Origin of the sequence: Nereida sp. (assembly GCF_965655635.1) — a bacterium.
Lineage (GTDB): Bacteria > Pseudomonadota > Alphaproteobacteria > Rhodobacterales > Rhodobacteraceae > Nereida.
The window spans coordinates 1-41,300 of record NZ_CBFHHE010000017.1; the positions used below are offsets into that span (position 1 = coordinate 1).

Consider the following 41,300-nt stretch of genomic DNA (forward strand, 5'->3'; position numbering starts at 1 on the left):
GCTTCGCCGTCAACTTTGCCCAAGAAATCCATGACGACTTGATCGCCATCTTTCGCCTTGGTGCCTTTTTTGCGGTCTTTGAAGTTTTGCGCAGTCTCGGCCAATGAAGCCAGCGCCTCGTCGATCGCCGCGTCGTCAGCTTTGACAACCAGTTTCTCAAGCTCGATGTCTGAGAAATCAACGTCAGGGATTGCAGGCAGAGCTTCGTAGCTCATGTCTACGGCAACATCGTCGCCCTCTTTCCAGTTTTCGTTTGTCATTTTGACTTCTGGTTGCATCGCGGGGCGATCACCAGTTTCTTCAAAATGCGTCGCCATTGCGCCATCGATGGCTTCTTGCATGGCTTCGCCCATCACGCGTGGGCCGTATTGCTTTTTGAGCAACGCCATGGGGACTTTGCCCTTACGGAAGCCCTTCATTTCGATTTCTGGCTGCGCTTCGACCAGTTTCTCGTTAACCTTGGCGTCCAATTCCGCGGCAGGTACCACGATGGAATAAGCGCGTTTCAGACCTTCGTTCAATGTCTCAGTGACCTGCATAGGGATCGTCCTTTTATCGGCGTAATACGTAATTCAGCGGCCCTTCTATGAGGGTCGGCCAAAAGGTGCAAGCGCCTTTCAAAATATGCCCAAATCTATTGTGTAAATGGTACGGGTGAAGGGACTTGAACCCCCACGCCTCGCGGCGCCAGAACCTAAATCTGGTGCGTCTACCAATTCCGCCACACCCGCACTGCGCAAGCACTTAGCAAAGCTCTGCGCGGGATGCGAGAGGGTTTTTGCGCAACAGGCGAAAAAATCTGCATAAAATGGATCAGCTCCCAGAACTCTTACCAAGACAGCACGTTCATGTTTTGTTAAGTTAAAGAATTGAGACAGTAGCAGGACTTGCGTAATGGAGCCGAAAATGGCCGGACGCACTGCAGAGCAGGTTAATAGAAACACAAGAACTGACCACTCTAACGGTGCGCGCGAATTACATACGTCGGGCTTTGTAGCCGGCACGTTAATTATGACAGCGGAAGGCGAGCTTCCCGTTGAATACCTGAACCCAGGCGATCGTATTGTATAGCGCAACCGCGGTTTGGTCAGGCTTCAGGGCATTCATCAGAGTTCTGATATCTTAGAGCCTGTACACATGTCTGCTCATGCGCTCGGCTCATCTGTCTTTACCCACCGATCAACCTGTTTTGCTGCGCAACTGGCTGGCGAAGGCGCTGCGAGGGACACATCAAGCGGCTATTAATGCTGAAAAACTCGTCAACGGCGAGACGATTGTCCGCAGCACCAAGCGGCGTATAACGTTTTTACACCTACTGTTTGACGCCCCACAGATCATTTACGCGAACGGGCTTGAAGTGATTGTCGAGCGCGAACGTGTGGCTTCGTTAACCAAGTAATCTTGCGCCCAGTAAGGTTCAGTTTATTTGTTGCGCCTATTTTCGGCGCATTGCTTAATTTTTAGGCAGAAAGTCTAAATTAGCCAGTCACAGCCAGTCTGTGTCGTCTGATATATTGTCCCCCACCCACAGACGTGATTTGCCCGTAGCAGCACAATTCAGGAGGCTCTGCGCGGTGAAAAAACTCGAAGCAATCATTAAGCCGTTCAAATTGGACGAAGTTAAAGAAGCGCTCCAAGATATTGGTGTGCAAGGCCTTTCCGTAATTGAAGTCAAAGGTTTTGGCCGTCAAAAAGGGCACACGGAACTGTATCGTGGCGCTGAATATGTCGTTGATTTTCTGCCTAAAGTAAAAATTGAAGTCGTATTGACCGATGATCTACTTGATCCGGCGATTGACGCGATCATCAACGCGGCCAAAACGGACAAAATCGGCGATGGTAAGATTTTCGTATCTGACGTAAGCCAAGCCATCCGCATTCGTACCGGTGAAACCGGCGACGACGCTATCTAACCCATTCTTTACCAACACTATTTCCAAGGGAGCCATGGTAATGACAACCAACGCTGACATCGTAAAGATGATCAAGGACGAAGACATCGAGTATGTCGACATCCGTTTTACAGACCCACGCGGCAAGCTGCAGCACGTAACTGTAATCAATGACGAAGTTGACGAAGACTTCCTTGATGGCGGCTTCATGTTCGACGGTTCATCCATCGCGGGCTGGAAATCGATCGAAGAGTCAGACATGAAGCTGATCCCCGATGCCAACTCTGCATACATTGACCCGTTCTATGCCGAAAAAACACTCTGCATTCACTGCTCAGTCGTTGAGCCTGACACAGGCGAGCCCTACTCACGCGACCCACGTGGCACAGCGGAAAAAGCAGAAGCCTACTTGATCTCGTCAGGCATCGGCGACCAGTCGTTCTTTGGCCCAGAAGCGGAATTTTTCCTGTTCGACGACGTGCGTTTCTCTGTTGAGATGAACAAAGTGTCTTACCAAATCGACGCACAAGACGCGTCATGGAACACAGACACCGAGTACGAAATGGGCAATATGGGTCACCGTCCCGGCGTTAAAGGCGGTTACTTCCCTGTTAACCCAATTGACGATGCACAAGACATTCGCGGTGAAATGCTGTCGACCATGAAGCGCATGGGCATGAAAGTGGACAAGCACCACCACGAAGTGGCGTCATGCCAGCACGAGCTTGGCCTGGTCTTCGGCTCGCTCACCAAACAAGCCGATGAGTTGCAGAAATACAAATACGTGATCCACAACGTAGCACACGCATACGGTAAATCCGCAACCTTTATGCCAAAGCCAATCGCAGGTGATAACGGCACAGGCATGCACGTAAACATGTCGATCTGGAAAGATGGTAAGCCATTGTTTGCAGGCGACAAATACGCCGATCTCAGCCAAGAAGCGCTATATTTCATTGGCGGCATCTTGAAGCATGCAAAAGCACTGAACGCGTTCACAAACCCATCTACAAACAGCTACAAGCGTTTGATCCCGGGCTTTGAAGCACCTGTCCTTCGCGCATATTCTGCTCGTAACCGCTCAGGCTGCGTACGTATTCCATGGGCCGAAAGCCCCAAAGCAAAACGCGTCGAAGCACGTTTCCCTGATCCCGCAGCCAACCCATACTTGTGCTTTGCAGCCCTGTTAATGGCTGGCCTTGACGGCATCAAAAACAAAATCGACCCAGGTGCGGCGTCTGACAAAGACCTTTACGATCTGCCACCAGAAGAGCTCGCGGAAATTCCAACAGTCTGCGGCAGCTTGCGCGAAGCGCTTGACGCTCTGGAAGCAGATCACGAGTTCCTCTTGGCCGGTCACGTGTTCACAAAAGACCAAATTGATGGCTACGTTGCTCTCAAAATGGAAGAACTGGTGGCGTATGAGCACACACCACACCCTGTTGAGTTCAAAATGTACTACAGCTGCTAATCGCTACTTTAGATAACAGAACTAAGGGCGCTCCGCATCAAGGCGCCCTTTTTTCGTGGGCGGTTTTCAGGCTTATGGGCCACAGCCCACGACCTGAATACGTGACATAACTGTCTCACCAGCGCCCATTAACTATCCCAAATGACACTTTTTCGACTTCGGAAACAAAACATTTCCACAATTTTAACCTTATTGTTCCCAAATCGGCGTCTAAACAAAGATCATCCAATAAAAGGATTGCACAGATGTCGATATCACAGACCACGTCCCCAAATACCGCGCACGGCCAAATCAGCCCCAAGCGCATTGAACGCAAAACACTGTCGATCCGCAAACGCGGAAGAGGCGGATGGTCGACGATTGCAATCCAATTACGCGCCGCACGCCCTGCCCGCGCAACTTTGGAAGAACGCCTGCGCCGCGGTCTAATCTGCTGCTCGGCCTAACGCCACATCTCATCTCCTCCGCCCGACCAACTGCCGCGTCCGGATCACCTCTGGCACGGCTTTTTTGTCGAAACCGTTCATAAAGCCACAGGCAAAACGTAACGTCCGTCACCTTCCCGTGACGCTGATGAAGCATAACTTGCGATTGCACTGCCCAACTTGCACATATGAGGCACACCAAAACGGGGCGCACCATGCCGAGCGAGACAATCGAATTCAAAAATAGCGCTAGCCTGAGCCTGTCCGCGCGTCTTGATCTGCCCGCAGGAGACCCCATTGCAACGACGCTTCTGGCCCACTGTTTTACCTGCACCAAAGACCTGCCTGCCGCACGGCGCATCGCGGCCCGACTATCGGCCATGGGGTTTGCTGTTATGCGCTTTGATTTTACCGGCCTTGGGCAGTCCGAAGGGCGCTTTGCCCAAACAGATTTCACCTCAAACGTAGATGATCTGGTCGCTGCGAGCGCCTATCTGACCGAGCGGAATTTGACGCCTTCCCTGTTGATCGGGCACTCCCTTGGAGGAGCCGCAGTATTGAAGGCCGCCGCGCAGTTACCCCAAATTAAGGGCGTTGTGACCCTAGGTGCGCCTTTTGACCCTGCGCATGTGACCCATCATTTCGCGGGCGCCATTCCCGACATTATCGCTAAAGGTTCCGCCGAAGTGACCCTTGGCGGGCGGCCCTTTACGATTGGCAAACAGTTTGTTGAGGACGTACAAGGCATTAAAATTGAGGCCGCAGTACGAAACCTTAATGCCGCCCTTTTGATCATGCATTCGCCCGTTGATGAAACCGTGGGTATTGAAAACGCCAGTCGGATTTTTGTCGCCGCGCGGCATCCAAAGTCATTCGTGACACTCGACAAAGCCGACCACCTGTTGCGCAGCCCCGCCGATGCAGAATATGCCGCTGGTGTGATCGCTGCGTGGGCGGAGCGGTATATCGATGTTACCCGTCCCGCACCGCCCATTGGCGTGCCCGAAGGTGTTACCCGTGTGTCAGAGGCCGACCCCAAAGGGTTTTTGCAAGACATCAGATCAGGTGAAAAACATCACGTGCTTGCGGATGAACCTCAGGCTTACGGTGGCACAAATCAAGGAATGTCCCCTTACGGGTTTCTCGCAGCGGGTCTGGGTGCGTGCACGTCAATGACAATTCGGATGTACGCGCGGCGCAAAGGCTGGCCCCTTGAACATGTCTCCGTCGACGTCACCCACGACAAAATGCACGCCCAAGACAGCGATCCTGCGACAAATGTCCGTATCGATAATTTCCGCCGCGCGATACATTTGTCAGGCCCTTTAACGCCTGAACAAACCACACGTTTGATGGAAATTGCGGACAAATGTCCGGTCCACAAAACCCTTGAGCAATCCAGCAAGATTGAGACCGTGCTTGCCTCGGGCGCGTAAGTGGCCATCGACCCGTAAACGGACGCCGGTCTCATTACGGCTCCTAAGCTTCCGCTCATGAAAAAAGGCGCCCACCTAATTGGTGAGCGCCTAAATAACATTAAATATGTTTCGCAGGATTAACCGCGGGCTTTGCCGATTGCTTTCCACGCCATTGGCACGATCATCGCCGCAATCGCCAATTTCAGCAGATCGCCGTAGATGAACGGTGTCAGGCCCCATTCAAGGATCGGTTTGTCCCAGCCGTAAAGTGTACCGAGCCACAGCAGGCCTGGGATGTAGATAAGCGCGTTGCCGATTAGCATCGCTGCGGCCATTTTGGCAGCACTACGATCCCAGCCCATGCGCGCCAACACACCCAATGCCAACGTCGCAAGCACGTAGCCAACCAGATAGCCACCTGTGCCGCCCATCATGTATTCAATGCCGGATACGCCCGCCGCGGATGATGCAAACACGTCAAAACCTGCAGCACCCAAGATCATGTAACCGATGATTGTAACCAGTCCCAAACGCGGGCCATAGGCTGCGCCAACGGTCAGAACAGCCAATGTACCAAGGGTCATTGGCACGGGGATCATGGGGATCTTCACTTTTGCAGCGATCGCCAACGCGGCAATACCTACCACTACCAGCATGATTTGCTTGAGGCGCAAAAGCGCGCCTTCGGATGCGCCAAACGCTTCGGTTAGGACTTTGTCGTTCATGGTCAACGCCATATCGGAGATCTCCAATCTTGTTCTCGTTACCGCCTGTTTAATCGCGCACACGGCCCAATCGCAAGAGAATAAGCACCCCGACCACAGTGTTAGCGACAGTACTGGCTTGTCATCACGTAGTCTTTGCGCGGCCCGCGCACGTGCCAGACCGCTGCCCAAACCGGCCACTGGGTGAAATCATACGACACATCATACTGATCCGGATCACACCAATGTGCCGCATCGCCCCCGCCCAAGGGGACCAGGTGAAACGCCCGCCCATCTGCAAAGCGTACAGGCACATGGTCCGCCCCCGAGCCATCATCAGGTGTGTCCCAAAAATATCTACGGGTTCCTGTAATCTTGGAACCCAGCTCTGCTGCACCCGAGACATCTGTCCGCGGCATTTCAAATTGCAGCGCACCGCTTTCATCATAGACAAGACCTGACTGAACGCGGACGAATGTCCCCGTCCCGTTAAACCGCGCAACTGTGCCATCTGCATGGATAACTTTACGCGTAAGTTGCCAAACACCCTCAAAATCGGACAACTGTCTCACTGCTGGATCTTCGCTCATTCCACCACCCGTCTTGTCCATGTGCATGTCGAATACGGCGGCATCATCATCTGTGTCCCGTACCCTGCCCTTGTTCCCATCTGTCCAAGGGTTTAAGAGGCCGCCAAGCCCTTTGCCAACCCCAACTCTCTTCAAAAAAGGCCTCGCCCTATGATCCCTCGCTATTCCCGCCCTGAAATGGTCTCTATCTGGTCGCCGCAAACCAAGTTCAAAATCTGGTACGAGATCGAGGCACACGCGTGCGATGCGATGGCTGATCTTGGTGTGATCCCGCGCGAAAACGCTGACGCTGTGTGGAAGGCAAAAGATGTAGAGTTCGATGTGGACCGCATTGATGAGATCGAGGCTGTCACCAAACACGACGTCATCGCGTTTCTGACCCACTTGGCAGAGCACGTCGGCAGCGATGAGGCCCGCTTTGTTCACCAAGGCATGACATCATCAGATGTGTTGGACACCACATTCAACGTACAACTTACCCGTGCAGCTGATCTGCTGATTGCCGATCTTGAAGCATTGCTAGCCGCGCTGAAGCGCCGCGCGATTGAGCACAAAGACACCATCCGCGTTGGCCGCAGCCACGGCATCCACGCCGAGCCCACCACCATGGGTCTGACGCTTGCGCGTTTTTACGCAGAGATGGACCGCAACCTGACGCGCCTGCGCACCGCACGGGACGAGATCGCGACTGGCGCCATCAGCGGCGCCGTCGGTACTTTTGCCAACATCGACCCGCGCGTAGAAGAGCATGTCTGCGCAAAGCTTGGTCTCACACCTGAGCCGATCAGCACCCAAGTTATCCCCCGTGACCGTCATGCAGCATTCTTTGCAACTTTGGGTGTCATCGCCTCGAGTGTTGAGAATATCGCCACAGAAGTGCGCCACATGCAGCGCACAGAGGTTCTGGAAGCAGCGGAATATTTCAGCGCAGGCCAAAAAGGCTCTTCTGCGATGCCGCACAAGAAAAACCCTGTTTTGACAGAAAACCTGACGGGCCTTGCGCGGATTGTGCGTATGGCTGTTGTTCCGGCGATGGAAAACGTTGCCCTTTGGCATGAGCGCGACATCAGCCACTCCAGCGTTGAGCGCACGATTGGCCCAGACACAACTGTCACGCTTGATTTTGCGCTGGCGCGCCTGACGTCCGTTATCGACAAACTACTGATCTACCCCGACAACATGTTGGCCAATATGAACAAATTCAGCGGCCTTGTGATGTCACAGCGCGTGCTGCTTGCCCTGACCCAAGCGGGTGTGTCGCGCGAAGACGCCTATGTCTACGTTCAGCGCAATGCGATGAAAGTGTGGGAAGACGGCAAAGATTTCAAAACCGAATTGCTGGGCGACAGCGATGTTGTTGCCGCTTTGGGGGTCAAAAGCATCGAAGAAAAATTCGACCTAGGCTATCATACCAAACACGTTGATACCATTTTCAAACGCGTTTTCGGCTAAGCTTAATCACAGATGCGTGGCCTGCCCGCTTTGGGACTTGGGCACGCATCGCGACGCTCTATCCTCTAAGGGCAACCAGTTACGAGGATCAATGATGCGCACCACACTTATCGCGACCCTTGCTTTGGCACCAACTGCCCTTTTTGCGGCAGGCTCCAGCAGCCCAACACCGCCTACAGCCACCAAAACCACGACCGAATGTGAGACCGGAATGGTCTACGATGCGGACAAACAGAGCTGTGTCGAGATCAAGGAAAGTTCCCTTGGCAACGACGCAATTTTTGAAGCCGCGCACGAGTTGGCCTAGGCGGGCCGCCATCACGATGCACAACAAATGCTTAATTTGATGCAAATGCCCAATGACGACCGCGTGTTAACATATCTGGGCTTTACCCACCGCAAAATGGGTGACGCCAGTACCGGCCTTGCCTATTATCAAAAGGCGTTGACCGTGAACCCAAACAATCTTTTAGCGCGCTCATACATGGGTCAGGGCTATGTTGAGAGTGGCAACATCGAGCTGGCTTCAGCACAGCTGACCGAAATCCGCACCCGTGGCGGTCGCGGCACATGGGCAGAGATTTCCCTACGCATGGCGCTGCAAAACGGCCAAGGCTACAGCTATTAAAAACGCTTAAAATGCAATCCTTTAGGGGGTTGTTCATATCCGCTGCGTTAGATGCCCCTAATTAATCGTCACAAGGGGTGTCGTGTGATTCCGTCCTTTCCAGAATTGCCCGCAGCGGGTTCTGACACGGCTGGCTTGAGCAAGCGTGAAAAAGCAGCTGTGATTGTGCGCGCGCTTTTGGGCGGTGGCGGTGAGTTGTCTTTGAGTACACTCGCGATTGAGCAACAGACCGGCTTGATGGATCAAATGCGGCAGATGAGCCCCCTTGACCGCGCCACAGTTGAAGCCGTGATTGATGAATTTGTGGCTGAGTTGGAAAGTACGGCCCTCACTTTCCCCAAAGATATTGGCGGCACCCTTGATTTGATGGGGAAATCTCTTGATCCAAGCCTTGCGGGACAGCTCCGCAAGGAGGCGGGTCTCGCCCCGCAATCGAACCCGTGGGAAACCATCGCAGGCCTGCCCGTCGAACAGCTGGTTGATCTGTTAGCGGGGGAGAGCATCGAAGTTTGCGCGGTCGTTTTGTCAAAACTTCAGGTTGCAAAGGCCGCTAAAATCCTTGGTGCTCTGCCCGGCGAACGCGCGCGCCGCATTACCTACGCTATTTCTGTGACAACGGGCGTTACAACACAAGCAATGGAATTAATTGGTATTTCCATCGTTGACCAACTGGGTACACAGCCGGTTCAAGCGTTTAATGACAGCCCTGTTGAGCGCGTCGGCGCAATCTTGAACTTTGCCCGCGCCCAGACACGTGATGATGTGCTAGTGGGCCTTGATGAAACGGACGCAAAATTTGCCGAAGATGTGCGCAAATCCATCTTCACATTCGCAAATATTCCAGAACGGATTGACCCCCGAGATGTGCCCAAAATCACCAAAGACGTGGCGCCCGAACAGTTTTTGACCGCCCTATCCGCGGCGCTGTCGACAGGCATGGAAGCGCCGGCCAATTTCATCTTGGACAACATGTCCAAGCGGATGGCCGAAAGTATGCTCGACGAGATCAAAGATGGCGGACCGGTGTCTCAAGTCGATGGCGAAGATGCCATGAGCGCTGTTGCAGCCACGATCCGCGAGATGGAAGCCGCTGGCACGTTGCTGCTGGTTGCCGAGTAAACTGCCAGACGCGCGACATCCACGCCCTGTCACTCGCACATATCTTACCAACATTGCGTTAGGGCGTTCTGGCAGTTACAACATTGAAACGGTGTGCCATTCGTGGCCTTAGGCACCAAAGAAACGACTGAAAGCAAAGCCTAATACGCATGCCCCGCTCCGTTGGATCCCAAACATCTGCGACAGAATCAGAAACACGGTTTAGCCCTATGCTTGACCGCGTAACAGTCCAACGCTGGCTGACCGATCTTGTTTTACGCACGCTAATCTGGCTCACAAAGCGTCTGCCTTACAAATCCCGTGTGCGAGTGATGGGCCAGATCGTATCCGGTGGTATTGCCCGCGTGGCTGGGTATCGCAAGCGCGCAGAGCGAAACCTTGCGTTGGTGTTTCCGCAGATGCCAAAGCCAGAAATTCGCAAACTGGCCAAAGCAGCTTGTGACAACGCTGGCCGCACTGTGATTGAGAACTATTCACTCAATGATCTGGCGAAGGTTGTGCGCAAAGGCACGATTACCGGCGACGGGATGACCGCCCTACGCGCCGCTCTTGATGTTGGTCGTCCCGTAATTTTTGCGACTGGTCATTTCGGCAATTACGAAGCACTTCGGATCCTTTTGAAAGACCAAGGGATCACGATCGGCGCTCTTTACCGACCGATGAAAAACCCTTTCTTCAACGCTCACTACGTAGAAGCCATGCAAAGCGTAAGCGGTCCCATGTTTGCTCAAGGGCGCAGTGGGACACGGGGGTTTGTCAAACATCTACGCGCGGGCGGTCCATTGGTCTTGCTCTATGACATTTACTCAGGCAGCTCGCCAGAAATTCCGTTTATGGGGCAACCAACGCGCACCGCCCAAAGCATTGGCGAGCTGGCGTTAAAGTTTGACGCGCTGGTACTGCCGTATTTCTGCATCCGCAACGCGGATGGCATCACGTTTCAAACCGAGTTAGAGGCGCCCGTAGAGGGTGACAGCCCCGAGGCGATTATGATTGAGTTGAACCGCCGACTAGAGCAAAAAGTCTACGCCCACCCCGAACAGTGGTTTTGGATACACCGACGTTGGAAGAATATTCTTGGCGTGTCGGCTGACTGACTAACGGAGCCGCGCAGCACCCAATATTGCACCGTGCGTTGCCGCTTGAATGATCGCCACAACGGGTCCGCCTTCGGCGCTATCAATACTCAGCGACAGCGGCGCACGGCCATTCCATTTGCCGACCATTTGCCAATCATGAACGACGTTGGCGTATTCCAAAGTCTTGCCGCGGTTTTCTCCGCGCTCAATCGCCACAGTCTGCAACGGTGTATAGCGACCCAGTTGAACAACCATTTGGCGTGGCTCATCAGTTTGCGCCGTTACCTCAAGCTGATCACCAGACCGGGTCAGCCTGACGTCAACTTTTGCCTGTAAACTGCGGTGTTCTTGGACAAAATCAGCCAATTGCATCGGTTTATAGCCAACCACATGATCAACCCCGCCAACGATCATCTGCGGCGTATAGATTGACCGCGATCCGGCCACGCGAGCGTAGCCTTTTTGTCGCTTGGTAAATGCCGGATTTGCAAACTTGTCTTTCCAGCCGATGTAATCCCAATAATCAACGTGCAACGCCAACGCGATGACATCATCGCTAGCGGCTAATTCATGAAGCAACGCATCTGCAGGAGGGCAACTTGAACACCCTTGCGATGTGAACAATTCAACCACAATCGGATGATCGTCCGCCGTACTTGGACCCACGCTGCCAAATGCGCCAACTGCTGCCATACCCGCTGCAAATATAAACTGCTTCATGTGGTTTCCTCAGGTTTATCCCCTTCCTAACGCACGCACGACCTATGCGCCAATCAAGGTTTTGCGAGCCATATGACAACCAAACGCGTGGTTGCGCCGTATTTCGGTGTGCAATTGTATACAAAATATACCAAAACGTCGATTAGCCGTTGATTTTATGAACCGAACGGCGCTAAACCGCACCTAAACTTGATCAACCGTAGCCCTTTGGAAGGATGCCAAATGACCATTACAGTCGGACATGACAGCGCAAAAACCCGCAAAACGCTTACAGTTGGTGCACAAAGCATCGACTATTACTCGATTCCCGCAGCGACTGCTGCTGGCTTGGGTGATTTCGCGAAATTGCCAGCGGCCCTGAAGGTCGTTTTGGAAAATATGCTGCGCTTTGAAGATGGCAAAACGGTTAGCGTTGACGATATCAAAGCATTCGCGGAATGGGGTGCTAAAGGTGGCAAAAACCCACGCGAGATCGCCTACCGCCCTGCCCGTGTTTTGATGCAGGATTTCACAGGCGTTCCGGCCGTTGTTGACCTTGCAGCGATGCGCGACGGCATCGTGGCGCTTGGTGGTAACCCTGACAAAATCAACCCGCTGAACCCTGTTGATCTGGTCATCGACCACTCTGTGATGATCGACGAATTCGGCAACCCACGCGCGTTCCAGATGAACGTGGACCGTGAGTATGAGCGCAACATGGAGCGCTATACCTTTCTGAAATGGGGCCAAAAAGCGTTTGATAACTTCCGCGTTGTGCCCCCCGGCACCGGTATCTGCCACCAGGTAAACCTTGAGTATCTTGCGCAAACTGTCTGGACTGACAAAGATCAGAACGGCGTTGAGGTTGCATACCCTGACACGCTTGTTGGTACAGACAGCCACACCACAATGGTTAACGGCGCAGCTGTTCTTGGGTGGGGCGTTGGCGGTATTGAAGCCGAAGCCGCAATGCTTGGTCAGCCTATTTCCATGTTGATCCCCGAAGTTATCGGGTTTGAGCTGACTGGTGCCATGATGGAAGGTACCACAGGTACTGACTTGGTCCTGAAGGTCGTTGAAATGCTGCGCGCTAAAGGCGTTGTTGGCAAATTCGTCGAATTCTACGGCGCTGGTCTTGATAAACTGCCGCTGGCGGACCGCGCGACAATCGCCAACATGGCGCCAGAATATGGAGCGACATGTGGCTTCTTCCCAATCGACAGCGAAACACTGCGCTACCTGCGCAACACAGGCCGCGACGAAGATCGCGTGGCCCTCGTTGAGGCATATGCCAAAGAAAACGGTTTCTGGCGAGGTGATGATTACGCACCTGTTTACACAGACACCTTGCACCTTGATATGGGCACAATTGTTCCGGCAATTTCCGGTCCAAAGCGCCCACAAGACTACGTTGCATTGACTGGTGCGAAAGCCGCGTTTGCCAAAGAGATGGAAGAGACCTTCAAGCGCCCAATGGGCAAACAGGTTCCCGTCGCTGGCGAAGATTACACAATGGAATCAGGTAAAGTTGTGATTGCCTCAATCACCTCATGCACCAACACGTCCAACCCCTACGTCATGATCGGCGCGGGCCTTGTGGCGCGCAAAGCTGCGGCACTTGGCCTTGACCGTAAACCATGGGTGAAGACATCCCTGGCACCAGGAAGCCAAGTAGTTTCGGCGTATCTCGAAGCGGCAGATCTCCAAGATGATCTGGATAAAATTGGCTTCAACTTGGTGGGCTACGGTTGCACAACATGTATTGGCAACTCAGGTCCGCTCCAAAAAGAGCTGTCAGAAGCCATCGCCGAAGGTGATTTGGTCGCGACATCAGTGTTGTCTGGCAACCGCAACTTTGAAGGCCGGATTTCACCAGACGTGCGCGCGAACTACCTCGCGTCACCTCCCCTTGTTGTGGCCTATGCTCTTGCGGGCACAATGGACATCAACCTTGCAACGGATCCGATCACACAGACGCCAGACGGCAAAGATGTGTATCTGAAAGACATCTGGCCAACCAGCCAAGAGGTCGCCGAACTGGTTGAGCAAACTGTGACCCGTGAAGCGTTCCTGTCGAAATACGCTGATGTCTTCAAAGGAGATGACAAGTGGCAAGCCGTTGAAACAACTAACGAAAAAACATACGACTGGCCTGCTGCGTCAACATATGTGCAAAACCCGCCTTATTTCCAAGGCATCACAATGGCGACCAAGAAGATCGAAAACATCGAAGGCGCCAAGGTTTTGGCCGTCCTTGGTGACATGATCACAACTGACCACATCAGCCCTGCTGGTTCGTTCAAAGACACCACACCTGCTGGTCAATATCTAGTCGAGCGTCAGGTCCCCGTCCGTGAGTTCAACTCATACGGGTCGCGCCGCGGTAACCACGAAGTCATGATGCGCGGCACATTTGCCAACATTCGCATCAAGAACGAAATGCTCGACGGTGTTGAGGGTGGCTATACCAAAGGCCCGAACGGCGACGAGACATCAATCTTTGACGCGGCGATGGCCTACCAGGAAGCTGGCACACCGCTGGTCATCTTTGGTGGCGAGCAGTACGGCGCGGGCTCGTCCCGTGACTGGGCGGCTAAAGGCACGGCCCTTTTGGGTGTTAAAGCTGTGATCGCTGAAAGCTTTGAGCGTATCCACCGCTCAAACTTGGTTGGCATGGGCGTTATCCCGTTTGAATTCACAGGCGGTGACAGCCGTAAATCACTTGGTTTGACTGGTGAAGAAACTGTAGCGATCAACGGTCTCGACACAATCGAGCCGCTACAAGAAGTGCCCGCGACCATCATAATGGCCGATGGATCACAAAAGCACATCATGCTGAAGTGCCGTATCGATACCAACATCGAAATCGAATACATCGAAAACGGAGGCGTGCTTCACTACGTTCTGCGCAACCTTGCCAAAGCTGCGTAAGTTAACGCCATAGTAATTAAAAACGCCCCGCTGTTTATTCGGCGGGGCGTTTTTGTTTGAACCGTCGAATGGATATTTAGAAACAAAAGAAGGCGCCAGCTACGCGCTATTTGTTCTGTGCGGCTTCAATCTCGGGCAAGATGGTGCTTTCCAAAATGCTTTGCGTAATTGGGCCTGCAAAGCGGAATGTGACCTGCCCTTTTGCATCGACAACGAACGTCTCGGGAATACCGTAAACGCCCCATTCAATCGCAGTGGCACGGCCAGTTAAGTCCTGACCAACGGCGCGGTACGGATCACCAAGCTCATTTAAAAATCCAATAGCATTGCCGTTACCAGCATCTTTATAGTTCACGCCATAAATGGGAATGTCATTTCCAGCGAGCGCCATCAGTTGGTCATGCTCTGCACGACACGGCGCGCACCAGCTGGCCCAAAAGTTAACAAGTTTAACACCTGCTTTATCAAGCGCATCTTTTGGTATTTCCGGTTTACTTGACAGTTGGCTCACAACAATCGGAGGTGCCTCACGACCGATCAGCGCGGACGGCAGCGCATCCGGGTCGTCACGGAAAAGTCCTGCCGCTACAAGCCCCGCAAACCCCACAAAAATCAAGGGTGGTATGATCATCAGCGGCTTAAGTGCCATTGTTCTGCCGCGCTTCAATGCGTGTTTCTGCTGCAGCAAGGTCAGCTTTCATCCGCTTTGCCCGATACATCGAAAGACCAATAAGACCCACAATCAACCCAAGCGAGATACCATAGGCCAATAGAACATCCGCCGCGTATTTTCCCAGATCAATCATGCGGACATCCTTTCGCGGGCGTTCAAAACTGCCAAGCGACGGGCGCGTACTTCGGTCCGCGTACGCAGCAAGACTAGGGCGACAAAAAGTACTCCGAACCCCACCATCGATAAGGCGAGCGGGACAAAAAACACATCATCAACAGTCCTCTCGCCCGTGGCTACAGGAACAGATGTGCCTTGGTGCAAACCTTGGTTCCAAAAGCGCGTGGCATAGCGTGACAACAACGCAAAGACCGATCCGACCAAACACATCACAGAGGTCAGATCAGCGGCGGTATCTTTGTCCTCCACCGCTTCCCACAGCGCCATGTATCCCAAATAGAAGAGAAAAAGGATCAAAAATGATGTCAAACGTGGATCCCACGCCCAGTAGGTTCCCCACATCGGATTGCCCCAAATCGCACCTGTAGCCAGTGCGACAAGGGTCATTACCATCCCGATCGGCGCTGCTGCTTTGGCCGCAAGCGCGCTGACGTGATGGCGCCGAATGAGCCAGATCAGGGACGTTATCAGCATCATCACCCAAACATTAATGGCCATCATCGCAGAGGGCACATGGATGTAGATAATCTTAACGGTGCTGCCCATCCGAAAATCATCTGGCGTGAAGAAAAAGCCCCAAATTAGGCCGACACCACACAGCAACGCGGCACCCACGGCTGTCCACGGCAGAAGTTTGCCCGAGAGCGCCATAAATTTGCGCGGATTTGCATATTTCCAAAGTGACATTCGCTTCAAATAGCCCCTCTTTTCACAATTGTCAGCCCTATGCGCCGTTGCACCGCACTCACGATCCCTTGAGCCCTGCGCGCAATGCAGCAGCACTCGCAAATGGCATGCTCGCAACTGCTCCTAAGGTCAGCCCTGCGAGCATAAATGTAGGTACGCTGGCGTCCAACCCTTGCCCCGCGCGGCGTACCACATCGGCACCAAATATCAGCGTTGGTACATAAAGCGGCAGAACCAAAAGGGATATCAGCAGGCCACCGCGTTTCAACCCAACAGTGAGTGCTGCGCCAAATGCGCCGATCACACTTAGCGCAGGCGTTCCGATCAGCAATGATATCAGCAACCAGCCATAAGACTGTGATGGAAGGTTCAACATAAGACCAAGAAGCGGTGCCGCTACGACCAATGGCAGCCCCGTTGTTAACCAATGGGCCAGCGACTTTGCCGCAACGATGCCCTCTAACGGCAGCGGCGAGCTAGCCATCAAATCAAGCGCACCGTCTTCAAAATCCAACGCGAAAATACGTTCAAGCGACAGAAGGCATGACAGAAGTGCACCGACCCAAAGTACGCCAGGCGCGATTGAAGCCAAGACGTCTGGCTGTGGGCCAACTCCAAATGGGATAAGTGTTGCAAGGATCAGAAAAAACGCGAGGCCCAACCCAAAGCCGCCGCCCGCCCGCGTGGCGAGCCGCAAATCCCGAAGAAGAAGGGCCTTCACCAGTAGTCCCCATCAGGAGTATCGGCCGTCACGTTCGCCTTGGCTTTAAACGGTGTCAAATCAAGTGTTTCGGCCTCAATCTCAAGATCGATATGCGTCGCAATTAGGGCAGCCCCACCCCCCGCCAAATGTGCCCGCACAATATCCGCAAAAAGCGCAACTGATGCGCGGTCAAGCGAGACTGTGGGCTCGTCAAGTACCCAAATTGGCCTTGCAGTGACCAGTAACCGCCCCAAGCCAAGCCGGCGCTTTTGGCCTGCTGACATTTGTGCGGCGGGTCGATCAATCAACTCCGTCAGGTTCATCGCTTGAATTGCAGCGTCCACATCAGATGACGCATTGCCATAAACTTCGGCCCAAAATTCCAGATTTTCGCGTACTGTTAGCTGCGCTTTAATTCCGTCCACATGACTTGCAAACGCAATACTTTCATCAGGCGCTTTAATCATTCCGTTAACTGTCGGCTGAAGACCAGCAATAGCGCGCAGCAGCGTCGTTTTTCCGATCCCGTTTTCACCCCGCAAAATAAGCGCATGACCAGCATCGAGCTGAAAACTGACCCCTTCAAGTACTGTGATGCCACCACGGGCAACCGCTACCTCATTAAGTTCCAGCATCAGACTGGGATCAGCGCCAATCCAATACGACGCCCTTCTGAAACCAACACGTTATATGTCCGACATGCAGATGGAGACGACATTGGCTCAACACCGATGCCGGTCTCTTCAATGGCTGTCTTCAAGGATGTTGGGATATGCGCGATTTCCGCACCCGTGCCAACAAAAAGAACATCGATTTGATCTGTAAACGGTTGAATTGCAGCAACATCTTCAAAGCCCGCCCAAGGCACCACATCATTTGGCATTACCAAAATAGGGCCTTGAAACACTTGCCCACCAACACGAAAGAACCCTGTTCCGTATCCATCAACCGGCACAGCATCATCGTAATGAATTTCGTTCAACTGCATCGTTTTACCCGTTTCGAATTAGCCCCAAAGCGGCAGTCCGGAGACCGCCGAAATGGCAATGATTGTGTATGCGACACGACGATATACTGCCTCGCGCGAGGGATCAAACAAACGGGTACCGATCAAAATACCGGTCATATATGGCAGCGTCAGGCCCGCGCCGATCACGATTGCCTCAATACTCAGGCGCCCTGTTCCACCCATTACGCCCAACAACAACAAATCGGACAACAGCAAAAACAACATATTGTTTGCGCGCACTACTGAGACGGGTTTTGAACTGGCCATGTAGAGCAAAATCACAGGCGGCCCTGCAAGACCGCTGGTTCCGCCGAAGAACCCTGCAAGCATACCTGTGACATAGATTAACCATTTATGAAGCACCCCACGATAGCGGAAGCCCCCGATCAAAATGACCAATAAAACAAGTGCTACCATGGAAATGCCGTAGCGAAATACTTCGGGTGCGATGACACTTAAGATCGCCAATCCAATCGGCATCGTCAGCACATAACCAAGCCCGAGCCGCGCAACATCCTTTGGATCACCATCGCGGATCGCACGTGGAACCGCTGGAATAGGACCAAGTAAATCGAGGATGACCATGGTGGTAAGTGCAACAAAGGGATCAAAAACGGAACCGGCGACGGGCATGTAAATCATCGCGGTGCCAAAGCCAGAAAAACCACGAACCAAGCCAGCGATAGTCACGGTTAACAGCAACTGCGGCCAAGCCTCGGGGATGAATAATTCCCAAGAGGTTATCCCAAACATGCCTTCGCTCCCCACAGCGCACGGGGCAGCGCACTAGGCATCGGTGTTGCCGAATTGTGTGCCGCCCTCATCAGTTAGTTTTGACCAATCGCGTTTAACGCCCAAGGCTAGCAAAGTAGCAGACGCGACAAAGATCGACGAATACGTCCCGACGATCACACCCCAAATCATCGCAAACACAAAGCCACGAATGACATCTCCGCCCAAAACGAACAATGAGATCAACGCCAGCAAAGTTGTGACAGATGTCATAAACGTGCGCGAAAGGGTCTCGTTGATTGACAGGTTAAGAACTTCCTTGAGGTCTTTCTTCTTATAGCGTCGCAAGTTTTCGCGGACGCGGTCGAACACCACAACTGTGTCGTTGAGCGAGTACCCAACAATTGTCAAAAGAGCCGCGATGATCGCCAGATCAAAGCGGATCTGAAGTTCAGAAAAGACACCAATCGTAAGCACCACATCGTGCACCAAAGCAGCGACCGCACCCATTGCAAATTGCCACTCAAACCGTAACCAGATGTAGATAAGTACTGCCAAGATCGCCAAAACCACGGCGATCGCGGCTGTTTGGATTAGTTCGCCCGAGACAGTCGGGCCCACGCTGTCCACCGCAGGAAACGGCAAGACCAAGCCACTATCAACGGCGCTAAGCGCATCCGCAACCGCAGCAATCATATCACCGGACGCTGCTTCTTCGCCCTCTTGGGCCTGAATGCGAACTTGACTGACAAACTGATCACCGCGGAAGTTCGGGTCAAAGACTTCGGTGATTGAAATATCCCCAAGCTCAAGCGGCTCCAGTGCTGCGCGGTAGCTTGCCACATCAACAGGCTGGCTACTTTCCGTACGAATTGTCGTGCCGCCCTGGAAGTCGATCCCGTAGTTAAGACCCTGAATAGCAAAGCTAATCAGAGCAACAATCATCATAACGCCAGAAATGCCCAGCCACAGTTTTGGACGAGCAAAGAAATCAAAATTGGTGTTATCGCGAACCAGACGCAAACGCATTGGCTAGACCTCCAGTGTTTTCGGGCGGCGGCGCTCGAACCAAATGACAACAATAAGCCGCGTCACGAAAATCGCGGTAAAGACGGACGTGAGAATGCCCAAGCCAAGCGTGATGGCAAACCCACGCACGGGCCCCGACCCCATCACGAATAAGATGACAGCTGTAATAAACGTAGTGATGTTTGCATCAAGAATGGCAGACAGGGCCTTTTCATAGCCCAGCTCAATCGCCCGCGCAGGCCCTTTGGCAGACTTTAGTTCTTCGCGGATACGCTCAAAGATAAGCACATTCGCATCAACAGCCATACCGATGGTCAGAACAATCCCGGCGATGCCCGGTAAAGTCAAAGTGGCACCAATCATCGAGAGCAATCCAAAAATCATCGCCACGTTAACAATAAGCGCCACATTGGCGAACAGGCCGAAGGTTCCGTAACTCAACACCATAAAGACAAGAATGCCCGAAAACGCCACGATACAGGCAATACGTCCCGCGTCGATACTATCCTGACCAAGCTGTGGTCCAATGGTGCGTTCTTCAACAAACGTGGGCTCAACTGGCAGAGCGCCTGCACGTAAAAGCACCGCAAGCTGCGTTGATTGCTCCAGAGAGAAATTACCCGAGATAATGCCTGACCCGCCTGGGATTGCCTCGTTGATACGTGGCGCGCTGATTACCTCTTGGTCCAACACAATTGCAAAAAGCTGGCCTACGTTCTCAGCCGTGTAGCGCCCGAATTTTGCGCCCCCGGCCGAATTAAAGCGAAAAGAGACAGCAGGGCCGCCATTTTGATCAAAGCTCGGCTGGCTATCGACCAGCTCCTCGCCGGTGACAACGGGGTTTTCTTCCAGAACATAAAAGACACCCTCCTCATCAATCGACGGGAAGATCACATTGCCCACTACTTTACGGTCGTTCGCGTTGCTCGTCCGCCCCACGACAGGGTGAAAGCTAAGCTGCGCAGTCGTGCCGATAAGGTCTTTGAGTTCTTGAGCAGAGCCAAGACCCGGCACCTGAATGAGGATGCGGTTCGTGCCCTGACGTTGAATTGTAGGTTCGCGGGTGCCAACTTCGTCAATCCGGCGACGAATAATTTCAAGCGACTGCAACATGGTGCGCTCATCTGTTGCCAGACGTTCAGCCTCGGACATTGTCACGATCAGCAGATCATCACGGCTTGTCACCTCAAAGTCAGTCGCACCCACCGTAGACAGGCTTACAACTGGACGGGCCAGCGCGCTGACAATCTCAATGGCACGGTCCATTTTGCTGGCGTCCGATAGGCGGATGCGCAGCTCTCCGTCTTCGATACCAATGCGGCGGAACGTACCGATTGTGGCACGCTCGGCACGCATCGCATCAAGCACGGAGGGCCAAAAACCCACCAGCCGCTTTTCATACACATCCTCAAGCGGCAGTTCCGCAAGAAGATGCGCGCCACCGCGCAAATCAAGTCCCAAGTTCACCAAACCAGACGGCAAGAACGCGGGCCACTGCGCCGCGTTCTCTTCAAGCCCTGCCCCGGTTGCACCGCTTTCAAGCGCCAACACGGCGTCATTATGCGCCTCAACCCGCGGATAAAACGCATTCGGAACAGCCAACAAAAGGCCCGCCACAATGGTAAGGATAATGGGGATGCGCTTCCAAAGGTCGATTTGCAACATGGGATAGAACCTTAAAAGAGGGACGAATTAGAGTTATTTAGCCGGTTCTGTCTTGTTCAAAACTTCAACAATGGTGCTTTGAACGACGCGCAGCTTAACGCCTTCGGCCACTTCAACTTCAGCTTCGTTTTCACCCTCTTTTACACGGGTCACTTTTCCGATCAGTCCGCCTTGGGTCACAACTTGGTCCCCACGACGCAGGGCAGCTACCATTTCTTGGTGCTTTTTCAGTTTTTGCTGCTGAGGGCGGATCAGCAGGAAATACATGATCGCGAAAATCAGAATGAGCGGGATAAATTGTGCAAACGCTTCCATCGGGGGCCTCTTTTTGCTGGGATGTTGGGGACAAAGCGCCCCGTTAAAGCTGGGCTGAACCTATGTGTCAATTTCTGCAGGCGCAAGGTGCGAAAACAGCCAAATGTGCGCCGCAGTTACGCTGGTCATTTCATGCGGTCGGGCGTATATCGGAGCCAATATTATTCACGCGCAGGACTGAGGCACAACCCATGCACGACATTAAACTTATTCGCGAAACACCCAATGTTTTTGATGCTGCCATGGCGCGGCGTGGCGTGGACACCCGTGCAGCAGATGTTTTGGCAATTGACGCCGCACGGCGGGCAAAGATCCAAGCCTCTGAGGAAGCGAAGGCCGAACAAAACGCGGCATCCAAACAAGTAGGTGCTGCCAAAGCATCCGGGGACGAGACCGAGTTCGAGCGTTTGCGCGCACTCGTTGGGGCAAAGAAAGAAGACGTTGCGCGTCTGAATGATGAAGCCAAAGACCTTGATGGTGAGTTGACAAATTTGTTGATGAGCCTGCCAAACCTGCTCGATGCATCTGTACCAGACGGCGCGGACGAGGAAAACAACGTCGAGATTAGAAGCTGGGGCACCCCGCGTGAAACGGATTTTGCCGCTCTTGAGCATTACGACATTCCCGCCATCGCTGCCGGTTTGGATTTTGAGCTGGCCGCGAAACTGTCTGGGAGCCGCTTTATGGTACTGTCAGGGGCCGTTGCGCGGCTGCACCGGGCGCTTGCGCAATTTATGGTTAACCATCACGTTGATACCAACGGGCTCAGCGAGACTTGGACGCCCATCTTGGTGCGCGAAGACATGATGTATGGCACAGGACAGTTGCCGAAATTTGGCGAAGATAGCTACCAGACAACCAACGGTTGGTGGCTTGTCCCCACCGCAGAAGTTACGCTGACCAACACAGTAAACGGCCAAACTGTGGATGCCGCGTCCCTGCCCCGCCGCTTGGTTGCGCACACGCAATGCTTCCGTTCCGAAGCCGGCTCTGCAGGTCGTGACACATCAGGTGTGCTGCGCCAGCACCAATTCGAAAAAGTCGAAATGGTCAGCATCACACACCCTGACAACAGCATGGCAGAGCACGATCGCATGACCGCATGCGCCGAAGGTGTGCTTCAGTCGCTTGGTTTGCCGTACCGCACTGTGGTTCTTTGTACAGGTGATATCGGCTTTGGGGCGATCAAAACCCACGACATCGAAGTATGGTTGCCCGGTCAAAATGCGTTCCGCGAAATCTCAAGCGTTTCAGTCTGTGGTGACTTCCAAGCCCGCCGCATGAATGCCCGCTTCAAGCCCGAAGATGGTGGAAAACCTCAGTTTGTTCATACGCTTAACGGCTCCGGCCTTGCAGTTGGGCGCGCACTGATCGCTGTGGTCGAAAACGGCCAACAAGCAGATGGCAGCGTGGTCATCCCCAAAGTTCTTCGCCCCTTCATGGGCGGCAACGCCATGATCCAAGCAGATGGTACATTAGCATGAAGGCTTGGCTGACCCTCGTTGTAACAGCCGCTTTTTTTGTGGCGCCATTGTTGACGGAACCTTTCACCGGCTACACCGCCGGTCAGCTGCCCATCGCGCAACCGAACCCACCGGTGCAGCCAGAAGGCTACGCTTTTGCGCTTTGGGGCGTCATTTACACGTGGCTTGGGGTTTCTGCTGTTTTCGGGGTGTTGAAGCGCCGTGATGACGCAAGTTGGGACGCCGCCCGTCTGCCCCTTATCATCAGCATTACTGTTGGTGCCGCATGGCTTTGGGTCGCCTTGGCCTCACCGATTTGGGCGACGATCCTGATCTGGGTAATGCTTGGGACAGCGCTCATGGCACTGTTCAATGCGCCTACAAAAGATATCGGCTGGTTTGCTGTCCCTGTGGGACTTTATGCCGGTTGGTTGACCGCAGCTGCAAACGTATCGCTTGGTGTTGCGGGCGCGGGCTACGGCCTCTGGTTTGGAGCCTATGGTTGGGCGTACCTGTGCATCACAATTGCACTCATTATTGCCATTTTCGTCATCCACAAAGCGAGGTTTTCCGTCACCTACGCCGCCGCAGTCGTATGGGCCTTGATTGGGATTGTTGTAGCAAACGGGCTAAACGTCACGGGATACTTGGCACTGATAGGGATCAGCCTCACCGCGACATTCGCGTGGCGCCGCTACACATCCAGATCGTAAGTCAGCCACTCGGTCATTGATGCCAAGCTATCGTATAATGCGCGTGCGGCTGCATTGTTTGGGGCGGTGATCCAGCGAAGAACGCCCCATCCGCGCTGGTCACACGCCGATTGTAAATGCAGGATAAGCGCACGTCCAGCACCGCTACCGCGAGCTGCCTCATCTACGTAAAGATCATCCAAAAAGCCACCGATAGATGCCGCTAAAGGCCGCTCAAACGGACGCATATGCGCCAAACCGATAAGCTGGCCTTCCGCCGTTTCAGCGACGTAGTACTTAGTACTTTTGGACGGATCATGACACCAAGACCAAACGCGGTCACGCATCTCTTGGGTTTGAGGCACGCCGTAGAAATCAGCGTAGTCCTCATATAGTCCATTCCAAGCCGTGAAATCCGCTTCGCGTGCCAAACGCACTGCTACTTGGGAATTACTTTGCATCGTAAGAAGGCTTACCAAGGTGCTTACGCAACCGGCTCGGCGTTGACTTTTTCTTGTCTTTATATGGGTTTGCCTGTGATTGGCTGCGCATGGTCAGCCGGATCGGTGTGCCTGGCATGTCAAAGTCCTCACGCAATCCGTTCACCAGATAGCGCGAATAACTCGTCGGCAGTTTTTCGGGCAAACTACACATCACAACAAAAGCTGGCGGCCGCGTTTTTACCTGTGTTGCATAACGCAGTTTGATACGGCGTCCGCCCGGTGCGGGCGGCGGGTGCGCCTCGATCATCGAGGTCAGCCAACGGTTCAGCTGCGCTGTCGTCACGCGGCGGTTCCAAACTTCGTGGGCCCGCAGAACGGCCTCGCGCAAACGCTCAAGTCCGCGTCCCGTTTTTGCGGACACCGTAATTAGCGGCGCGCCGCGCAACTGTGGCAGAAGGCGTGTAAACGACTCCTTCAGCTCTTTCAGTTTTTCCTGCTTTTCGTCCTCGATGTCCCATTTGTTGACCGCAACCACGACGGCACGGCCCTCGCGCTCGGCCAAATCGGCGATGCGCAAATCTTGCTGCTCAAACGGAATCGCAGCATCCAACAACACAACGACGACTTCGGCAAATTTCACAGCCCGCAAACCGTCACCTACAGAAAGCTTTTCAAGCTTTTCTTGCACTTTGGCTTTTTTGCGCATGCCCGCAGTGTCAAAGATCCGGACAGGTGTCTCACCCCATTCCATTTGTAGCGAAATCGCATCGCGTGTGATGCCCGCCTCAGGGCCCGTCAAAAGACGGTCTTCGCCCAAAATTTTATTGATCAGTGTTGATTTACCCGCATTCGGGCGCCCGACCACAGCAATTTGCAACGGCTTGGATTTTGTAGGCGCCACATAAACTTCTTCAGCGTCTTCATTATCCTCAAGTGTTACATCAACTTCAGGCTCTATAACATTGTTTTTGCTTTCAAAGTCATCCACCAGAGGGATGAGTTCTGCGAGCAGATCGCCCATGCCTTCGCCGTGTTCAGCAGACAGACGCAACGGCTCCCCCAGACCCAATTCATAGGCCTCCATAACGCCGTCATCTGCAGCGCGGCCTTCGCCCTTGTTTGCGGCAAGCAGCACGTGAGCAGATTTCTTACGCAAGATTTCCGCAAACATCCGGTCAGTTGACGTCACACCCGCACGGGCGTCGATCATAAACAAACAGAAATCTGCCATATCAACAGCGCGCTCGGTCAGACGGCGCATGCGGCCTTGCAAACTGTCGTCGTTGGCCTCTTCAAGACCAGCTGTATCAATCACCGTAAAGCGCAGGTCACCAAGGCGTGCCTCGCCCTCGCGCAAATCACGCGTTACCCCCGGCTGGTCATCGACCAACGCCAGGCGTTTGCCTACAAGGCGGTTGAATAGAGTGGATTTGCCCACATTCGGGCGGCCCACAATGGCGAGTGTGAAAGACATGACGTCAGAATCCCATCAATTGAAAGGCGGCGATACACCACCTTGGCGCTAACGGAAAGCGTGCAGTTTACCGCTGGTCGAAACAACATAGAGCGTTTCATTGGCCACAGCCGGATTGGTCGTGGCACCACCAGGGATCGAAACGACCCCCAAAGCCTGCCCCGTTGTCGGATCAAAACTGCGCAGTGTGCCATCGTTTGACGCCACGATCAGGCGACCACCCGCAATAACAGGGCCGTAATGCGAAAACACAGCCTTTTTGCGGCGGTCACGCTCTTTCTCGAAATATGGTAAATCCACACCCCAAACACGCTCACCGGTTTTCGCATCGACACGCAGCAGCTCTGCTTGGTCAGATACGAAGAAAATCGAATCTCCTGCGGGCCAAACGGGGGACAGCGCCCCTTCCGTTGCGGTCCACAGCCGTTCACCGTTTTGTGCATCCAAAGCCGCCATGCGGCCAGATTGGGTCGCCAGGTAAATGCGACCGTCGGAGACCACAGGATCAGAAGTTACGTCCTTGACTGTCGCGTATGAGCGTCCTTTGCGCTCACCTGACAAAGACGTGTCCCACCGGCGAATACCGCCGCGTTTGAACGTGGCGCGCACATCACCGTTTGAAAACGCAAATACCGCCAGATCACCAGCAACGACCGGTGCTGCCCCACCCACAACGTCCGAGCCGCTTGGAAGGCCAGATTGGGTCCATTTCACGCGGCCATTCTTGGCATCAACGGCCCACGCAACGGCGTTGCCCGCGATCACGTAAACAATACCGTCAGCCACTGTAGGCGCGCCAGCTGTAGGCGCGTCAAGGTCTTGGCTCCAACGGGTCTCGCCGGTGGCAACGTCAATCGCTGTAAGCGCGCCGAATCCGGTAGTCACAAAAAGAGTATCGCCTGCCACGGCCAACCCGCCGCCTGATGCATCACCACTGCGATCAGACACAGGTGTCAGATCGCGCTGCCAAAGAGCCACGCCATTGCTTGAGGTGGCTGTCACCATTGCAGCACTATCGAGTGTAAAAACGGTCCCACCTGCTACAACGGGATCAGCCGTAATGCGCTGCTTACGCGTGTCGCCTTGGCCGATGTTGGCGCCCCAAGCGAGGGATAGATCCGCCCCTAAAGCAGGGTGATTAATTTGGTGCTGAGCACTGCCAAACCGGTGTGTCCACGCGTCATTCACAACGGGTGCACGAAGCGACAGCGCCCGCGGTGCATCTGCTTGCTCCACCACATCATCGGCATCTGCGACTGTGTCGGGCGCACTTAAATCCGCACGCAGATCAAGCCGCTCACCTTCCAAGATCAACTCACGGTCACCACAGCCACTAATTACAAACGCGCTTAACCCAAAGGCCAATATCGCTTTTTTACTCACCATTGATCGTGTCATCTTGTGGTGTGCCCCTTTTGGTCACGTGTCTCATACTTTGGGCGAACTCTTTTCGACTGTTCAGATCGCTTTCCCAGTTCGTAGCATCAGCACTTAGCTGTCGCTTAGCGCACCATCGAGCGAGCCACCCAATGCAACAATTGCTTGTGATGCCCGACGACGCAAGGCCGCAGATGTTTCACCGTCCGCGATGATGCGTTCAAACCGCTCAAGCGCCGCACCAGTATTGCCCGCCTCTATGTCCAAAAATCCAAGCTGCTCTTCGGCCAGCAAACGAAACGGCGCGCCGGGTGTCGCAAGCGTTTCAAACCCCATACGGCGTTCATCCGCACTTGCCTCACCACCGCGCAACATTAGCGCTTTGTACTGGGCCAGCTGACGATAAACAGGAAGCGCATCAGCCGATGTAGCCAACGTGTCATACGCCGCAAGTGCCGCAGAGGTTTCCCCGTTTTGGACATGCGCATCCGCAAACAAAAGAGTTGAGGCAGCGCTTTGCGCCTCTAACCCACCAAGGGCCGCAACAGACGCCGCAGGATCTTCGGCCGTCAGCGCGCTCAGCAACGCGTCGCCTTTTGCCTGCGCTACTTTAGCTGCCTGCGCTTTGCTATATTCATTCCAAGACGCACCGCCCACAATCGCAACCACTGCAAGCGCAGCAATCCAGCCGTATTTGCGCATGGCGGCATACAGTTGATCATTGCGCAACTCATCGGTGACTTCTTCGACAAAACTATCGGTATTGGACATATTAGAGCGGCCTTTATCACTGTCTGTGCCTGTTGTTTTATGAATTACCGTAGTTCTGGTTCAAGTGCCATGGGCAAAAGTGCTCAATTCCGCGCCAGTTCATTCGGAAATGTCCAAAATGTCAGGCTGTTCAAAACATTTGTGAACTAAATGGTTTAGTATTACGTAGGATAAGCATATGTAGCTGACAACCGCGCAGTTGTGCGCGCGAAGCGATGAATAGGCTGACCTGACCCATGAAGATTTTCCCGATTTTAACTGCTCTGCTCGTATCTGCGTTCCTCTATGGATTGGTGTTTGAACGCGACGCGCTGATGGCAATTGCCCAGAATTCCGGCGCTGAAATGGAGGCAACGAACACATCAGACGCGGTTCAGCGGGTCTCGGTCGTGGCGATGGCCTCAGCGGCACAAACAATCGACAGTGCCGTGATTGTTCGCGGTCAAACCGAAGCGGTGCGTCAACTGACCGTCCGCTCTGAGACATCTGGCCTGGTGATCAACACGCCACTGCGCAAAGGCGCGTTCGTGGAAGAAGGTGCGGAAATGTGCGTTCTGAACCCCGGAACGTCGCAAGTACGCCTTGCAGAAGCCCTTGCACGTTTGGCCGAAGCAAAAGCAAACCTGCCATCCGCCAACTCACGCCTACCCGAAGCACGCGCCCGTCTGCGCGAGGCAGAGGCAAGGGTTGAAGAAGCAAAGATCAACCAAAACGCCGCACGCACATTGGCCGCAGATGGCTACGCCTCAGACACGCGCGTTGCCGCCGCCCAAGCTAATTTGGAAAGCGCATTGGCGGCAGTCACATCCGCAACTGCGGGCATTCAATCCGCAGAAGGCGGCATGCAATCCGCCCAAGCCGCCGTGCAATCTGCCCAAGCAGCCGTTGAAAACGCCGAACGCGAAATCTCCAAACTGACCATCAGTGCGCCGTTTGCAGGGCTTTTGGAAAGCGACACAGCCGAGCTTGGCGCATTGTTGCAACCGGGAGCCGCTTGCGCGACCCTGATCCAGCTAGACCCGATCAAATTAGTGGGCTTCGTGCCTGAAACCCAAGTGGACCGCATCACGGTGGGGGCCGTTGGCGGCGCGCGCCTGACAGGTGAGCGTGACGTGCGCGGACGGGTTACTTTCCTGTCTCGCAGCGCAGACCCGCTGACCCGTACCTTCCGCGTTGAGTTGGAAGTCCCGAATACAGACATGAGCATCCGTGACGGCCAAACTGTTGAGATCGCCATCGCAAGCGACGGTGCTGATGCGCATTTGTTGCCAGGCTCTGCGCTTACGCTTGATGATCAAGGGCGCCTTGGGGTGCGTGTGGCCGAAGACGGTATCGCGCGCTTTATCCCCGTCAGCCTGATCCGCGACACCATGGACGGTGTGTGGGTCAACGGGTTACCGGCAACAGCAGATGTCATTGTTGTGGGCCAAGAATATGTAACCGACGGTGTACCCGTTGATGTGACGATGCGTGGAGTGAACTGATGGTTGGAATGGTAGATTGGGCCGCGTCACGGGCGCGGATGATTGTTGCCTTCATCGTACTTTCAATCGCGGTGGGGGCTTTTGCCTATGTCAGCCTTCCCAAAGAGGGCGAGCCTGACATCGAAATCCCTGCGCTGGTGATCTCGCTACCCTTCCCCGGCATCTCGGCAGAAGATAGTGAAAAGCTGTTGGTGAAACCGATTGAAACAGAACTTTCAGACCTAGACGGGCTGAAACGCATCACTGGCACAGCTGTGGAAAACTACGCCAACGTGGTGATTGAGTTTGAATTTGGCTGGGACAAGCCGAAAATCCTTGCCGATGTGCGCGACCGAATGAACACCGTTGAGGCGAATTTCCCTAACGGTGCGGAAAAATACAAAATCGAAGAGATCAACTTTTCTGAATTTCCGATCATTATTGTAAACCTGACGGGCTCTTTACCTGAACGCACGTTGGTGCGCGTGGCGAAAGATTTGCAGGATAAGATCGAGGGGCAAGACGCCGTCCTTGAGGCGGCTTTGTCAGGCCAGCGCGATGAGATGGTTGAGGTCGTCATCGACCCGCTCAAGCTGGAAAGTTACAACGTCACCGCAAACGAATTGATCAATGTAGTTGCGAACAACAACTTGTTGGTTGCCGCCGGAAACGTGGACACAAGCGCGTCCTCAATCGGTATCAAAATCCCCTCCTCGTTTGATGAAGCCCAAGACATTTACAGCTTGCCCGTCAAAACCAACGGCGACCGCGTCATCACGCTCGGGGATCTTACGGACATCCGTCTCACGTTTGAAGACCGTGCCGGAACTGCGCGTTTTAATTCCGAGAACACCGTGGCCCTGCAAGTGGTTAAGCGCAAAGGCTTTAATATTATCGATACCGCCGACATGGTTCGCGAACTGGTTGAACAAGAGCGTCAAGGCTGGGAGCCAGAGTTGCGCGCCGCCATTCAAGTGGGGTTCTCCAACGACCAGTCACGTCAGGTAGGCAGCATGGTCAGCCAGCTTGAGAGTTCCGTTCTGACGGCCATTGCGTTGGTGATGATTGTGGTGCTTGCCGCCCTTGGTCCGCGCCCTGCGCTGCTTGTGGGCTTTGCCATTCCGACGTCGTTTTTGCTGTGTTTTGTATTGCTGGCCCTTCTTGGGGTTTCGGTATCCAACATTGTGATGTTCGGCTTGATCCTTGCAGTTGGTATGTTGGTGGACGGCGCGATTGTGGTCGTTGAATACGGCGACAAACGCCTAAGCGAGGGCGCGTCGCCCATGCAGGCCTACACGGACGCTGCAAAACGGATGTTCTGGCCCATTGTATCCTCAACAGCCACCACACTTTGCGCGTTTTTGCCGTTCTTATTCTGGCCGGGCGTGCCAGGTGAATTCATGGGCATGTTGCCGGTCACGATGATTTTCGTGTTGTCCGCGTCACTGCTCGTGGCGCTGATTTACTTGCCTGTCGTGGGTGGCATTTCGGGCCGCATGACGCGGGTCTTTGGCAAAACCTCTGACGCGCTGCGCGATAACCTACCGTGGCTCGTGCGGCTGGCCCTCGTTGTGCCCGCCATCCTGCTGACGTTTGCAGGTGTCATGGCAATATTAAACACGGCCTACATCGTGCCCTCGGGCGGTATCGTGGGCGCGATCATTGGCTGTATCCTCTTTAGCCTTGGCGCATTTGCCCTATCGATCACGGTTGGTTCGGCAACGCCGCTACAAGGTGAAAAGCGGATTAGCTCAGGACGCACACGGACAATTTTTGGCAAATTTATCCGTCTGATCGTGGGCAATCCAATCATGCCTGTGGTTTCACTTGTGGCCGTCATGGCGTTTGTGATGGGGACGTTTACCTACTTTGGGAGCAACAATAACGGCGTTGAATTCTTTGTGGAATCCGAGCCTGAGCAAGCCATCGTCTACGTCCGCGCGCGTGGCAATCTAAGCCTTGAAGAAAAAGACGCAGCCGTCCGTGCCGCTGAAGAAATTGTGTTGGCGCACCCAGGTGTTGTGAACGTCTTTGCCTTTGCGGGCGAAGGGGGCCTCGACACTGGTGGGCCCGGCGGTGGACAAGGCCCGCGCGACACCATTGGGCGTATTCAGCTTGAGACGATCCCGTGGGATGACCGAGCTGATCGCCCCGATCTGGACGGTAACGTGGTACTTGATCAGCTCAGCGCAGAGCTTGCAAAACTACCTGGCATCAAGGCCGAAATATCCGAGCTGGCCCAAGGTCCGGCTCAAGGTAAGCCACTGCATCTGCGTATCCGCGGCGATGATCTTGATGTGCTCAAAAACGCAGCACTGATGGCGCGCGCCAAGTTCGAAGCGACCCCAGGTTTGACGCTGATCGAGGACACGCTGCCTCTGCCCGGTTTTGACTGGCAGATTGATGTGGACGTGGAAAAAGCCGGTCGCTATGGCGCGAACGTGGCGACGGTCGGCGGCATGGTTCAACTGGTGACGCGGGGTATCTTGCTGGGCCAGATGCGTGTCGACAGCAGCGATGCAGAAATCGACATTCGTGTGCGCCTGCCTGAAAAAGACCGTGTCATGTCAACGCTTGACACGTTGCGCGTGCGCACCCCTGAGGGTCTGGTGCCGCTGTCTAATTTCATAACCGTGAAGCCAGTCGCCAAGCTGGGTCAGATCGACCGTGTGGACCAAAAACGCCACTATGATGTGAAAGCAGACGTCGAAACAGGCCTTGCAAAACTGACCCTTGAAGGGCCGTCGGGGGCTGATGGGTCTGATACGGTTACGACCCAAGCGATCGTGCGCAAGCTTGAGGCGGATGCCGAGACATCTGCGGGCCAGCCAATCTTTCAACGGGGCAATACGCGCTATGCTATTTTGTCACTCACAGGCAGCTTTACCGCGGACGAGTTGCAAGCCAACGACGATGTCCTGATCGCGCCGATTAATGCAAACGAGCGTATCACCCTGATCACCGATTGGATCGAAAGCACATCCCCCTTCCCCGCAGCCCTTGAGTGGGAATGGGCAGGCGACCAAGAAGAACAGGCCGAAAGTGGTGCGTTCTTGATGCAGGCTTTTGCCGGTGCGCTTGGCTTGATGTTCATTATCTTGCTGGCGCAGTTCAACAGCTTTTATAACTCGGTACTGGTGCTGCTGGCAGTGATTTTGTCGACCACTGGTGTGCTGATCGGCATGCTGGTCATGGATCAAGCCTTCTCGATCATCATGACCGGTACGGGCATTGTGGCTCTGGCGGGCATCGTGGTGAACAACAACATTGTACTGATCGACACCTATCAAGAATATAACCGTTATATGCCCCGTATTGAGGCAATCATTCGTACGGCCGAAGACCGTATCCGCCCCGTGCTTCTGACCACAATCACCACGATGGCGGGCCTTGCGCCAATGATGTTTGGCCTTAGCCTGGATTTCATCGGCGGCGGCTATTCCATCGACAGCCCCACGGCGCTTTGGTGGAAGCAGCTTGCCACGGCGGTGGTCTTTGGACTTGGTATCGCGACGGTTCTAACGCTTGTGTTCACCCCGTCGCTTCTTGCGCTGCGGGTTTGGGTTGTGACCTATGCGCGTTGGATCGGTCTTGCGCTTGCCAAACTGTCACTTGGCAAAGGGTCTGTCGCGGCACAGGATTGGGCGCTTCGCAAAGAAGCCTCGCAGGTGAAACACCCCGAGATCATCTGGCGTGATCCAGAAGCCTCTGCGCAACAATCGGATGTCGAGCCGCTTAAAGCCGCGGAATAAGAAACAATAGCCCAAGCAGCGGATACACGTCACACCGCTGCTTGGGCCGTCGGCCGTCTTTTGCATTCGCTTCATTGAACGCCGCGCCATCTTCGCTAAGCTCACTTTTGTGAGTAGTTAGTGAGGTGTGTTCATGGCTTTATTGCTGTCGATTTGTGTCGCCATTGGTCTGGGTGCCCTGCTTGATGGGGCTAGTTCCTCGGACGGCTTGGCCGAACCTACCCCGCCCGACGCCCCAGACGAGGCCAGTAACGAAAACGCCCAACCACGGCCATCCTTGCTGATTGGTGACGACGGGCCCAACGTTTTCACCGACTTAGACAGTACAACAGGCACCACGATCCAAGGGCGCGGCGGCGACGATATGGTGGATTTGACCGGCCCCAGTAACGACATCATTTTGGGCGGTGACGGAGATGACAACGTAAGTCCCGGTGACGGCGATGATGAGGTCTTTCTAGGGCGCGGTGACGACTTTTTTGGCGATATCGGTGGACGAAATGACCCAGACTACGGCGGGGATGATCTTGTGCGCGGCCAAGCCGGCAACGACACGCTGATATCCGTTGGCGGCCAAGACACGCTTTTTGGTGATACGGGCAACGATGTGATCAACACCAATGATTTCTTGCCCCAGTTTGACGGCGTTCAGGCACGACCTGACATGGGGTTTGGCGGGCTTGGCGATGACCAGATGCTGTTTGATGACGGCGATACGGTGTCCGGTGGTGAAGGCGTAGATGAGTTCCAACTGCAAGTGGCCAGCACAAAAGCCACCGCGGTTACAATCACAGATTTTGACCCTGCAACCGAGGCCCTTCAGATCAATATTTCTGACGGATCAAACCCACTGTTCACGAACCAAAACAGCTTCACCGAGGCTTCAGAATTTGCAGACCTCAGCTTTGTGCAAAACGGCACCGACACGCAGATCGTGCTGAACGGAGCGCAAGTTTTGGCAATTCTGCAAAACGTTGACACCGCCTCACTCAGCGCCGCCAACATCCAAGTCACCTAAACCTCTTCTTCGTCATCATTTTGCTGGCGATGCCACATGTCTGAAAAACGCCCGCCCGCCGCAAGAAGTTCGTCGAACGTGCCGCGCTCGGCCACAAGGCCGTTTTCAAGCACAATGATCTGATCTGCGTGGGTAATCGTGGACAACCTATGCGCAATCGTGAAGACCGTGCGCCCGTGTCCCAACCCGTTCAACTCATCCTGAATGTCGCGCTCTGTCTCGCTATCAAGAGCGGACGTGGCCTCATCCAGCAGCAAAATAGGTGGGTCTTTCAACAGCGTGCGCGCAATGCCAACCCGCTGTTTTTCACCACCCGACAACTTCAGGCCCCGTTCACCCACAGTTGTCTCGTAGCCATCCGGAAGCGCCGTGATAAAGTCATGGATTTTGGCCGCCTTAGCTGCCGCTTCAACTTGACTGCGCGGCGCGTCAGGGTTGCCGTAGGCAATGTTGTAATAGACCGTATCGTTAAAAAGCACCGTGTCTTGCGGCACCACGCCGATTTGATCGTGCAGACTAGTTTGGGTCACATCGCGCACATCTTGCCCGTCAATGCGCAGCGCGCCAGCGCCCACGTCGTAAAACCGGAACAGCAACCGCCCGATGGTCGATTTACCAGAACCAGACGGGCCAACGATGGCAATGGTTTCGCCTGCACCGGCTTTGATACTGACACCCTTAAGAATGGGGCGCTCGGGATCATAGCCGAAATGAATATTATCCAACTCAACTTCGCCGCCTCTGACCTCCAACGGCCGCGCGCCTTTTTTGTCTTGGACTTCCGCAGGGCTTTCCAGCAAATCAAACATCTCGCCCATATCCACAAGAGCCTGACGGATCTCGCGGTAAACGGTGCCCAAGAAGTTCAAAGGCATGGTGATTTGGATCATATAGGCGTTAACCAAGACGAAATCGCCCACAGTCATCTGCCCGTTTTGCACCCCAAACGCGGCCATGACCATCACGCCCACAAGGCCGGATGTGATGATAAGCGATTGACCAAAGTTCAAAAACGCCAGCGAATATGATGTCTGAAGCGCTGCCGCCTCATATTTCTGCATCGCCCCGTCATAGCGTTCAGCCTCGCGGGCCTCGGCACCAAAATATTTCACGGTTTCAAAGTTAAGTAGGCTGTCGATCGCTTTTTGATTAGCGTCCGTATCTTGGTCGTTCATCACTTTGCGGATGCGCACGCGCCACTCGGTCACGCGGAACGTAAAGATGACATAAAGCACGATGGTCGCCAGCACGACCACTAGATACCACACGCTAAACTGCACCGCCAAAATGACGCCGATCAACAATAACTCCAGCACAAGGGGGCCGATCGAGAACAGCAAAAACCGCAGCAAAAACTCAACACCCTTCACACCGCGTTCGATGATCCGGCTAAGCCCACCAGTTTTGCGGCTGATATGATAGCGCATGGACAGGCGATGAATATGGGTGAACGTCTCAAGGGCCAGCTGTCGCAGCGCCCGCTGACCAACCCGTGCAAAAATCACATCGCGCAACTGCTGAAAGCCCACGTTCATCAAGCGCGCCACGCCGTAGGCCACCGTCAGACCAATGGCGCCCATAGCCAACATTGTTGCATCACCGTCGCCGCTTAACGCATCAACCGCCTGTTTATAAAGCTGCGGCGTGTAAACCGCGACCAGTTTGGCGATAAACAAAACCGTCAGCGCCGCCACCACGCGCCGTTTCACCCAAGGGTGCTCGGCGGGCCAAAGATAAGGGACAACCCGCTTTATTGTGCGCCACCCGCTGATCTGATCGTCGTTCAAATTGGCAGCGGTTTTTGTCAGTCGGCGCATCGGGTCTCTTTTCACTAAAACGTCTAGGCCTAACCTAGTCTTTTCGCCCTGTGATGAGTAGCCCCGACACCAAGCAATCCACGATTAACTTTTGAAACCTGTCGCGGGCTTGAATAATTGGACCATACAGGTAAAAACGCCCCCGCACAGATATGTAATCCGGTGCGGGGGCGGTCTTGTGTCTTACAGATAACGGTGTGGTTTAGTCGGTGACGCGCACCGAAACCATACGGTCAGGCTCGCCGATCACGGCACCATTGGCACCGCGCCCCAGCTTGATCGCATCAACCACATCCATTCCACCCGTTACCTGACCGACAATGGTGTATTGTCCGTTCAAATGCGGCGCAGGCGCAAACATGATGAAAAATTGGCTGTTGGCGGAATTTGGCTGCGACGAACGCGCCATCCCCACAACACCGCGATCAAAGTTCAGAGTATCGCTGAACTCAGCCGGCAGGTCCGGCAAATCGCTGCCGCCCATACCAGCCCGGCGCATGTCTTGCCCCAGTTTGCCGTGCTCAACATCACCGGTTTGGGCCATGAACCCTTGGATCACACGGTGAAACACCACGTCATCATACGCGCCCTCAGACGCAAGGTTTGTGATCCGTTCCGCGTGCATCGGTGCAGATTGTTCGAACAAATCAACCGTGATTGTTCCGTTTGCTTCGCCAGCGATGTCAATCTCAAGCCCCGCCCCAAATGCTGGCGCGGCGCTGAGGAGCAAAGCTGCCAACGCACTACGCATCAGCGGCGACTTTCACAGAAATCATACGGTCAGGCTCTGCTGGTGGCTCGCCACGCTGGATCGCATCCACGTGGTCCATACCCTCAATCACACGGCCATACACAGTGTATTGACCGTTCAGAAAGTGGTTATCGTTGAAGTTGATGAAGAACTGGCTGTTGGCAGAGTTCGGGTTGGCAGAACGCGCCGCACCCAATGTGCCGCGGTCGTGGGGCAGCTTTGAAAACTCCGCAGGAAGGTCCGGCAAATCAGATCCACCTGTGCCCGCGCGGCCCAAGCTGAAATCTTTTTCCATGTTGCCGTTTGCTACGTCGCCTGTCTGCGCCATGAAGCCCTCGATGACACGGTGGAACGCTACGTTATCGTATTGGCCGCTGCGCGCGAGCTCTTTCATGCGGGCTGCGTGCTCAGGCGCTACATCTGGCAAAAGCTCGATCGTGACGGTACCGCCTTTGAGTTCCATCAAGATTGTGTTCTCGGGATCATTGATCTCGGCCATTGGGTCTCTCCATTGTGTGTTTGTGCGGAACCTAGGTCGGATCAATCGGATTGCCAAGCAGGTAGCCCCCGCGTTAGAGGTCGCATACACCAATTTAACGCAGGACGGGCAGAGATATGGGCTGGAAAACACTTGATGACATGGCGCTTTCGGGCAAACGGGTTCTGGTCCGCGTAGACATCAACGTGCCGATGGAAAACGGCCATGTCACAGACGCCAGCCGCATCGAACGCATCGCCCCCACCATTGCCGATATTCGCGCCGCAGGGGGCTGTCCGATCTTGCTAGCCCACTTTGGCCGCCCCAAAGGCCAAGTTGTTCCCGAGATGTCACTACAGCAACTGGTCCCTGCCCTCAGCGACACGTTCGGCGCGCCCGTTACTTTTGTTGAGCGCCCTTCCCGCGAATTTATCGACGCACAGCCAATGAATGCCGTGGTCTTGGTGGAAAACACGCGCTTTTCAGCTATGGAAGAGGCAAATGACCCTGACATGGCGGCTTTCTTGGCCACGTTGGGCGATATTTTCTGCAATGATGCTTTCTCTGCCGCCCACCGTGCCCATGCCTCAACGACAGGTATTGCAACGCTTTTGCCGTCCTGCGCGGGTCGTCTGATGCAACAAGAACTCAGCGCGCTTGAAGCTGCGTTGGGTGCGCCCAAGCGCCCCGTAGTCGCTGTTGTTGGCGGTGCAAAAGTGTCCACAAAGTTGGACCTGCTCTCAAACTTGATTGAGAAAGTGGACCACCTTGTGATCGGCGGCGGCATGGCTAACACGTTCCTCGCGGCCCAAGGTATCGATGTAGGTAAATCCTTGTGCGAACACGATTTGGCGGACACTGCTCGCGCGATCATGGACAAAGCCGCCTCCACAGGCTGTGAGATTGTGTTGCCAAGCGATGTTGTCGTGGCCCGTGAATTCAAGGCAGGCGCGGAAAATGACGTGGTCGCCGCCAATGCCTGTCCCGCTGATGCGATGATCCTTGATGCGGGGCCAAACGCGGTTGCGCGCATTGAAGCAGTACTGGCAAACGCGAAAACGCTGATCTGGAACGGCCCGTTGGGTGCGTTCGAAATCACCCCATTCGACGCGGCCACAAACGCTGCCGCACAGGCCGCAGCGCGGCTGACCCGTGAAGGCGCGCTTACTTCCGTGGCGGGTGGCGGTGATACGGTTGCAGCCCTGAACCAAGCGGGTGCAGCGGATGATTTCACCTATATCTCCACCGCGGGCGGTGCGTTCTTGGAATGGATGGAAGGTAAAGCCCTTCCCGGTGTTGCGGCTTTGATGGCGCAGTAAATACACCTGCGCTACGCCCGCGAATACCCACAACAGATCACATAATTACAATGCGTTACGCACCGCATTCATGTTAGCGCAACCCGTTAGCGCGACCATAATTGCGATGCGTAAACCGCTGCCTTAAGGGTGAGGTAACCGCGATTTTTCGCGCCCCACAGCCCAAGGACGCCCCAATGACAAACCCTGACATGACCGCCCAAATCCGCACCGGTGACGGCTTCATTGCAGCACTGGATCAATCCGGCGGCTCGACCTCCAAGGCGCTGCGACTCTATGGTGTTGAGGAAAGCGCCTACGCAAACGACGACGAAATGTATGACCTGATCCACGACATGCGCGCCCGCATCATTCGCGCGCCTGCATTTCACGGCGGCAAAGTCATTGGCGCGATCCTGTTTGAGATGACAATGGACCGCGATGTTGACGGCACGCCCACCGCCGAGCACCTGTGGACCACCCACCGCGTCGTTCCTTTCCTGAAGTGCGATAAAGGTCTTGAGGACGAAGCAGATGGCGTGCAACTGCTGCGCCCCATTCCCAACCTTGATGCGCTGTGTCAGCGCGCCGTGGCAAAAGGCATGTTTGGCACCAAAATGCGCTCAGTGATCTCGGCCGCCTCCGCCAGCGGCATTAAAGCGGTCGTCGCACAGCAATTCGCCATCGCGCGCCAGATCATGTCCCACGGCCTCGTTCCGATCATCGAGCCAGAGGTCACCATCTCAATCGCAGACAAAGCGGAAGCCGAAGCGATGTTGCTGGACGCGATCAAAGCCAAACTTGATGTGCTGCCCGAAGGTCAAGAAGTCATGCTCAAACTCACCCTGCCCGAAACCGCCAACCACTACTTGCCGCTGGTTCAGCACAAGACCGTTATGCGCGTTGCTGCCCTGTCAGGTGGCTATTCACGAACAGAAGCCAACACGCGCCTTTGCGCCAACACCGGTATCATCGCCTCATTCAGCCGTGCCCTTACGGAAGGTCTCAGCGCGGAACAAACCGACGGCGACTTTGACACAACGATCGCACAGACCATCGCCAGCATTTTTGACGCCTCCTGCGCGGGCTAAGGCCCAAAAGCTGCTAAATGAGCGAAAAGATACAGTTATTAGGCCGTTTTCAGCCCAATTAACCATTTTAGGGATTCCCACAGCGAATCACCTCCTGTAGTGTCATCCCAAGAGCTCCGAAAAGTGAGGGCACCTAACTGAGGCACAGCAGAACGATGAAATACAACACCCGCAAACGCCATTCTATCGGTGCGATTGTGTATTTCGTCATGATGTGCGCTGTTGGCTTTTACTTCACATTTGCCGCCGTTCAGGGCGATTACGGTATTTTCAGCCGTGCCGAGATTGAGGCAGATGCCGCAACTCTTCATGCTGAGTTGGACACGCTTTTGGCAGGTGTAGCTGAGTTGCAGAATAAAACCCGTCGGCTGTCAGACACCTACCTAGACCTTGATCTGCTGGACGAGCAGACCCGTGATGTTTTGGGATATGTGCGCAGCGACGAAATGGTCATCCGCTAAGCCAACCGCGCCGAGCGACAAAAAACCACGCCATACGTAGTGTAATGTGCGCTGTTTTCACCGCGCAGCAGTGAACTCATGCCCATTTTCCGTTGCTCTACTTTGCCCCTATTGATTTCCAAAACCCCCTAATGTAGAAATAGTTTAATGTTAAACTATATGCGTTTGCGCCCGTGACTTTGGGTGTAAGGAGGGAGCCTTATGGCCACTAAGAAACCAGCCACACCGAATGTCTCAGCAGATGAGCTTCTTAACCATTACCGTGAAATGCTACTCATTCGCCGCTTTGAAGAAAAAGCAGGCCAGCTTTATGGCATGGGTCTGATCGGCGGTTTCTGCCACCTCTACATCGGCCAAGAAGCCGTTGTTGTTGGCTTGGAAGCGGCCGCAAAAGAAGGCGACAAGCGCATCACATCGTATCGTGATCACGGTCATATGCTGGCCTGTGGCATGGATCCAAAAGGTGTCATGGCTGAACTTACTGGTCGCGAGGGTGGCTACAGCCGCGGCAAAGGCGGCTCGATGCACATGTTCTCTAAAGAGAAACATTTCTACGGCGGACACGGCATCGTTGCAGCGCAAGTTCCACTTGGCGCGGGTCTTGCCTTCGCTGACAAATACAACGGCAATGACAACGTAACTTTCATCTACTTCGGTGACGGCGCGGCGAACCAAGGCCAAGTATATGAAACCTATAACATGGCCGAGCTGTGGCAGCTTCCCGCGGTTTTCGTCATTGAAAACAACCAATACGCCATGGGTACATCGACCCAACGCTCAACCAAGTCACCCAGCTATTTCGCACGCGGTCAAGCATACGGCATCGCAGGCGAAGAAGTAGACGGCATGGATGTTCTGGCAGTCAAAGCCGCCGGCGAGAAAGCCGTCGCGCATTGCCGCGCAGACAAAGGCCCCTACATTTTGGAAGTGAAAACATACCGTTACCGTGGTCACTCCATGTCTGATCCCGCGAAGTATCGGACCCGCGAAGAGGTCCAGAAAATGCGCGACGAGCGCGATCCAATTGAACAAATCCGCGACATGCTGCTTACTGGCAAGCACGCCTCAGAAGATGAGTTGAAAGCAGTCGACAAAGAAATCAAAGCAATCGTCAATGAAGCGGCCGAGTTCTCAAAAGAGAGCCCAGAGCCCCATGTAGACGAACTTTGGACAGATATCTACGCAAGCGAGGACGTATAATTATGGCAACCGAAATTCTGATGCCCGCCCTCTCGCCCACCATGGAAGAAGGCACGCTGGCCAAATGGCTTGTTAAAGAAGGCGACAAAGTTGCCTCTGGTGACATCTTGGCTGAGATCGAAACCGACAAAGCCACGATGGAATTTGAAGCTGTCGACGAAGGAGTGATTGGCAAAATCCTCATCTCTGAGGGCTCTGAAGGTGTCAAAGTGAATACAGCAATCGCCGTATTGCTGGAAGACGGTGAAGACGCATCGGCCGCTGACACGGCTAGCCCCGCAGCGGCACCCACGGCCGAAGCGACAACTGCACCTGAAACCACCAGTGTTCCAGCAACTGTCGCCGCACCTGCG

At 54.4% G+C, this 41,300-nt stretch carries 43 protein-coding genes and 1 tRNA gene; 22 read left to right on the forward strand and 22 right to left on the reverse strand.

From position 1 onward, the window contains the following. Both ACTF5M_RS06975 and ACTF5M_RS06980 read right to left on the reverse strand, forming a co-directional pair. Positions 1-539, reverse strand: a 539-nt coding sequence (locus ACTF5M_RS06975; RefSeq protein WP_438960316.1) for a trigger factor, incomplete at its 3' end; no start/stop codon positions are given. 107 nt (positions 540-646) lie between these two features. Next, positions 647-731, reverse strand: a tRNA-Leu gene (locus ACTF5M_RS06980). Between the two features lie 175 nt (positions 732-906). Between ACTF5M_RS06980 and ACTF5M_RS06985 the strand changes: the two genes are divergently transcribed. The 6 genes from ACTF5M_RS06985 (at position 907) to ACTF5M_RS07010 (ending at position 5,224) form a co-directional block, all read left to right on the forward strand. Further along, on the forward strand, positions 907-1,071 hold the full coding sequence (locus ACTF5M_RS06985) for a Hint domain-containing protein (protein WP_438960317.1): 165 nt from the start codon (positions 907-909) through the stop codon (positions 1,069-1,071). 76 nt (positions 1,072-1,147) lie between these two features. Continuing rightward, positions 1,148-1,399 carry a Hint domain-containing protein gene (locus ACTF5M_RS06990; RefSeq protein ID WP_438960318.1) on the forward strand — a complete coding sequence of 84 codons (252 nt, stop codon included), beginning with the start codon at positions 1,148-1,150 and terminating at the stop codon, positions 1,397-1,399. Positions 1,400-1,574: 175 nt separating this feature from the next. Continuing rightward, positions 1,575-1,913: a P-II family nitrogen regulator gene (locus ACTF5M_RS06995; RefSeq protein WP_438960319.1), complete on the forward strand. Its 339-nt coding sequence runs from the start codon at positions 1,575-1,577 to the stop codon at positions 1,911-1,913. Positions 1,914-1,953: 40 nt separating this feature from the next. Continuing rightward, complete coding sequence (gene glnA, locus ACTF5M_RS07000) at positions 1,954-3,363, forward strand: type I glutamate--ammonia ligase (protein WP_438960320.1); 1,410 nt, start codon at positions 1,954-1,956, stop codon at positions 3,361-3,363. A gap of 245 nt (positions 3,364-3,608) precedes the next feature. Next, positions 3,609-3,809, forward strand: a complete 201-nt coding sequence (locus ACTF5M_RS07005; RefSeq protein ID WP_438960321.1) for a hypothetical protein — start codon at positions 3,609-3,611, stop codon at positions 3,807-3,809. Between the two features lie 194 nt (positions 3,810-4,003). Then, the gene (locus ACTF5M_RS07010) at positions 4,004-5,224 is read left to right on the forward strand and encodes a bifunctional alpha/beta hydrolase/OsmC family protein (protein ID WP_438960322.1); all 1,221 of its coding nucleotides are present in this window, start codon (positions 4,004-4,006) and stop codon (positions 5,222-5,224) included. A 119-nt stretch (positions 5,225-5,343) separates the two neighbouring features. Here the strand turns inward: ACTF5M_RS07010 and ACTF5M_RS07015 are convergent, their stop codons facing one another. Together ACTF5M_RS07015 and ACTF5M_RS07020 are read right to left on the reverse strand one after the other, a co-directional pair. Continuing rightward, positions 5,344-5,943 carry a biotin transporter BioY gene (locus tag ACTF5M_RS07015; RefSeq protein WP_438960323.1) on the reverse strand — a complete coding sequence of 200 codons (600 nt, stop codon included), beginning with the start codon at positions 5,941-5,943 and terminating at the stop codon, positions 5,344-5,346. 89 nt (positions 5,944-6,032) lie between these two features. Beyond that, on the reverse strand, positions 6,033-6,500 hold the full coding sequence (locus tag ACTF5M_RS07020) for a DUF6314 family protein (protein WP_438960324.1): 468 nt from the start codon (positions 6,498-6,500) through the stop codon (positions 6,033-6,035). Positions 6,501-6,650: 150 nt separating this feature from the next. On the opposite strand from ACTF5M_RS07020, the gene purB reads away from it, so the two are divergent. The 5 genes from purB to ACTF5M_RS07045 all read left to right on the forward strand — a co-directional run bounded on the left by purB (position 6,651) and on the right by ACTF5M_RS07045 (position 10,796). Then, positions 6,651-7,952: an adenylosuccinate lyase gene (purB, locus tag ACTF5M_RS07025; RefSeq protein ID WP_438960325.1), complete on the forward strand. Its 1,302-nt coding sequence runs from the start codon at positions 6,651-6,653 to the stop codon at positions 7,950-7,952. A gap of 94 nt (positions 7,953-8,046) precedes the next feature. Further along, complete coding sequence (locus ACTF5M_RS07030) at positions 8,047-8,259, forward strand: hypothetical protein (RefSeq protein WP_438960326.1); 213 nt, start codon at positions 8,047-8,049, stop codon at positions 8,257-8,259. Positions 8,260-8,286: 27 nt separating this feature from the next. Further along, positions 8,287-8,580: a tetratricopeptide repeat protein gene (locus tag ACTF5M_RS07035; protein WP_438960327.1), complete on the forward strand. Its 294-nt coding sequence runs from the start codon at positions 8,287-8,289 to the stop codon at positions 8,578-8,580. A gap of 84 nt (positions 8,581-8,664) precedes the next feature. Continuing rightward, a complete protein-coding gene (locus tag ACTF5M_RS07040; protein WP_438960328.1) occupies positions 8,665-9,699 on the forward strand; it encodes a FliG C-terminal domain-containing protein in 1,035 nt (344 codons plus the stop codon). A 209-nt stretch (positions 9,700-9,908) separates the two neighbouring features. After that, positions 9,909-10,796, forward strand: coding sequence for a lysophospholipid acyltransferase family protein (locus tag ACTF5M_RS07045; RefSeq protein WP_438960329.1), 888 nt, complete (start codon positions 9,909-9,911; stop codon positions 10,794-10,796). On the opposite strand, the gene ACTF5M_RS07050 is transcribed toward ACTF5M_RS07045, so the two are convergent. Further along, positions 10,797-11,498: a DUF1223 domain-containing protein gene (locus ACTF5M_RS07050; protein ID WP_438960330.1), complete on the reverse strand. Its 702-nt coding sequence runs from the start codon at positions 11,496-11,498 to the stop codon at positions 10,797-10,799. 222 nt (positions 11,499-11,720) lie between these two features. Here ACTF5M_RS07050 and acnA point away from each other — a divergent pair, with 222 nt between their 5' ends. After that, positions 11,721-14,408 carry an aconitate hydratase AcnA gene (gene acnA / locus ACTF5M_RS07055; protein ID WP_438960331.1) on the forward strand — a complete coding sequence of 896 codons (2,688 nt, stop codon included), beginning with the start codon at positions 11,721-11,723 and terminating at the stop codon, positions 14,406-14,408. 106 nt (positions 14,409-14,514) lie between these two features. On the opposite strand, the gene ACTF5M_RS07060 is transcribed toward acnA, so the two are convergent. From ACTF5M_RS07060 to yajC, 10 genes are read right to left on the reverse strand one after another with little or no spacing between them, the layout of a single operon-like run. Next, the gene (locus tag ACTF5M_RS07060; protein WP_438960332.1) at positions 14,515-15,039 is read right to left on the reverse strand and encodes a DsbE family thiol:disulfide interchange protein; all 525 of its coding nucleotides are present in this window, start codon (positions 15,037-15,039) and stop codon (positions 14,515-14,517) included. A 7-nt stretch (positions 15,040-15,046) separates the two neighbouring features. Beyond that, positions 15,047-15,214 carry a heme exporter protein CcmD gene (gene ccmD / locus ACTF5M_RS07065; RefSeq protein ID WP_438960333.1) on the reverse strand — a complete coding sequence of 56 codons (168 nt, stop codon included), beginning with the start codon at positions 15,212-15,214 and terminating at the stop codon, positions 15,047-15,049. Continuing rightward, positions 15,211-15,945 (reverse strand): heme ABC transporter permease, encoded by a 735-nt coding sequence (locus ACTF5M_RS07070; RefSeq protein WP_438960334.1) that lies wholly within the window; start codon positions 15,943-15,945, stop codon positions 15,211-15,213. The genes ccmD and ACTF5M_RS07070 overlap by 4 nt, the downstream gene beginning before the upstream one ends. A 58-nt stretch (positions 15,946-16,003) precedes the next feature. Further along, a complete protein-coding gene (gene ccmB / locus ACTF5M_RS07075) occupies positions 16,004-16,666 on the reverse strand; it encodes a heme exporter protein CcmB (RefSeq protein WP_438960335.1) in 663 nt (220 codons plus the stop codon). Next, positions 16,663-17,286, reverse strand: a complete 624-nt coding sequence (gene ccmA / locus ACTF5M_RS07080; protein WP_438960356.1) for a heme ABC exporter ATP-binding protein CcmA — start codon at positions 17,284-17,286, stop codon at positions 16,663-16,665. The genes ccmB and ccmA overlap by 4 nt, the downstream gene beginning before the upstream one ends. Further along, entirely contained in the window at positions 17,283-17,636 is a 354-nt protein-coding gene (locus ACTF5M_RS07085) for an Mth938-like domain-containing protein (protein ID WP_391481956.1), read from the reverse strand. The genes ccmA and ACTF5M_RS07085 overlap by 4 nt, the downstream gene beginning before the upstream one ends. 18 nt (positions 17,637-17,654) lie before the next feature. After that, positions 17,655-18,410, reverse strand: coding sequence for a sulfite exporter TauE/SafE family protein (locus ACTF5M_RS07090; RefSeq protein ID WP_438960336.1), 756 nt, complete (start codon positions 18,408-18,410; stop codon positions 17,655-17,657). A 33-nt stretch (positions 18,411-18,443) separates the two neighbouring features. After that, positions 18,444-19,418, reverse strand: a complete 975-nt coding sequence (gene secF, locus ACTF5M_RS07095) for a protein translocase subunit SecF (RefSeq protein ID WP_438960337.1) — start codon at positions 19,416-19,418, stop codon at positions 18,444-18,446. Positions 19,419-19,421: 3 nt separating this feature from the next. Beyond that, entirely contained in the window at positions 19,422-21,083 is a 1,662-nt protein-coding gene (secD, locus tag ACTF5M_RS07100; RefSeq protein ID WP_438960338.1) for a protein translocase subunit SecD, read from the reverse strand. 33 nt (positions 21,084-21,116) lie between these two features. Then, positions 21,117-21,398, reverse strand: a complete 282-nt coding sequence (yajC, locus tag ACTF5M_RS07105) for a preprotein translocase subunit YajC (RefSeq protein ID WP_048597440.1) — start codon at positions 21,396-21,398, stop codon at positions 21,117-21,119. Between the two features lie 191 nt (positions 21,399-21,589). Here yajC and serS point away from each other — a divergent pair, with 191 nt between their 5' ends. Next, positions 21,590-22,882: a serine--tRNA ligase gene (serS, locus tag ACTF5M_RS07110; protein ID WP_438960339.1), complete on the forward strand. Its 1,293-nt coding sequence runs from the start codon at positions 21,590-21,592 to the stop codon at positions 22,880-22,882. Further along, entirely contained in the window at positions 22,879-23,574 is a 696-nt protein-coding gene (locus ACTF5M_RS07115; protein ID WP_438960340.1) for a hypothetical protein, read from the forward strand. The genes serS and ACTF5M_RS07115 overlap by 4 nt, the downstream gene beginning before the upstream one ends. Here ACTF5M_RS07115 and ACTF5M_RS07120 read toward each other — a convergent pair. From ACTF5M_RS07120 to ACTF5M_RS07135, 4 genes are all read right to left on the reverse strand, one after another. Beyond that, entirely contained in the window at positions 23,556-24,014 is a 459-nt protein-coding gene (locus ACTF5M_RS07120) for a GNAT family N-acetyltransferase (protein WP_438960341.1), read from the reverse strand. The two genes, ACTF5M_RS07115 and ACTF5M_RS07120, sit on opposite strands and share 19 nt — an antisense overlap. Then, positions 24,004-25,470, reverse strand: a complete 1,467-nt coding sequence (gene der / locus ACTF5M_RS07125; RefSeq protein WP_438960342.1) for a ribosome biogenesis GTPase Der — start codon at positions 25,468-25,470, stop codon at positions 24,004-24,006. The genes ACTF5M_RS07120 and der overlap by 11 nt, the downstream gene beginning before the upstream one ends. A gap of 48 nt (positions 25,471-25,518) precedes the next feature. Then, entirely contained in the window at positions 25,519-26,868 is a 1,350-nt protein-coding gene (locus ACTF5M_RS07130; RefSeq protein ID WP_438960343.1) for an outer membrane protein assembly factor BamB family protein, read from the reverse strand. Positions 26,869-26,961: 93 nt separating this feature from the next. Further along, positions 26,962-27,618: a hypothetical protein gene (locus tag ACTF5M_RS07135; RefSeq protein WP_438960344.1), complete on the reverse strand. Its 657-nt coding sequence runs from the start codon at positions 27,616-27,618 to the stop codon at positions 26,962-26,964. A 236-nt stretch (positions 27,619-27,854) separates the two neighbouring features. On the opposite strand from ACTF5M_RS07135, the gene ACTF5M_RS07140 reads away from it, so the two are divergent. The 3 genes from ACTF5M_RS07140 to ACTF5M_RS07150 all read left to right on the forward strand — a co-directional run bounded on the left by ACTF5M_RS07140 (position 27,855) and on the right by ACTF5M_RS07150 (position 33,851). Next, positions 27,855-29,102, forward strand: a complete 1,248-nt coding sequence (locus ACTF5M_RS07140; RefSeq protein WP_438960345.1) for an efflux RND transporter periplasmic adaptor subunit — start codon at positions 27,855-27,857, stop codon at positions 29,100-29,102. Further along, positions 29,102-32,833 carry an efflux RND transporter permease subunit gene (locus ACTF5M_RS07145; RefSeq protein WP_438960346.1) on the forward strand — a complete coding sequence of 1,244 codons (3,732 nt, stop codon included), beginning with the start codon at positions 29,102-29,104 and terminating at the stop codon, positions 32,831-32,833. The genes ACTF5M_RS07140 and ACTF5M_RS07145 overlap by 1 nt, the downstream gene beginning before the upstream one ends. A gap of 133 nt (positions 32,834-32,966) precedes the next feature. After that, a complete protein-coding gene (locus ACTF5M_RS07150; RefSeq protein WP_438960347.1) occupies positions 32,967-33,851 on the forward strand; it encodes a calcium-binding protein in 885 nt (294 codons plus the stop codon). Here ACTF5M_RS07150 and ACTF5M_RS07155 read toward each other — a convergent pair. The 3 genes from ACTF5M_RS07155 to ACTF5M_RS07165 all read right to left on the reverse strand — a co-directional run bounded on the left by ACTF5M_RS07155 (position 33,848) and on the right by ACTF5M_RS07165 (position 36,918). After that, positions 33,848-35,668, reverse strand: coding sequence for an ABCB family ABC transporter ATP-binding protein/permease (locus ACTF5M_RS07155; RefSeq protein ID WP_438960348.1), 1,821 nt, complete (start codon positions 35,666-35,668; stop codon positions 33,848-33,850). The two genes, ACTF5M_RS07150 and ACTF5M_RS07155, sit on opposite strands and share 4 nt — an antisense overlap. A gap of 202 nt (positions 35,669-35,870) precedes the next feature. Then, complete coding sequence (locus ACTF5M_RS07160) at positions 35,871-36,419, reverse strand: peptidylprolyl isomerase (RefSeq protein ID WP_438960349.1); 549 nt, start codon at positions 36,417-36,419, stop codon at positions 35,871-35,873. Continuing rightward, a complete protein-coding gene (locus ACTF5M_RS07165) occupies positions 36,412-36,918 on the reverse strand; it encodes a peptidylprolyl isomerase (protein WP_438960350.1) in 507 nt (168 codons plus the stop codon). The genes ACTF5M_RS07160 and ACTF5M_RS07165 overlap by 8 nt, the downstream gene beginning before the upstream one ends. A gap of 116 nt (positions 36,919-37,034) precedes the next feature. Between ACTF5M_RS07165 and ACTF5M_RS07170 the strand changes: the two genes are divergently transcribed. The 5 genes from ACTF5M_RS07170 to ACTF5M_RS07190 form a co-directional block, all read left to right on the forward strand. Then, entirely contained in the window at positions 37,035-38,216 is a 1,182-nt protein-coding gene (locus ACTF5M_RS07170; protein WP_438960351.1) for a phosphoglycerate kinase, read from the forward strand. A gap of 176 nt (positions 38,217-38,392) precedes the next feature. Then, on the forward strand, positions 38,393-39,286 hold the full coding sequence (locus ACTF5M_RS07175) for a fructose bisphosphate aldolase (RefSeq protein WP_438960352.1): 894 nt from the start codon (positions 38,393-38,395) through the stop codon (positions 39,284-39,286). A 155-nt stretch (positions 39,287-39,441) separates the two neighbouring features. After that, positions 39,442-39,747 (forward strand): FtsB family cell division protein, encoded by a 306-nt coding sequence (locus ACTF5M_RS07180; protein WP_438960353.1) that lies wholly within the window; start codon positions 39,442-39,444, stop codon positions 39,745-39,747. Between the two features lie 201 nt (positions 39,748-39,948). Beyond that, positions 39,949-40,947 (forward strand): pyruvate dehydrogenase (acetyl-transferring) E1 component subunit alpha, encoded by a 999-nt coding sequence (gene pdhA / locus ACTF5M_RS07185; RefSeq protein ID WP_438960354.1) that lies wholly within the window; start codon positions 39,949-39,951, stop codon positions 40,945-40,947. Positions 40,948-40,949: 2 nt separating this feature from the next. Further along, the coding region (locus ACTF5M_RS07190) for a biotin/lipoyl-containing protein (RefSeq protein WP_438960355.1) at positions 40,950-41,300 on the forward strand (351 nt) is incomplete at its 3' end.

Coding starts and splice junctions, on each gene's coding strand:
- ACTF5M_RS06985 (WP_438960317.1), top strand. CDS start 907: ATGGCCGGACGCACTGCAGAGCAGGTTAATAGAAACACAAGAACTGAC.
- ACTF5M_RS06990 (WP_438960318.1), top strand. CDS start 1,148: ATGCGCTCGGCTCATCTGTCTTTACCCACCGATCAACCTGTTTTGCTG.
- glnA (WP_438960320.1), top strand. CDS start 1,954: ATGACAACCAACGCTGACATCGTAAAGATGATCAAGGACGAAGACATC.
- ACTF5M_RS07005 (WP_438960321.1), top strand. CDS start 3,609: ATGTCGATATCACAGACCACGTCCCCAAATACCGCGCACGGCCAAATC.
- ACTF5M_RS07010 (WP_438960322.1), top strand. CDS start 4,004: ATGCCGAGCGAGACAATCGAATTCAAAAATAGCGCTAGCCTGAGCCTG.
- ACTF5M_RS07015 (WP_438960323.1), bottom strand. CDS start 5,943: ATGGCGTTGACCATGAACGACAAAGTCCTAACCGAAGCGTTTGGCGCA.
- ACTF5M_RS07020 (WP_438960324.1), bottom strand. CDS start 6,500: ATGAGCGAAGATCCAGCAGTGAGACAGTTGTCCGATTTTGAGGGTGTT.
- purB (WP_438960325.1), top strand. CDS start 6,651: ATGATCCCTCGCTATTCCCGCCCTGAAATGGTCTCTATCTGGTCGCCG.
- ACTF5M_RS07030 (WP_438960326.1), top strand. CDS start 8,047: ATGCGCACCACACTTATCGCGACCCTTGCTTTGGCACCAACTGCCCTT.
- ACTF5M_RS07035 (WP_438960327.1), top strand. CDS start 8,287: ATGCTTAATTTGATGCAAATGCCCAATGACGACCGCGTGTTAACATAT.
- ACTF5M_RS07045 (WP_438960329.1), top strand. CDS start 9,909: ATGCTTGACCGCGTAACAGTCCAACGCTGGCTGACCGATCTTGTTTTA.
- ACTF5M_RS07050 (WP_438960330.1), bottom strand. CDS start 11,498: ATGAAGCAGTTTATATTTGCAGCGGGTATGGCAGCAGTTGGCGCATTT.
- acnA (WP_438960331.1), top strand. CDS start 11,721: ATGACCATTACAGTCGGACATGACAGCGCAAAAACCCGCAAAACGCTT.
- ACTF5M_RS07060 (WP_438960332.1), bottom strand. CDS start 15,039: ATGATCATACCACCCTTGATTTTTGTGGGGTTTGCGGGGCTTGTAGCG.
- ccmD (WP_438960333.1), bottom strand. CDS start 15,214: ATGATTGATCTGGGAAAATACGCGGCGGATGTTCTATTGGCCTATGGT.
- ACTF5M_RS07070 (WP_438960334.1), bottom strand. CDS start 15,945: ATGTCACTTTGGAAATATGCAAATCCGCGCAAATTTATGGCGCTCTCG.
- ACTF5M_RS07085 (WP_391481956.1), bottom strand. CDS start 17,636: ATGCAGTTGAACGAAATTCATTACGATGATGCTGTGCCGGTTGATGGA.
- ACTF5M_RS07090 (WP_438960336.1), bottom strand. CDS start 18,410: ATGTTTGGGATAACCTCTTGGGAATTATTCATCCCCGAGGCTTGGCCG.
- secF (WP_438960337.1), bottom strand. CDS start 19,418: ATGCGTTTGCGTCTGGTTCGCGATAACACCAATTTTGATTTCTTTGCT.
- secD (WP_438960338.1), bottom strand. CDS start 21,083: ATGTTGCAAATCGACCTTTGGAAGCGCATCCCCATTATCCTTACCATT.
- yajC (WP_048597440.1), bottom strand. CDS start 21,398: ATGGAAGCGTTTGCACAATTTATCCCGCTCATTCTGATTTTCGCGATC.
- serS (WP_438960339.1), top strand. CDS start 21,590: ATGCACGACATTAAACTTATTCGCGAAACACCCAATGTTTTTGATGCT.
- ACTF5M_RS07115 (WP_438960340.1), top strand. CDS start 22,879: ATGAAGGCTTGGCTGACCCTCGTTGTAACAGCCGCTTTTTTTGTGGCG.
- ACTF5M_RS07120 (WP_438960341.1), bottom strand. CDS start 24,014: ATGCAAAGTAATTCCCAAGTAGCAGTGCGTTTGGCACGCGAAGCGGAT.
- der (WP_438960342.1), bottom strand. CDS start 25,470: ATGTCTTTCACACTCGCCATTGTGGGCCGCCCGAATGTGGGCAAATCC.
- ACTF5M_RS07130 (WP_438960343.1), bottom strand. CDS start 26,868: ATGACACGATCAATGGTGAGTAAAAAAGCGATATTGGCCTTTGGGTTA.
- ACTF5M_RS07135 (WP_438960344.1), bottom strand. CDS start 27,618: ATGTCCAATACCGATAGTTTTGTCGAAGAAGTCACCGATGAGTTGCGC.
- ACTF5M_RS07140 (WP_438960345.1), top strand. CDS start 27,855: ATGAAGATTTTCCCGATTTTAACTGCTCTGCTCGTATCTGCGTTCCTC.
- ACTF5M_RS07145 (WP_438960346.1), top strand. CDS start 29,102: ATGGTTGGAATGGTAGATTGGGCCGCGTCACGGGCGCGGATGATTGTT.
- ACTF5M_RS07150 (WP_438960347.1), top strand. CDS start 32,967: ATGGCTTTATTGCTGTCGATTTGTGTCGCCATTGGTCTGGGTGCCCTG.
- ACTF5M_RS07155 (WP_438960348.1), bottom strand. CDS start 35,668: ATGCGCCGACTGACAAAAACCGCTGCCAATTTGAACGACGATCAGATC.
- ACTF5M_RS07160 (WP_438960349.1), bottom strand. CDS start 36,419: ATGCGTAGTGCGTTGGCAGCTTTGCTCCTCAGCGCCGCGCCAGCATTT.
- ACTF5M_RS07165 (WP_438960350.1), bottom strand. CDS start 36,918: ATGGCCGAGATCAATGATCCCGAGAACACAATCTTGATGGAACTCAAA.
- ACTF5M_RS07170 (WP_438960351.1), top strand. CDS start 37,035: ATGGGCTGGAAAACACTTGATGACATGGCGCTTTCGGGCAAACGGGTT.
- ACTF5M_RS07175 (WP_438960352.1), top strand. CDS start 38,393: ATGACAAACCCTGACATGACCGCCCAAATCCGCACCGGTGACGGCTTC.
- ACTF5M_RS07180 (WP_438960353.1), top strand. CDS start 39,442: ATGAAATACAACACCCGCAAACGCCATTCTATCGGTGCGATTGTGTAT.
- pdhA (WP_438960354.1), top strand. CDS start 39,949: ATGGCCACTAAGAAACCAGCCACACCGAATGTCTCAGCAGATGAGCTT.